We start from the raw sequence: 53,671 nt of genomic DNA, 5'->3' as shown, positions 1-53,671 counted from the left end.
CCCGTTTCTGCTCCCCAGAAGTTCATTTGCAAATTGATATTAAGATGATAATCTCCATTCCACGGAGTGGCAATTTGCGGAGCCCATAAACCTTGCAGGTTAGGAGGTAATCCACCTTTGCGGGTAGAAGATATCAAAAGATTACACATAGATTTACTAATGAAATTATAAGCTTTAGTCACAGAACCCATTTAGGGGATAAGGCTACTTTTATTCAATAAAACAACACTTATTACTAAATAGGAACTGAATGATGAAGATTATTCGAAATATCTATTCATTCAAAAAAATGTACCCCCAAAAAAACTAATTGATTTATAAATCAATTAGTTTTTTTGTTTAAGCCTCACTTTTTTGAGAGAATATAATTGCTTACTTGATAAAAGAACAAATAAGAGGAAATTTTTCGATTAGCATACAAGAAAATATCGTTCACACCTCAGATTTCCCACAGGTGGCGTAAATTGAAGTTAAACGTTTCTTTGCTAGTAATGAGATATTTAATTATTCATTAAATATCTTACCTTATCTGTATGCAGATAATGAGAACAAATGAACACTATTTGTCCTTAATGAGTTAAATACTCTAAGCTGAATTTCAGGTATTTGCATTAAAGAAAAGACGTGAATTTTATGAAAATTCAAACAGGCTAATCGTCGTATTTTTTTCTCATTTTCTTAAAATATTCAGATGAGCTTGCATGAAATTCATCTTTAAAGCATTTTCTAAAATAAGATATTGAACTAAATCCAATCTGATAAGCTATTTCAGAAATATTATATTTCCCGGTAAGCAAGAGCTCTTCAGCCTTTCTCATTTTTATCTTACGAATAAATTCATTGATGGATATTCCAGTAAGAGCTTTTATTTTCCTATATAAAGAAGAATGGCTCATATTTAACTGATTCAAAACATATGTGATATCAAATAGTTCATCTTTCAATTTTTCCTCAATGATACAAGTGAAGTTATTCAGAAAATCATTATCTATTTTATTCAGTGACTCTTTCACAATGGCTTGTTTGAACGAAATATTAGATGATATAAGATCCGCTATTTTACGGCGGCTTTCCAGAAGATTTACCATGCGACTTCGTAAAAGAGTGGCACTGAAAGGTTTGGTTATGTATGAGTCGGCCCCAACCTTATAACCTTCTGTTTTATCTACCAAAGAGTCTTTTGCTGTCAACAAAATAATTGGGATATGGCTGGTTTGTATGTCGCTCTTTAATTCATTACATAAATCTATTCCGCTTTTCAAAGGCATGATGATATCACTGATGATAATATCCGGAATATTATTCAATGCAATTTGAGCTCCCTTTAATCCATTATCAGCAACCAATACTTCATAAAACTCGGATAGTGAAGTTTGAATATAATCTCTGATATCCAGGTCATCTTCGACTACTAAAACAATAGGCTTATTAATTAAGGTAACTATATACCAGATTACAGTGTAAAAAGGAGTTGAATTTTTTTATTAATTATTATAATTAAAACAATAAAAAGATATTTGTATTGCAATATTTATTTAAAATAAAAACAAAAGTGCCATATAAGATTTTAATATGACACTTTGTCTGCAATCTCCATTTGGCATAAATTTCGCTTATACTAATCTGCAAAAATATTGTTTAATTAAAATTTATGCTTATGTTGGATATTACGCAACAAGAGACTTTGGAACTCTTATCTAAAATTGATGGTATTACTACCGAAGATGAATCATCAGACGCTTCTAATATTGATTCTAAAGATGATGTAGAAATATAAGTAATAAATCTTATTTTCTTGGTTATGCAAGTTTTTAATTTCTTGCATAACTTTTAATCTTACCTTGCAAAGGTAAAAAGGGAGACTTACATCTCCCAGTTAAAGGGTGTTAAAGGATGTTACCTCTCTCTTCTTTGTCTTTCCATTTCCTCCAATATTTTCTTTTGATTTTTGGCGATTTTACTACTTCCATTTACCCAACGAGTTAATTTTACTCCTATCCAAAAGAGGATAACAAATACAACAATAAGACCAATTAAGGCTCCCATAATTTTTTAGATTTAATATTCTTCTTGCAACTAACAGAAGATATTACAATAGAAGAAGTGAGTTGCAATCCACATTCTCTTAAGGCATCGCCAAACGCCTGAATACACGCAGACACAACTCACCTCTATATGGCAAGTTATGCTGTGCTTGTGTATTCATTTGAAAATTTGGCGATTTTAAAGAGAATAAAGCACTTCTTTTTTATATTTTAGTCTTTTAGACTAAAGCAAATATAATTAAATTTTAAATATTAATCTTCATCCTTTGATTTTCTATTTTTACTTGTATTACTAGTGTAATACAATATTGGAAGAGATAAATCAGCATCAGGCTGATGATAAATAATATCTAATTCTTCCTCTAACGCTTTAGGGGAAAGTTTAAAGTCATTTTTAAGTATTTTTCTTGCTTCTTCTTCTGTATATCTACTTTTTAAATCATAATATGTTGTTATTGTATCAACAGCAAAACTCCTTTTTATATTCTTCTGAGTATTTACTTTTCTATTATTAAGGATCGATTTAAGAATATCATTAAATTCTTTTCCTACATTATCTTTATCTTCATTCATGCTACTATTTTCTGATAAGTCAATCTATAATTTACATTACAAAGTAACAAATTAAATCGACTACTCTCACTAATTTTTCGTGTATTGTATCTAAATACAAACTCATTTACATATAGTTGCAGATGCTTTCTACTTAGATGGTGATATATTCCTATGATCCCTCTTTTAAATATAGACCAAAATCCTTCTAAAGTATTTGTATAAACATTTCCATTTACATATTGTTTTTTACCATGATCTACTGAATAGTGAGTATATATTTTACTAACCTCATTATATCCTAGCCATTCATCTGTATAAAGAGTTGCTGTAGGTTTTACAAATTTCAATATATTGGGAGTAATTTGATGTCTTGAAGTATTTTCTACAACTCTACAAATAACATCACCTCCTCTTTGCAACATACCTAATACAGGTGTTTTGTCAATAAAGCTTCTTCCTTGTGAGTTCTTTACTTTCTTATCCCAATGTCTATTTTTATTCTTACCTCCTACAAAAGTTTCATCACATTCTACCTCTCCATCAAGTTGCCCATCATTCTTACAAATACAACAAGTTCTTATTTTATGCAAAATATGCCAAGCCGTTTTTTGAGTAATTCCTAAATCTCTTGATAACTGTAAAGATGATATACCTTTTTTATTAGATGCTAGTAACCATATTGCAGCAAACCATTTTCTCAATGATATTTTAGTACTTTCAAATATAGTACCAATTTTAACATTAAATAGTTTTTGAGTATTCTTACACATATATCTGTGATTCCCTAAATGATATACTTTAGATGTTTCATCAAATGGAGATATAACTCCCTCAGACCAGAATAACTGTTCTAGATAAATAATACAAGATTTTTCATCAGGAAAGGCTTCAAACAATTCAAATAGAGAGTTAAATTTAGCTACATCAATCATAGTTTTACCTTTATATTTATATTATTAAATTCTATATATTATATTAATTAAATATTTTATAATCAATATATTACATATGAAACAAAGGTAAATGGAATCTTTCGATTTCTTTGTAAAGGCTTGTCAAAATTCCTTAAGTTTGTAAAAGATTTTTATAAAGAAAACCCACATATTGGGAGTATGTGGGTTGAAAATAAACTGGAGTGGATAAAAATCTATCCCAAACAAATCGGGCACTTTAAATGCCCCACTAAAATTTTATAATTATGGAAAATTATATTTTTTTGTTTTCTAGACTTGAACGCAATTCTCAAGGTCAGTTGGAAGTTGCTTCATATTATAAATTAGCTTAATATTTATTCAGCCACTCCAGTTTTTTATTTATTCTAAATCCAAATATAATATAAATTCAATAAATTTTAAATTTAAGAAGGATTAACACTGTAATCTGGTATATAGTTACCTTATTATTTTCTTTGGTCGGAAGATGACACCCGCAGTCCTAATTACAAAGTACGCTATGCAACAGCACAGTCGCCATTAGGTCCATTGACAATACCAGAGAATAACATTGTTATCAAAAAAGACGAATCGAAAGGAATTTACGGAGCCGGACATAATTCAATATTACAGATACCGGGCAAAGACGAGTGGTATATTATATACCACCGAATACACAAACCCAATGGAATAAATATGCCTAACGGGGCCGGTGGTTTTCATCGCAAAGTTTGTATCGACAGAGTGCAATTCAATGAAGATGGTAGTATTAGAGGAGTAAAACCTACTCTGTAATTAAGAAAGAAGTTATGTATTTATTTTATAAAAAAAAAAGTAATGAATAGATTGCTGAAATTGATAATCCTATCCTATTTACTTATCAGTGTTGGTCTGATAAAAGCCCAAAATTCAGATAAAGTTCCGAAAGAAAATGAACTGAAAGCTTACCTAATGATTTATTTCAAAGATGACACACACAGTCTTTATATGGCTTTGAGTTCAGATGGATATTCTTTTACTGACATAAACAATGGAAAGCCTGTTATCGGTGGTGATACAATCGCTCAGCAAAAAGGAATCAGAGATCCTTACATAATGAGAGGCCCCGATAATAATTTTTATCTGACAATGACTGATCTTCATATATTTGGACAGAAACAAGGATACAGAGATACTGAATGGGAACGCGACGGGAAAGAATTTGGATGGGGAAATAATAAAGGCTTTGTCTTGATGAAATCCACAGATCTTATAAACTGGAGCCGTTCTAATTTATCGATAAGTGACGCTTTTCTCGGATGGGAAAATATAGGATGTGCATGGGCCCCTGAAATGATATACGATGAAAACCGTGACCGAATTATGCTCTATTTTACTTTACGCATAAAAAATGGGTTGAATCAATTATTTTATACCTATCTCAACAAAGAATTCACCGGAATAGAAACTGAACCAAAGCTTCTTTTTCAATATCCTAAATACAATAAATCGTACATTGATGCCGATATAACAAAAGTTGGTAATAAATATCACATGTTTTATGTAGCACATGATGGCACAGCGGGTATCAAACAAGCAATCTCAGATTCTATCCATACCGGATATGCCTATGACCCTGCATGGTATGATCCTGAATCTAAAGCTTGTGAAGCTCCGAATGTATGGAAACGGATAGGAGAAGATAAATGGGTGCTGATGTACGATATATATGGTGTAAACCCTCATAATTTTGGCTTCAGTGAAACAACTGATTTTATAAACTTTACAGATCTCGGTCATTTCAATGGAGATATAATGAAAGCTACAAATTTCACTTCACCTAAACATGGTGCAGTAATACATCTGACAAAAAAAGAAGCTGAACAATTAGCCAAACATTGGCAATTAGAAATGAAATTTTAAGTTTCAAATAAAATTAATAACTAAATAACTCTCCATGAAAAATATACTTGTCCTCCTTTTGTTTTCCTTGAGTTCTTTTACCATAATAAATGCTCAGCAACAGCAATCTAAAACATTCGAAGGTTATCTGTTTGCCTATTTCGAGGGGAAAGGTAAATGGTTGGAGCAGGAACAGCTCCGCTTTGCTGTTAGCCAAGATGCCGTTAATTGGACTGCACTAAACAGCAACCAACCGATTATACCATCGAGCGAAATATCACATACCGGAGGAATCCGAGATCCGTATCTAATGCGCGGACAAGATAACAGTTTCTATATGGTGGCAACGGATATGTACGTTGCAAAAAATGGATGGGATAACAACCCCGGAATAATAATGCTGAAATCCGATAATCTTATCGATTGGAATCATAGCATTATCGACCTTGCAAAATTATATCCAAAGAAATTTGGGAATGTAAAATGGGTTTGGGCACCTCAAATAATTTATGATACAAAGGCAAAAAAATATCTGGTATATTTTACGGTAAGATATCATAACGATAAAAAACTTGATTTTTATTGTGCCTACGCCAATAAAGATTTTGCAGGTTTTGAGAAAGAACCGCAATTAATGTTTAGTCCCAAATACGGAGGTATCGATGGGGATATTATATATAAAGAAGGACTATATCATTTCTTTTTCAAAGGCAATACAAAAGACCAAAACGGAAAAGAAATTAAAAACGGAATTCAACAGGCAATAAGTAAATCACTACAAGGTCCATGGACAGAAGATTTCAGATATGTGGATGCTTATGCCGACACTTCTGTGGTTGTGGAAGGTTCGAGTATTTTCAAATTGAACGATAAAGATGACTACATATTGATGTACGATTTGTATGTTGACGGACGTTACGAATTCCAGCGCAGTACGAATCTGTTTAATTTCACTGAAAAACCGGAACCGTTCAACAAGAACTTTCATCCACGCCACGGAAGCATTATCAGTATTACAAAAGAGGAGGCACGACTGTTGAATAACAAATGGGGCGGTGTTCCTACTTCTTTATTGCAGCCTACCGGAAAAACGGATCGATACCAATTTCAGTCCAAAGGTAATCCAGTCATCACACATCATTACACTGCAGACCCTGCTGCTTTAGTCGAAGGAGACACGCTCTGGCTCTTTGCAGGACACGATTTTGAAGGAGGACAGAAAGGATATAAGATGAAAGACTGGCTTGTGTTTTCTACCACCGATATGAAGAATTGGACAGAATATCCAGTTCCGATGAAAATCACTGATTTTTCATGGGCTAAAAGCGGGGATGCTTTTGCTGCACATATAGCCGAACGAAACGGTAAATATTACTGGTACATCAGTACTAATTGGTCGGGTATAGGTGTTGGAGTTTCTGATCGCCCCGAAGGCCCTTACAAAGATGCTTTGGGAAAACCGTTATTGACAAACAAAGATTGCTTTGCTTCTACTCACTCATGGGCATGTATTGACCCTGCTATATTTATTGATGACGATGGTACTTCTTGGATATTTTGGGGTAACCGCGAATGTTATTATGCCAAACTGAAGGACAATATGATAGAAATAGACGGCGAAGTAAAGAAGATTGACTTTCCCGGATTCAGCTTTACCGAAGCCCCTTGGATACATAAGTATAAAGGTAAGTATTACCTTACTTATGCAACAGAGTTTCCTGAAAAGATAGCATACGCTATGGCGGACCATATTGAAGGACCTTATGAGTATAAAGGGCTTTTGTCCGAAATTGCAGGCAATAGTAATACGATCCATCAAGCAATCACAGAATTCAAGGATCAGTGGTACTTTATATATCATAACGGAGGAATCAATACGAATGGGGGAAGTTATAGTCGTTCGGTTTGTATAGACAGGTTATATCATAACTTCGATGGCACGATTAAACGAGTTGATATGACTACCGAAGGAATAGAATAAGTAAATCAAAGGAAATAAAAAATACACTCTCTCAGAGAATATTAGCTAAAAGATAGTATTTAGCTTTATTAATTGTAGTAAACAGTAAATATTTATTAGACTGAAAATAATAAGGCCTGCAACCTTAAGACGAATATATTATATGAAATATGAAAAAAATCATTATTCTCCTATTCGGATTATTTCTTTTTTCCCCGGTTGTGACTGGCAAATCGACGGATTTTCGTGTATTAAATCTGAAAACAGAATATACCGTCACCCCACTGGGAATCGATGTCGAAAAACCCCGTTTCAGCTGGAATATGGAATCAGATAAAAACGGAGCTTATCAGAAAGTTTATCAAATAGAAGTTACAAACGAATCCGGTAATATAGTGTGGAATTCAGGAAAAGTGAATAGTGATATTTCATTGAACATCCGCTACGAGGGTTCCCCCTTACAACCTACAACCCGCTATTATTGGTTCCCTCCCCATTGAAAAAATAGAACGAGTTTATCAATACTTACTTTCTGAATTATCAACGAAAGATAATCAAAATCAAAAAAAATAACAAGAACGCGATTCAAACAAATTTCATCACTAAAGAAGAGGCTAGGACGTGATTTAATAAAAAAGATTAGTGAAAAAGAATGGATAAAGTATAATGACCTTCTTTATTATGATCCTAGTAGAAAGTTTCTTTATGATCGTTTACTCGTTCGTTCTATAGGTGACCGAAGTTTTCCAGAGGTGTCCTATAATAAAGCATATATACCGAGTTGGCTTAAATTGGAAATATGGGATTTCTATGAAAATGGATTAGAGTTCGTTGCAATGTGCCACAAAAGAGTTGTAATAAATGAAGATGAAACTTGGTATTTTACTGAGGATAATGAACCAAATGCTCAGAACTCATCTTTATTTTATAGAATTCCATATGAGAACATAGTAGAATATACAATGGAAACAGAGGGATACTTTGGTTATCCCTCTATTTTTGTAGAATATGTAAACTGTGGAGTTCCTTACGAAGAAGTTGTTGTTGGGCTTATTGGTTATTACAACTCTAAAGAACCAACAAAATCAAGAAAAACTTATTATCTAGATACAGAAAAAGAAATAAGAAAGTGATATTATTTATCTGTCTTAATTTAATTATTCGTAACCTTACAGCAATAAAAGAATATAAGCGAACTTCAGGCCAAACGTGGTATATTGAGAGATAGTAGAAAGCCAGAAACAACTACTAAATCACTACTAGATTAGTAGTAGTTATATGGTAATATATTGAGTAACATTAGTATTAGATATAAGTTCGGGCGTTCTTGCTCGGATCGCTAGGCCAACAGAACCTTTAAGACGGTTCAAAGCCAAGAGAAAGCAAAAGTCTTCTAAACTAATAGTTTAGGAGACTTTTTTATTACTCCATATTAAACCAGATGACAATCGGAAGCTATAAAAAGCCTACTAAAAGTCAAAATTTACTACTGAATAACTGCTATTCAAAACACGCTACTTTTTAGTGGTTGTTTTTATTAATGTGGATATACTGGCACAAAAGATTGACAGACAGAAGCAGAAATGATAGATATAGAAAAAGGTGAGTAAAGCACCTTTTTTCATTTCTTAGATTCTTCGATAGACACTTTACGGAATTCTTTCAAAGCTTTTTCTATTTCCAATGAGGCTTTTCTTGCTCGTTGTTCGGCTGCTTTATTCTCATTTTCTACCTGAGTGTTTGCATCTTTTGAAAAGTCAGCTTAAGTTTTCTACTAGATTTTTCATTATGTCCTTATTTTAAATAGAAGTACAAAGATAGATTTCTGACTTAACTTCCCCGTAAAGTTTTCTTTATAATTCTTCAAAAAACAAATCCAGAATACCTTTATTTTTGATTTTAATTAATACATTTGCACCCGATTTTGGTGTCACAATTCATATTTTCAGAAATGTGGTGAAAAGGGAATCAGGTGCAAATCCTGAACAGACCCGCTGCTGTAAGCTCCACTAAAAAGTCTTTGAGTAATACTCAATCCACTATTCGATAATGAATAGGAAGGGCATTCAAAGATGGAGTAAGTCAGAAGACCTGCCAGAATATAGTAGTTTTGTGCCTTCGGGAGATGAGGCAAAGAACATAAGCATTGTTTCGAATATCTTATTGTAAAAAACAGGAATGAGACCAATTGTATCATTTCGCAATTGTTTGGCTAAAGTTATTTGAAAGTAAATCATTTAGAAAAGATTATTTTTTACCCCAAAGAGAAGATTTGGGAGTGTAATACCTGTGTACTTTTTTATGTTAATATATATGGTTTGAACTCAATTCCTCGGAAGCGTCAAATTGGTAGTGGGAAGCTGATTTGACATTTGAATTGACCCCTGAAATGGAGAAGTCGGGATGACTTTTCTATTTTATTTTTCTGGAAAAATAATACTTATAGAAAACTACATGTAAATATTTTTGAATAAACTTTTCTTTTTTGATAAACATTAGTGATGATTAATAGATAAATATTTTCTTTTTTAGAAAACTTTTATCTCGGAAAATTGTTTCATATTTGTAGTAATATTTGGTGTCGTTATTCTAAATTCTTAGAAAATGATGAAAAGGGAATCAGGTGTAAATCCTGAACAGACCCGCTGCTGTAAGCTTCACCAAAGGTTTTCGAACAATTCTCTAACCACTATTCTATTTTGAATGGGAAGGACGTTTGAAAATGAAGTAAGTCAGAAGACCTGCCAAATAAATAAAATATTTTCTTTCGGGAAATAAAGAAAGTATTGCAAAAAAAGAAAATCATACATAAAAAAATGATAGGCTATAGTCTTAATCTAAGACTGTCTTTACTCTTTCTATAATTAAACTATGTCAATATGAAAAAAATCATAAAATTCGAAAAGGACGATTGTAATCCATGCGTTATGGTTTCTAATTTTTTTAATGAAAATAGTGTCTCTTTTGAAGCGATTAATCCATTTGATCATCCGGAAATAGCCATGCAATATAAGGTGCGTTCAGTACCTACAACTATATTATTAAATGACGATGATGAATTGATGAGAATAATCGGTTATCAGCCCAATGAATTAAATCAAATGATTGAATCCTTATGAGATGACAATATATTACGACAGTAAGACCGGTAATGTTGAGCGATTTATCGAGAAAGTGAGGTTGCTGACAAAATGGAGTTTTGTTAAAATACACGATGGTATAGCTGTTACTGAAGTGGGACATTTAATAACGTTTACCACTCAAATCGGAAAGGCACCTCTCTCAACACTCAAATTTATGGAACAATGGCATTCTTATATTGTATCTGTTTCAGCAAGTGGCAATATGAACTGGGGAAATAATTTTGCGCTGGCAGCTAATACAATATCCCAAGAATATAAGATTCCAATATTACTTAAATTCGAACTCGCTGGTTTGGATCGTGATGTAAATAGTTTTATTCAAAAAGTAACAGACTATGCAAATAAAGAAATGGATACTCCTCAACAATGAGGTAATGATAAAGAAAGACGACGACTATCAACTTGATAAAGACAAAGAAGCTGTACGTTCGTACTTTCTTGACTATGTGAATAAGAATACAGTATTCTTCTATACATTGAAAGAGAAGATTGATTATCTGATTGAAAACAATTACTACGAAAATCTTTACGACCAATATTCTTTTGAAGAAATAATGAGAGTATATGCACTTATATATGAGCGAAAATTCCGTTTTCCATCATTCATGAGTGCCTTTAAATTCTTCCAGAATTATGCCCTTCGAGACGACAGTGGCGAAAAATTCTTGGAACGCTACGAAGATCGTATTGCCTGCATTGCCTTGTACCTTGGGCAAGGAAGCGTAGAGCAAGCCATCAAATTCGCTGAACTATTAGTAAATCAAGAATATCAGCCTGCAACCCCTACATTTTTGAATGGAGGAAAACGCAGATCAGGCGAATTAGTTTCTTGTTTTCTCGACGAAATTGGCGATAGTCTTAACAGTATAGGTTATGCCATCAATTCATCGATGAAGCTGTCTTCTATTGGAGGAGGCGTCGCTCTTAATCTATCAAAATTAAGAGGCCGATCGGAAGCTATTAAAGGTGTTGAAGGACGAGCTAGCGGCGTTTTACCCATCATGAAATTATTGGAAGATGTATTTTCATACGCCAATCAATTAGGGCAACGCCCAGGAGCTGGAGCTGCCTATCTTAATATTTTCCACTCAGACATTGAAGAATTTTTAGATTGTAAGAAGATCAATGTTGACGAAAAAGTTCGTATCAAATCACTTTCAATTGGTGTTGTTGTTCCTGATAAGTTTATGGAGCTCGCCGAAAAAGATGAACCATTTTATATATTCTATCCTCATTCGGTGTTTCGTCAGTATGGGCAGCATCTTGACGACATGGACATGAATAAAATGTATCACGAGTTGGTTGATAATCCTAAAGTGAGAAAAAAACGTTTAAGTGCACGCGTGATGCTCGTTAAGATTGCCCAGACTCAAAAAGAAAGTGGTTATCCTTATCTATTTTTCAAAGACAATGCAAATAGAGAACACGCTCTGAAAGATATCGGAGAAGTAAAATTCAGTAATCTGTGTACCGAAATTATGCAATTATCGGAGGTGTCAGAGATTAACGACTATTACCAAGAAGACATCATTCGCAGAGGAATCTCGTGCAACTTAGGTTCGCTAAACGTTGCCACAGTAATGGAAAACAAGCGAATAAAAGAGGCTGTATCAACATCGATAGATGCTCTGACAGTGGTTACCGATATATCAAACATAGATGTTGTTCCGTCGATTAAAAAAGCAAATGAAGAGTTGCACAGTGTTGGCTTAGGAGCGATGAATCTGCATGGATTTTTCGCTAAAAACTTTATTTCTTACGAAAGCAAAGAGGCTCTCGACTTTTGCAATGTATTTTTCATGATGATGAATTTCTATTCGTTGCAACGCTCAATGGAGATTGCCAAAGAACGAAAGAAGACATTCAAAGATTTTGATAAATCAGAATATGCTAAAGGCACCTACTTTGACAAGTATTTAAAATTGGAATATTTACCTCAAACAGATAAGGTTAAATCTTTATTTGAAGGTATTGCCATACCCTGTAAAAAAGAATGGAAGGAGCTTAAAGATCAAGTCATGGAACATGGTCTGTATCATGCCTATCGTTTGGCTATTGCCCCCAATCAGTCTTCATCTTATATCATGACATCAACAGCTTCGGTAATGCCGGTGGTAGATACTATTGAGGTTCGAGAATATGGAGACAGTACCACTTTTTATCCGATGCCTTATTTAACGAATGACAATTTCTTCTTTTACAAGTCGGCATATGATATGGATCAGATGAAGGTCATGAAACTTATTTCAGTTATACAACGACATGTTGATCAAGGTATTTCTACAATACTTCATACCAAAAGCAGTGATACCACTCGCGACTTAGCTCGCTATTATATCTATGCACATAAAATAGGCTTGAAATCGCTGTACTATACTCGTACTCGAAAAGCAACTATCGACGAATGTGTATCTTGCTCAGTATAAAATCCAAAAGATAAATCATTATGAATAAAAATAAACAATTCCATGCTGTAAACTGGAATACACCTGAAAACGATTATGTAGAAATGTTTTGGGTGCAAAATCTTAAGCAGTTTTGGATAGATACCGAATACATCCCATCAAAAGACATTGACTCGTGGAAATCCCTTTCGCCTGAAATGAAAGAGGCATACAAAAAAGCACTTGGTGGGTTAACTCTCTTGGATACAATTCAAAGTCATACAGGTATGCCGAAGGCAATAGATCACATCGACGGTTTGCAAAATAAATCGGTGCTATCATATATGTGCATGATGGAATCGATACATGCTAAATCGTATTCGACAATATTCACAACGGTTGCTATAACTGCCGAAATAGACGAAATATTCGAATGGGCATCTAACAATGAACAATTGCAATTTAAAGCGAAAATTATTGATGCCAATTATCGTAAACTTGATAACGAAAATGCTCCGCCCGAAGATGTTTATATGGCTTTGGCTTCATCTGTAATGCTGGAAACTTTCTTATTTTACAGTGGCTTCTTCCTGCCGCTCTGGCTTTGCGGACAGGGGCAAATGGTTGCCAGTTGTGATATTATCAAAAAGATTGTAGCTGATGAATCTATTCATGGCGTATTTGTGGGACTTCTGGCTCAAGAGATATTCAATAAATTCGATGAAAAAAAGAAGAATAAAATAAAAGACAATTTATTCAAACTCATGGATGTGTTATACGAAAATGAATTGAAATATACGGACCATGTGTATAGCGATGTGGGACTGACAGGTGAAGTGAAAGAATATATCCGCTACAATGGTAATAAGGCTCTTATGAACTTAGGCTTTGAACCTCGGTTTGAAGTTGGTGAAGTAAATCCTATCGTACTAAATGGTCTGAATGTTGAAACTACACAACACGACTTCTTTTCTAAGAAATCGACCAATTATGAGAAAACATTAGAGGTAGTACACCTTCACGATGATGATTTCAATCTGGAGAAAGAATTAAAAATGGAAATATAATACACTAATAAAAGAGAATTGAACTGCAATTTTAACAGCTTGCAGTTCTTTTTCTTTGAGTCTTTAGGTTTTAATTAAAGAAACGCTTTCTCTAGTAAAAAAATAATTCTCTAAATTTATTTGATATAACAAATTCATAAAGCCATGGAAAAGAGATGTCCCTGTTGTGGTAAAACATTTGAATGCAGACACAACGATATTTTATCCTGCCAATGCACACAGATTCATCTTTCAACAAAAGAATTAGCATATATAGATGCACTGTATCCGGGATGTCTTTGCCTGCAATGTTTAAAAGACCTGAAAGCGAGTTTCTATAAACAAGGTTTGGATGAGATCGAAGAACTTCTCACTCCCAATAAATCGGAATAGACCTCGTATTCTTCACTTCTCCAATAACAAAAGTGCTGTGTAAGCTGCCAATAGCATCAATCTCACCAAGGGTGTTGAGAACAAAATCCTGATAATGCTTCATATCTTGGACATAAATTTTCAGCATAAAATCATAGTCTCCGGAAATATTATAGCAGTTAGTTATCGTATCAATTTGATTAATAGCTTCCATAAATTGAAATCCATTTTCCTTGGTGTGTTGTTTCAATTTTATACTACAAAAGACAATCAGATTACACCCTAATTTTTCAGGGTCCAACTCAGCAGTGTATCTCTTAATATATCCCTCTCTCTCCAATCGTTTTTGACGTTCAAAGACCGGTGTCGGCGATAAATTTACGAGTTTTGCTATTTCTTTTGTTGTCAATTTCGAGTCTTTTTGCAACACACCTAATATTTTAATATCCGTAGCATCCAGCTTTTCCATAGGTAAAATATCTTAAAAAAAGGTTTTTGTCAGTTTTTTTATCTATCAACCGCCTCTTGTTATGCAAAAATAGAATTTTTATCCAAAATCAAATACATATATAGATATATTATTTACAAATACTAAATTTGATAGATTATTAATTAAAAAAATGCAATTATGAATTTAAAACAAAATGCACCCTTTAGGGCTGATGTCATAGGTAGTTTCTTACGTCCGGAAAGATTAAAAGAAGCTAGAGAAAAGTTCTTTCAGAAACTAATCTCTCATGAAGAATTAAAACAAGTGGAAGACGAAGAGATAAAAAAATTAGTTCACAAGCAACAAGAGGTTGGTCTTAAAGTTGCAACGGATGGAGAATTTCGTCGTAGCTATTGGCATTTAGATTTCTTCTGGGGATTCGATGGTGTTGAACACAATATAATGAAGCAAGGCTATCTGTTTCATGGAGAAGAAACCCGGGCGGACTCAGCTCGTTTGAATGGGAAAATCCGTTTTACAAACCATCCTTTTCTTGAGCATTTCAAATTTCTACAAAGCATTATTTCCGGAGATGTTGTTGCACGACAAACAATTCCTGCTCCATCTCAATTTTATGCTGAATTATTACGGGGAGAAAACGAAGAAAAAGTAAATGAATATTATCCAAACAGAAATGATTTATTGGAAGATATAGCTGCCGCCTATCGTGCTGTAATATTGGAGTTTTACAAATTAGGTTGTAGAAATATTCAACTGGATGATTGTACTTGGGGAATGCTTTGTGATAAAAACTTCTGGCAGACAATGGCTAATGGAGACTATAATCCAAACAGCTTACAAGAAATTTATTTGAATCTAAATAATAAGGCCATAGAGAATTTACCTGAAGATTTGATTGTTAATACGCATGTTTGCCGAGGCAACTACCACTCGACGTGGGCTACTTCTGGAGGCTACGAACCTATTGCTGAAAATCTGTTCGGAAAAGAAAAAGTAAGTGCCTATTATTTGGAATTTGATACTGATCGTGCCGGAGGATTTGAACCGTTACAATATGTTTCATCTAACAAGAAGGTGGTGCTCGGTCTTATCACTTCGAAATTTCCTCAATTAGAAGATAAAACCCTGATAAAAGAAAGAATAAAGGAAGCTTCTAAATTTGTTCCTTTAGATCACTTATGCTTAAGTCCTCAATGTGGATTTGCTTCAACCGAAGAAGGTAATATTCTTACTGAAGAAGAACAATGGAAAAAAATAGCATTGGTCTGTGAGGTAGCTCAAGAAGTTTGGGGGAAATAAATACATCTAAAAAGTATATCATTTTGTTTGAATAATCGATAGGTGCCTTTGCCAAAAGGAGAATAGGGAATCATGTGTAAATCGTGAACTGTCGCGCAACTGTAACCACAGTTATTTCTTAAAATCAATAATTATATGCCTTATGAAATAAGACACGGATTAAATGTCTGTAAGTAATGCTGGATAATAATAGACTATGTAAGGGTACTACACAAAGAAGTCATCGGTCGTATCTGATAAACATATTTCATATGTTATTTCTGAAGAAATAAGAAATTAGAGTGATCAGAGGCTTAATCTCCTCTAACTGATAAAATGATACATCATCTGAAATTCATGTTTTTTTTTAATTTTTTATAAAATCTTATATATCTTTGTAACCGTTTTGGTGAATCGCTTAATTCTTGAGCGATGAGAGGGAATCAGGTGCAAATCCTGAACAGACCCGCTGCTGTAATCCCATTCTGTAAAGAATGTAAATAACTACACCACTGATTATGATCTTAGTAATCGGGAAGGTAAAGGGAAAGTCAGAAAACCTGCCGAAACATTAATGTTGGTAAGCCTTCGAGGTATAGGGGTTTGTCTTCGAGAAAAATAGCCTGCTTTTACATCTGTTTAAAAAAGATGATATTGCCTGATTTGTGCCGAACATCAGGATATGGTAGTGCGTATTTCCTTAGAGCCATTCTGTGTGCAGTATGTAAAATACCTGCAGCCTGCCAGCATATTGAAGTTTAAGTAACAAACGGTAAATATAGTTGATGAACTCTTTTATTTACATAGTACTTTCTGTTCTTGCGATAACACTTTTTCTTTTGGATATTATGCTGGGCAGCATAACTATTCCTATGCCTGATATTATTGATATACTATTAGGCAAAGGATCTCATGTATCATGGGAGTATATTATTCTGAATTTTCGTCTGCCTAAAGCGATAACGGCCGTATTTGTTGGTGCAGGTATTTCTTCTTGCGGATTACTGATGCAAACCCTTTTTCGTAATCCATTGGCAGATACATCTATCTTAGGAATAAGTAGCGGGGCGAGTCTGGGGGTGGCATCCTTTGTTATGATATCGGCACTGTTTCCTGTATTTATACCTGCATCTGTTTCGTCAAACTATTGGGGAATGGTGTTGTCGGCGATAATTGGTGCTTCGATAATCCTTTGTTTGGTTTCTTCTATCATATCGTGGCTTAAAGACATTGTATCTGTGTTGATTATCGGTGTCATGTTTGGTTTTGTAACCAGTTCTATTGTTGCTATAATGCAGTATTTCAGTGATCCGGAAATTATCAAAAATTATATCGTATGGTCGTTTGGCAGTTTAAACGGAACAACATGGAATCAACTTCAATATGTGATTCCTGTAGTATCAGTGGGATTATTAGTCTCTTTATGCTTGCCTAAATATTTGAATTCTTTATTGTTAGGAGATAATTATGCCCGTAGTGTAGGTATACAGATCAGTAAAGTAAGGTTTACGATCGTTTTTATAACCAGTATTATTACAGGAACACTCGTTGCATTTACCGGTCCCATAAGTTTTATCGGCATTGCAGTTCCTCATTATACCCGTATTTTGTTTCGGACAACCAACCATCGTGTTTTATTGCCCGGAGCCATGCTTTGCGGAATCTGTCTGATGTTGTTTTGCGATATTATTACACAGCTTCCGGGTAATGGAATCATATTACCTATCAATGCTGTAACTTCTATTATGGGAGCTCCTGTAGTTGTCTTTATCATTATAAAACGAAGAAAACTCCGCAAAACTATTTTTAATTGACAGGAAGATGAATGACTATATATTTCCATACGAGAAAGAGATTGTAAAGTTAAGGCTGGTAACTACAGGTTATAATGATCGGAAATCAGAGAAAATAGTATCGAAAGACATCTCTGTAAGTATTTCTAACGGCGAATTAGTCTCATTGATTGGAGCAAATGGCTGCGGAAAATCGACGTTGATGAGGTGTATCGGAGGATTACAATCAGTGTTGGGTGGAGATATTCAGATAAAAGGGAAGGATGTCTCAAAAATGTCATCTATGGAAAGAGCCCGAAGTCTGAGTTTGGTTCTCACTGATCAGATAGAAGCAACTAATCTGACCGTATATGATATTGTATCTAACGGTCGTTATCCACATATCGGATATCTAGGTAAGCTGTCTGAAAACGATTGGATGATTATAGATAAATCATTGGATATCTGTTTTTTGAGAGGGTGGGGCGATCGGATATATTCAAGCCTCAGCGACGGTGAAAAGCAACGGGCGCTGATAGCCAGAGCTTTATCACAGGATACACCTTTGATGTTGCTTGATGAACCTACTGCTCATCTGGATTTACCTAATCGGGTGGAAATGATGAGGATGTTAAACGAATTGGCAAAGAAAACCGGAAAAGCAATATTGATTTCGACTCATGAACTGGATTTGGCTATGCAGTGGTCTGACACTATATGGTTGATGAACACTGAAGGTCGTTTAATTCGAGGGATTCCTGAGGATATAGTGCTTAGTGCGAAGATAAGCGAATGTTTCAGTAATAAGAATATTTTTTTCGATATGCAGTTGGGGAACTTCAAGTCGAATAAGGAGAATACACACCTTGTAACAATTCAAGGGGAAGGTATTCGTCGTATTTGGACAGAAAGAGCCTTGGAGCGTATCGGGTTTGTAAATACCGATATTAGCGAAGGTATCCCCATAATAACGGTATTTGAAGATAACTGGAAGTTATCTTTTAATAAAACCGAACAAATTTATTATTCACTGGAAGATATACTTGGCACTCTTCGTACTGATAATTATTGGCATTCAATCTTAAAATGAATAATAGAATCATTTAATTATTATACTTAAAACAATGAAAAAAGCCTTTATTCCCGTTTGTTTAATGACGGTGATGAGTATTGGAGTCTATGCTCAAAACTCCGATGCACTTGCTGAACAGCAACTGAATGATGTTACGATTTATGCCAGTAAAACACAGGCATTGCTGAAAGACCTTCCGAATAAGATCGAGGTGATTAATAAACGCCAGATTGATGCTTCGGGTATCAATAATCTGACAGATCTGTTAAAGACATATGTTAATGTGGATGTGATAGAATATCCCGGTTATAATTCTTATTTCAGTATCAGAGGTTTTAAACCTACCGAAGGTAAATATACCAGTATATTGATTGATGGAGTGCCGGCCGGAACTACTAATATGGCTACACTATCATTGGGTGATGTCGAACAGATCGAATTCCTTAAAGGCCCATTTTCTTCGATGTACGGATCCGATGCTATGGGAGGCGTTGTTAATATTGTAACCAAAAAGAATAAAGGAAAGTTGACAGGAACTGCTAAAGTTGGTGTTGGTAGCTATCAGTCAGCAAAAGGAGCTTTTACTGTCGGTGGACGTGTCGCAGGAGGTTTATCATTCGATGCAAACTTTGATTATTCGTCTCAGGCACGCAACTATAAAATCGGGAGCCATAATATTCTGGATATGTCGGCTACCGATAAAGCTATTGTCGGAGAAGATACTTATGGCATACGTATGATCGGATCTACTTATAATGGGTTGAGCGGAAAGGTGCGTGTCGGTTATGATTTTAACCCTAATTGGTCATTGGATTTTACTCACATGTTGTTTGCAGGTAAAGACTTACCGCAAGGAGGAAACGTATGGGCATCTTACGGAACAAAGAAAAAAGACGTCACCCGTAACAATTCCAAATTTGAGTTAAAAGGAAAAGCCGGAATACATAATATTCTGTTTGCACCCTATTATTCAACTTCCCGTACTCAGACATATAATACCAATTCTGATACAGCCTATGTTACTACAGATAGCCAATTGAAGACTTATGGTTATACACTTAACGATAATATACAATTGGGAAATCACAAAATAGCTTTTGGATTGGATAGTAAGAACGAATTAAACAAACTGACATCATTCTCAAATAGGGATGTAATTAAAGCTGCTTATAAACCGAACTATCGAAATTCGGCAATGGGGGTATATGTTCAGTCGAATCTGAAATTCTTAGACGATAAATTGAATATATCACTTGGAGCTCGTTACGATTACATTGATTTTAAACTGAAAAGAACTCCGGGATTGGATAATGATCCTAAAAAAGAAAGCTATAATATCATCAATCCTAATATAGGATTTAAGTATGAAATGCTGAAAGGATTGGCTTTCCATTCGAGTTTCGGAACAGCATTCAGTATGCCTGATGCTTATCAGAAGGCCGGAGAGTATTTATACAATGGTACAATAACTGTCGGTAATCCGGAGCTGAAACCCGAAAAATCTCAAACTCTTGATGCCGGATTATCTTTTAGCAAACCTAAACAGGGTATTGACTTAGATGTTACTTATTTCTATACATGGAATCAGGATTTTATTGTAGAAGAATTATATACTGAAAATGGGCAGAAATATAAAACGTTCAATAATGCTGATAAAGCTAAGAAAAGCGGTATTGAGGTAATGGCTTCGTATGATTTCGGAACTCTTTTCGAACGAAAATTTGCTCTTAAGTTATACGGAAATCTTACATGGATGTTTCTGTATGACGATTATAGCAACGGTGTGTGGAATAAAACATGGTCGGTAAGGAAGCAGAATGCTAATTTCGGACTTGATTTTCTATCGAATAAGGGCTTCAGTGCACGATTGAATGGTCGTTTTATGGGACACCGCATCGAGAAAAATTATATTGCAGCGACCTATCGTCCCGATCTGAAAAAGCTGCAGGAAGAAACTCAACCCGATTTAGTGGCTAATTCGCTGATCAAGCATCCCGAATTTTTGGTTTTCGATTTTAATGCATCATTCCCCGTCACACAGAAAGTAAGTGTAGGTGTGGTTGTAAATAATATACTTGACGAAAACTATACCGAAAAAGACGGTTATAATATGCCGGGACGTAATTTTCAATTAAAGGCATCTGTTTCTTTCTAAGTTGAAAAGATATGAAAGCTAATTTCATTATTGCTTTGGCTCTGTTCTCTCTGACTGTGGTATCTTCTTGCTCTTTCAATAAGCAGGTTCAGCCAAACACAGAGAGGTCGAGTATACAAGACTCACTTGACTTCAACCATAAGGTTGAGGTCAAGTCTGCTAAGAAGCTAAGGATAAATAATTTTGTCGATCATAAAGAAGTATATGTAATCAATCCGTTTGCGAGCGATACTATTGCGACTTATGTTTTGGCTCTGAAACAGACTGTTTTGGATTCAAATATCGAATCGAAAGGTTTGGTAATCAGAGTGCCCATACAGTCTATCGTATGCCTATCATCTACTCATGTCGGAGCACTTGAGTTATTGAATCTGAGAGATAAAATTCTCGGTACAACTAATATTTCCCATTATTGGGATGATCAGGTAAACTCCCTTATATCAGCAGGAAAGATAAAAGAAGTCGGAAAGGGTTTGAATGTTGATGTCGAACTTATAACATCTTTAATGCCGGATGTTGTTGTAAAGAATGACCATAGTAAAAATATCAAGGAGAAAGAATTGGAAGCTGTGGGTATTCTCACTGTTTTTTATAATGACTGGAGAGAAGGAGATCTTTTGTCGAGAGCCGAATGGATAAAAATGATGGGATTACTTTTTTGTAAGAATATCGAGTCTGATTCGATATTTGGCGAGATAGTAAAAAGATATGATACTGTAAAAGAATTAGCTGCTAGTGCAAAAGTTTATCCTCAAGTACTTATAGCCCAAGATATAAAAGGAACGTGGTATGTGCCCGGAGGTGAGAGTTATGTGCCTGCTATGCTGAAAGATGCCAATGCTTATACCAAAACAATAGAGGGAGTAAGTACTTCTATGCCTTGTAGTTTCGAAAAGATATACGAGAATCATCGCAACAGCCCTTATTGGATCAGTTTGAAAGGAGGAACGGTAGCGTCTCTTGATGAATTCGGGTCGATGAGTGAGCATTACAAAGAATTTGAGGCATTCCGATCGGGCAATGTTTACATCAACAATAAAAGAGTAAAACCGCAGGGCGGAAATGATTTTTGGGAAACCGGAGCATATAAACCTGATGTGATTCTGAAAGATTTAGTGAAAATTCTTCATCCCGAACTTCTTCCCGATTATGAAACTTATTACTGGCGGAAATTGAAGTAGAGCTCATTCCATATTACAGGTTCTTTTGTGAGTTTTATCTATTAGCAAAAGCCATGAAAGGGTGGAGAAAACGGAGCTTGAAATAGAAAAGGGTAACAACCGAAAATATACACAAAGAGAGTAACCTTTGTAACCTTTTGTTTTTAACGTATTGAATTACAGTAGCAAGAAAAAGGTAATGTGATGTGAAAAATCGATATAGGTGTTACCTTTTAGTCCTACAAATAAAGTATCACAATAGAATAAAATAAGGTTTTGAGTTCTTAGATTGCATTATCATGAAAATAAAACGATTGGTGTTTTTTATTTTACTTTTGAGTTTATCCTCAATTCTTCAATCGCAGACAAAAGTCAGCTTTCTGGTTGATGATGGGTTTGGTGCGAGTGTAAATCGAAGTATGCATTTGTTGAAAAAGACATATCCGGATATTGCAAAAAAATGTCAGTTTCAGGAATTTATTTATTCTAATTATCATGAGAGTGATCTCGATTTCTTCGAAAATTCCGATTTGATATTTATAGCCTTACATAATAATGGTTATATATTCAAAGCGAAAGCTCAACTGTTATCCGCCCTCAATCGGGGGGCCAAGGTCTACGCCTTAAATATGTCGCATGAGTATGATAGTGAGTTGCAATCGTGGGGTGTTCGTTTTGATGAATGGACTTTAGCAGCATTCAAAAATGGTGGAGAAAATAATATAATGAATATCGTTCTGCAAAAATTAAATAAAGATTTCGGATTCGATTGTTCTTATGGAGATATTGAGCTGACACCGTTTTCGGGTATTTATAATTATAAGAATAAAAGGTTGCATACCAACATCGGTTCTTTTATTTCAGAAAGGCATGATCTGAAAGAGTCTCAGCCATGGATTGGACTGGTAGTAGGGAGAAGTGATCTTACCAAAGCCCAATATTTATATATGGATGTTTTTATACAAAATATCGAAAATGAAGGCTTCAATGTTCTGCCTGTATTTACCTCGCAACAACCCGGAAGCCAGCAAGACGAAGCATTAAAAAGATATTTTACACCTTCCGATACTATTCCTCAAGTGAGTACCATTTTCAATTTGGGATGTTGGTTTAATATTCGTCCCGCTCAGGAGAGAGCGGTATTGGAAGAATTAGGTATACCGGTCATTAATGGGATTATATTGGACACTAATCAGAAAGACTGGGAAGAATCATTGATTGGGATCAATATCTATAATCGGTCAAATTTGGTAGCTATTCCTGAGCTGGTAGGTTATATCAACCCGTCTGTAGCAGTTGTTTTTGATGATGTCAGCCATAATGTCAAAATCAAAAATGCAGTTGATCATCAGATGAAAACTATTCTTGGTCGGATAAGAAATATTTATAACCTACAATCTAAGCCGAATAAAGACAAACATATAGCCCTGATATATTATAGTTATCCTCCCGGAAAAGAAAATATCGGAGCAAGTTATCTAAATGTCTTACCCAATAGTCTGGTGTCTATGCTGAAAAGACTTCAGCATGAGGGATATAATACCGGATCTAATCCGATAGACAGTGCGACAGTATTTAATAAGGTTATGGATGCCGGACGCAATATCGGGTCGTGGGCTCCTGCCGAAGTAGACAAATTAGTGAAGACAGGAGAGCCTGTATTGGTTCCGATGGATATATATAAGAAGTGGTATAATAATATGTCATCCAAAATACGGGCAGAGATGGAGCATAAATGGGGGCGACCCGAAGACTCGCAGTTGATGACATGGACTGATAAATACGGGCAGACCTATTTTGTTTTACCTATGATTAAATACGGTAATATAGTATTGACACCCCAACCTCCAAGAGGATGGGAAGATAATGCAAAGAGTTTGTATCACGATCCGTTAGTACCTCCGCCACATCAATATCTCGCATATTATCTGTACCTTAAGTTCGGATTGAAAGCTGATGCCGTAGCACATATCGGAACACATGGAACACATGAGTGGCTGCCGGGAAAAGAAGCCGGATTGAATCGCGACGATTACCCCGAAGCCCTGATTATGGATATCCCGAATATCTATCCGTATATTGTCGATAATGTTGGAGAGGGTTTACAGGCCAAACGACGTGGACAGGCTGTAATAATAGACCACATGACTCCTCCGTTTGATAAAGCATCATTGAACCCAGAGTTGAGAGACGTAAAAAATAGTATATCAAAATATTATGATCAAAAAAGCAAAAGCCCGATAGCATCCCGCATAATATACGACGATCTGGTATCTAAGATCGATTCTTTGGGTATCTTGAAAGATCTGAGTATAGATAGTATAACCGATCAGAACCTGGAAATAATAGATGATTATATCAAAGAAATAGAAGAAAAGCAAACTCCATTCGGATTGCATACTTTTGGAGTATCTCCACCCGAAAAGTATATAGAAAGTACTACTGATGCCATTATGTCTATGAAAAAAGATATATCCGGCGATGAAAGAAATGAATTCAGGCAAGAGGTGAAAAATAACCTGATAAAATCGGGAGAAGAAGAACTGAATTCTTTTATAGATGCTCTGAATGGAAAATATATTCGTTCCGGTACGGGTAATGATCCCATTCGCAATCCAAGCTCATTACCAACCGGTAAAAACTTCTATGCTTTTGATCCGAGGCTGATACCTTCGAGAGCTACTTATAGCTTTGGTGAGAAACTTGCCGAAGAGTTGATCGTTAAATATCGGTCTGATAACAAGGGTGAGTATCCTTCGAAAGTAACTATAAATCTATGGACAGTAGAATGTATCCGTAACGAGGGAACTATGGAAGCCCAGGCATTCAGCCTGCTTGGGGTAAGACCTGTTTACAACAGTTCGGATCAGGTCGTGGATTTAGAACTGATTCCCAAGGAGGAATTAAAAAGGCCTCGGGTAGATGTTGTTTTCGCTCCCTCGGGATTGTATCGGGATATATTTCCGGAGCTTATGGCTCTATTGGATAAGGCGGTTTCTCTAGCCAGAACAGCAGATGAAGATAATAACTTTGTACGTCAGCATATTCTGGAATCGGAAGATAAATTGAAAAAAATGGGAGTTGCCGATGATTCATTGGCACAGCGTATTGCATCCGTTCGTTTATTTACAAGCCCATCGGGATCATACGGGACAGGTGTAAGCGGTACGGTTCAGGCGTCCGGCACGTGGGATGATGAAAAGGATGTGGCAGAAATATATTTCAACCGGATGGGGCATTTGTACGGACAAGGTTTCTGGGGGACTAAAGTTGAAGACGAATATACCTACTTACCGAAAGATTTCTCGAAGAATGTGTTTAAAAATGCTTTATCAGGAACAAAAGTGGCTTTGCACAGCAGGTCGTCAAATATGTATGCTTTGCTAGATAATGATGATATGTTTCAGTATCTGGGGGCAACGGCAATGGCTATCAGAACACTCGATGGAAAATCGCCTACCGTAATGCTGACAAATATGATTGATCCGGCAGCTCCGAATCAGGAGACTCTTGAAAAGTTTCTTGGGCGTGAGCTTAAAACCCGTTATCTGAATCCGAAGTGGGTTGATGAAATGGTGAACGAAGGATATGCCGGAGCCCGCTTTATTAATAAGATGGTATTTAATCTCTGGGGGTGGGAGGCTACTATGCCCGAATCGGTGAGTGATAATGATTGGAATCAGATCTATGAAACCTATATCGAAGATAAGTACAAGCTGAATATCAAGCAGCGATTCAAAGACAGTGGTAACTTGTATGCTTACCAATCGATGCTCTCCCGAATGATAGAAACTGTAAGAAAAGGTTATTGGCAAGCCGATGAGCAAACTATAAATAAGATGCTGACCCAGTTTAATGAAACAATTAAGGATGTAGGACTGGCCTGTAATCTGAATGTTTGTAATAATGAAAAACTTATCGACTATATTTCGGGTAAGATAAACGATATGCCGTCAATGTCAGCAGAAGAAAAATCGAGATATAAATCGGCTCTTCAGAAGTTAAAATCTTCAAGTAAAGGCGGGAATGATATTGATAAAGGTAAATCTGAAAGCGATCTTAATATTTCTATAAAATCGACTTTCAAAGATCTGAATAAAAAGATGGGAAAGTGATAATGTTATTGTAGAAGTCATACCTGTTTAAGAAAAAGCGGTGCCCTTGTTGCAGAAAGGAGTTTGAATGCAGGCATAATGATATTTTATCTATAGATATATTTAGATGCAGATGCTCTGGCATATAAGTTGTATCCGGATATTTATGCCTGCAGTGTTTGAAAGAGCTGAAAGCTAGTTTCTATACATTGGGTTTGGATCAGAAATAGGCTTATTATTCATTTAAATGCTATTCCTTTTTTCTCAGTTTACGTCTGATTGCCTTATAGCTTAGGTATAATCCTGTTAAAGAGATAAATGTTCCTGCTATCATAATGGTCCACATCAGAATGTTCCAAAGAACAGGCCTATCCAGTAACCATTTTATACTAAAGCTGTGTAATGCCTGATATGTCCATTTGCGGGCTTTGGTATTTGTATTGAAATAACTTATATCGGCGGTATAAGGATTGATATAATAAAGGCTTTTATCTCTATCGGCTACTGATACTTTATATACCGGTAACGGGAGTTTATTCCTTTTATGTATGTAGTAATTATCATAATCGTGAAGTTCTTCGATAGTTATCGGTTCGGGGTGAATGGCTTGTAATCGTTTTTTGATGTCATGCTGTGATAAACACAGAGGTTTTACACGATCAGAGGTGGCATCGATGTAATACATACTATCGCCGATAACAGCTTTATAATAGTCTAAATCGCCGAAAGATGCCCATTCCAGTTTTTTGATACTTCCTGCATATTGGTGCAATACAGTCTTGTAGTTGAGTGCATACTCAAGCGGATGTTTTTTTAACGGATTGAGTGTCGCAGTTGTTTGAAAATCAGTGTTGTATGTCTTTATTATCCATTGTGGGACTTTTTGTAAAGACATCATTCCGCTGAATGCAAATGTGAAAACGAATATACCAAAGATAAATCCCAGAATATGATGCCATTTGTATGCAAATCTTTTATAGGGGCTGCTTATCTCTTTTTTCTGTTTGTATCGTTTGTAAAATGATCTGAATCCGATTATCAGTCCTGTTATACATAGCAAAGAACCTATACCTGAAAGCCAGATTACAATACCTTTCCATAGGTCGGTATTATGTCTGAGATTTGCAATATAAAGCCAGTGGGGAATAGCTCCTATCCATGCCCAGAAGCGGTTGTCGGAATTGGTATATTGTATACCTTCTCCGCTTAAAGAGGATACATAAAGTTCGGATTGTAAAGAATCTTTATAGTGAAATTTATATGCGGGAAAATCGACGATGTACTTATCGTACGGGAGCCATCGATCCAAACTATGGATTGTGTCTATCCTGCTTATCGTAGAGGTATTCAGGTTTGATGCATAGTTGTATATTTCTGAATAAGTATATCTCTCGCCGAAAGTTCCGTTCTGATCAGTCAGATACGTATTGTCTTTGTCTTTTGTTTCAATCAGAAAATTACCATCCGATTTAGCTTTTAATATGCAATATTCGGTATTGCTATTGGAATTCAGTGCAGATAAAATACTGTCGCAATGGTGTAACGTATGTATATCAATAGCAACTAATCCTTTATATTTCTCAGAATTGCTGATCTTGGGGAAGTTATGATATATCATTACAAATCCCGAAAGGAACCATAATACAAACAGAATACTGAGTAGTGTACCCAGTATTCTGTGAAACTTATATAATAGCTTCTTTATCATTTACTTTAAGCTATATGACAGTGATATCATGTAATTTCGTCCTATAGACGGAATTATTTGTCGTCCGTATGTATTTGTAGCATACTCTTTGTCAAAGACATTATTCAAATTCACCGAGATTGTCACTCCGTTGTTTAGCTTGTAGGATGCTCCTAAATCTGTGATTACATGAGATGCAAGAGTAACGTCTTTAGTGAGATTGCTATACATTTTGTCTGTATACGAAACTGTATAATTCAATTGTAGCTCTTTTAACAAATTCGATGAGAATAAATAATCACCAGTTGTATAAAACATATTACGCGGAACATAAGCAAGTTGTACATCTTTGTCGTTTTCAACATCCAGATAAATAGTCTTTTTTATATCTCCTACCACTGCGTGGGTATATGTGTATCCAAATGCGAGAGAAAGGTTTTTTACAGGCTTTAGTCCTGCTTCCAGTTCAAAACCTTTCGATGTGGTTGTTCCAACCTGCCCGACAACAGACTTGCCTTTGTCTTCCCCTTCTTCAGTAATAGTTGTCAGGTTTTTTTTCTCATTGGTTCTTTTTATATAATAAGCACTTGCTGAAGCATAAAAGATATTCTTGAATGAATATCTGGCTCCGATTTCACCTTGATATCCTCGTTGGGGCTTAAATGTTTCCTTGCTGTTCTGCGGATCATAACGATTACCATCGGAGTCGATATAAACTGTGTTTTCGCTGTAAAAATCCCTGTATGGCTGGAAGAAATTCGAGAAAGATCCATATACAGACAGAGATTCAATAGGCAGATAAACTAGTCCTGCACGGTATGTAAACGCCGAGTTCTGGGTTGACACATAAGGTTGTGTTCTGTCGTATTTCCATTTGCCATCAGTGACGTCGTCATCTTTTATAGTCTTTTTATAGTCTACATAATCGTAACGCCCCGCTAACATCAATTTAAGTTGTTTGCTTAGTTCGAATATATTCTGGAGATAAATTCCATGCAAATACATTTCCGAGGGGTAAGCCTTGCTGAACTTAGTTTTCATATAACCCATACTTTGCGGATCATAAACAGATACCTTCGAATAAAGTCCGGGACCATATACATCTCCGCTGCTATTTAAGGGATCTGTTGCCGGAGCTTTGTTATAGCCTTTATACGAGTGCCTGAAATATCCGACAAAAGCATATCCGCCCAGATATTCGTACTTTATACTTCCTAAATTCAGTTTACCGGAAATCTCCAGATGATTGTTTATCATATAAGACTTGTGGGCGAATTTTAAAGGATTAGTTAATTGTACGGTATCCAGACTGATGTATTTCTTTGTGATACTTCCATCCGCTTGAGACACATTGTAATAATGGTTGTAAATAGGATTGTTGCTTGTAAGATAACTAAGAGGTTCTGTACTGAAATAGTCTAAGATATCGTAAGTATAGGTAAGATATTCATTGATGTTGAAGGCCTGTGAAATCTGGTTGGTATATCTGGCCGATATGTTTACTCCATTATTAATGAACAGATCGGATTCATTATTATATCTGGCTCTTCTGTTTAATCCGGCTAATGAGCTTCCTTTTGAGAGATATAAATTTCCATCAGTATTGTAAATGTCATTCGACATTGTTGGAGGCAAGCCTACATCTGTGCCATATTTATCCCTGTTGAACCCTCCCCGCAGTTCTAATGACTGCTTACTGTCGATGTCATAAGCTAAAGCCATATAACCGGATAGTCTTTTGTCATTTGTATGTCTGTATCCTTCGTTGTCAGAAAAATTAAATACAGTTCGGTATCTCAGTGATTTGTATATTGAACCACCGAAATCGATCATCGCTTGTTTGTTGTCATACGATCCATATGTCAACCGTGTATTAAGAATATTTTCGACCGAAGGAGCTTTACGTACGACATTAAGTATTCCTCCTGCAGCAAATTGTCCGTGTAAAACCGATGCCGGTCCCTTTAACAACTCCATGGATTCAACAGATGCAAAATCCGGAAAAGGCGCAGAGTTTCCGGGTGGAACAAATCTTTCATCCTTTACTCCATCTATCATAATCGGGGTAACATCAAAACCTCTGACCTCTAGTCTTTGGTAGGCTCCATAGACTGTACGCATATGCGCTCCCGGTAAGAATTTTATGGCATCCTGAATATGGGTTATTCCTCTTACATCCCATACTGTATTAGAAACTGTAGAGACAGAAACCGGTAAATAAGTAAGAGGTACATTTAAACGGGTTACTTTAATGTCCTGTTTTTTGTTACTTAATACTGTTACTTCTTTGATGGAGTGTACAGTATCGGTGATACTGCTTGTTTGTGCATGAATTGTAGACGCATAGAACATAGGCAGGCATAGCAACCCACTCATTAGGACATGGAGGTGTCCGTAACTTCTTTTTTTCATTCAGAGAAAGTGTACTTAAAATAATGAGACAATTTATTCCTGACCCCGGGAATATGTTTATTTACAATAATCTGGCAGGTTTCCTGACTTGTTTCACCTCAAATGCCTTCCCGTTTTAATTAACAGTGGCTTGAAGATTGGTTTTGAGGCTATCAATGAAACTTACAGTAGCGGGCACTGCTCCGGATTTTCACCGGATTCCCTTTTCACACAATCAATGGATATTAATTGTATCACCAAATCAAACACAAAGGTAAATAACATTTTTTAGATCTTTCATTAAAAAAGCTTTTATCTGGATTTCTTTTCAAATACAGACTAAGAGAAGCTCACATTTTTTTGTTGTGTATCAATCTTACTATTGTATTCTATGATGTCTTGCAAAGAGTTGATATCAACTAAGTCTGCGCTTTATGCTCATTCGCTAAATTTATACCTACTTATAGGTATAGAGTACATTTCAAATCATTACGTAATGCGATTCTGACTCTCCTGATAGTTTAGTACTTTTGATATTCTAAAAAGAAAAGATTGGAAATGAAATACAGTAATGAAGAGTTATCTAAACAATTGCGGTGTCCTGAAGGTGCTGAGGCTCGTCAAATAGGAGAGAATATGTTTCAATCGAATTGCAATATGATATTTGAAACCATAAACACTCTTGATATCCGCCCGAACTCGAAAGTATTTGAAATAGGATTTGGAAACGGAATGCATTTATCTTATCTGTTCGAAAGAGAAACAACTTTAAAGTATCAAGGTGTGGAGATTTCACAGGCGATGGTAGAAGAGTCAAATTTAAATAATAAGGAATTGGTGAAGTCTGGCCGCGCTGCATTTATCAATACTTCCGAATCTGATTTTTCGTTTATTCCGTCTTCCTCTTTCAATTATTGTTTTTCGGTTAACACTCTTTATTTCTGGAATAACCCTCAGAAATACTTTGATGAGATATACCGCATTTTGGATAGGAATGGCACTATTGCTATCAGCTTTATGAGTAAATCTTTTGGGGAAGGATTGCCTTTTACTCAAGTAGGTTTTACTTTTTATGAAACAGAAGATATCGAGGGATTCCTTTTCTGCTCGGGATTTATTAATGTGCGGTCGGTAATGTTAACCGAAGATGCGATTAGCAAAAACGGTCAGAAAGTAGAGCGTTCTTTTGTTATTCTTTCAGCAAACAAAGATTGATGTATTAGAATACTGTTCTATTTTACTGAACTTCCCTGTAAAACTCAGCGAGATATTCTTCCATAAATGAATGACGTCTTGCAGCTATCAATTTAGCCGATTCTGTATTTATCAAGCCTTTTATTTTAAGTAGTTTATCGTAAAAGTGTTGTATGCTTGAACTTTCTTTTTCCTTTTCATCGGGGCTATATAAAATACGGTGCTTACTGCCACCATACGCAAAACACCGAGCAATACCGATTGCTCCGATTGCATCCAATCTGTCGGCGTCCTGTACAATTTCGGCTTCGATTGAGGACGGTCTATTCCCTTTACTGAAAGAAACCTGAGATACTATTTCTATGACTCTGTCAATAATACGCTGTTCGACAACTAACGAGTTTAGAAATGCGTTGATTAATTCTTCTGACTTATCCACTCCGTTATGGAGTTTATGATCGCCAAGATCATGCAGCCAAGCAGCTAATTCAACCAAAAAGCCATCAGCCTTTTCTGTTTGCAAAATCTTTCGGGAATTAATAACTACTCGTTCTATATGGTAGTAGTCGTGTCCTGTTCCTTCTCTGAGAAAAGTTTCTTTTATATATTCCTGTGTTTTTATCAGGATATCTTTATTCTCCATCTTTCTGCTTACTGAAATATCTCCATAATGGTAAACTCACACTCTTTAGAGTGGTGCTTATTAATCAGAGGAACAAGTCGTCTGAAATGTTCCGTTTGACAGTGCCTGCCTAATGCTTCGTGATCCGGCCATTCTTCAATGAAGATAAAATGAGTTTTATCATCCTGATCTATATAAAGGTTATATTCTATACAATCCTTTTCTAGCTTGGTCTTAACAACCAACTCAGCATAAAGAGGTTTTACAAGATCTAAACACTCTTCTTTAATAAAATCCTCGGCTATAACTTTTATCATTTGATGTATGACTTAATTCTTACAGTATAAAATCTCTGCCAATATTACGGAAAATTTTATATTGATTCTAGTCCTCATGGATTTTCTTAGCAAAAAATCTGTATCCGATTATTTGTCCCAAATACAGCCAGTCCTATAAAAAGAGGAATTGCTGCTTTATTCAATTAACCCTAAACCTTAAATGGTTTAGGGTTTAATCTAATTTTGATTTGATCAATTATACTTGTTAATTAAACTGCCTAACAACTATAAGATTTACAATCCGGTTGTCCGTTCCAGTTCATCCGGATAACGATCTTTTGTCAGAGTAATTTTAGAACTTGCTATCTCAATTTTGGTCAGATCTTCAGTAGTCAGCTCGATATCAGTACTATCAATGTTTTCTTTTAAGCGATGCAATTTGGTTGTCCCCGGGATAGGAGCAATCCATGTTTTTTGTGCTAATAACCAAGCTAAAGCAATTTGAGCCGGAGTTGCATTCTTTTCTTTGGCTATTTGAGCCAATAGATCTACAACCGCCTGATTTGCCTTCAGTGCTTCTTTTGTAAAACGAGGAAGTATACTCCGAAAATCTTTATTACTGAACGTTGAGCTGCTATTAAGAGAACCTGTCAAATATCCTTTGCCTAAAGGGCTGAAAGGAACCAATCCGATACCCAGTTCTTGCAATGTGGGTATCAGTTCCTTTTCGGGATGTCTCCACCACAATGAATACTCACTTTGCAGGGCAGTAACAGGTTGTTCTGCATGGGCACGGCGTATTGTATTAACACCAGCCTCCGATAAGCCAAAATATTTAACCTTACCTTCTTTTATTAGATCTTTAACTGTACCGGCAACGTCTTCTATCGGTACATTCGGATCTACACGATGTTGGTAAAGGAGGTCGATATAATCAGTTTTTAATCTTTTCAACGATTCTTCCACAACCTTGCGTATGTGCTCCGGACGACTGTTGGTTCCTGCTTGTTTTCCATTGACAATATTGAATCCGAATTTAGTGGCTATGACTACTTTGTCACGAAAAGGAGATACTGCCTCTCCTACAAGTTCTTCATTGGTATATGGACCGTAAATTTCGGCAGTATCAAAGAATTTTTCTCCCATTTCATATGCAGAGTGAATCAGTGAAATCATTTCGTTTTTATCAGGTAGTGGATCGTAAGCAAAGCTCATTCCCATACAGCCGAGACCAATTGCCGATACTTCTAAGTCATTTCCTAGTTTTCTTGTTTTCATATTATTTTGTATAACTGTTATATTCTTTATCTGTTACCGGATTGAGCCATACAGCCGGACCTTTACTTGCCTGTGTGCTGATTGCAATATGCTCAAATTCACTATTGGGTGTCGCTCCATGCCAATGAATTACATCAGGCAGAATCTCTACAATATCACCTTTTTGAAGAAGCTGTATAGGTTTTTCTTTTTCTTGATAATATCCCTGTCCTCGAGTACAAATGAGGATTTGCCCTCCCGGATGAGAATGCCAGTTGTTTCGTACTCCCGGCTCAAAAATGACATTGCCGATTATTACATCAAAATTTGTCTGATCGGTGGCAAGCATTTTTAACCATGCTGTACCGCTGAAATAATCATTGTTTATTTTATCTCCTTTCGGAAATATTTGATATGTTTCTTTATTTGCTGAAGTTTTCATATTGTTGTTTTGTGGGGATGCTGAATTACAGTATCCAGTTGTTAAAATACTTAAACTAATCAATAGAATTAATCTTGCTTTACTCATTGAATTTAATTTTATTTTAGTATCCTCGAAGATATTTATTAATTCATATTTCTGTTTTCCAGTACATTACTTAATATCGATTGTGCTGCACTAGCTTCGACCTTTCCTATATTTACATCTATTATCTGAATCATTTCTTTTAATTGAGATGGACTTATCCCGACATTCAGAGATATATTCATATGCGAATTAAGCATAGGTTCTACTCCGCCTATACTCATTAGAACGGAAACTGTAACCATTTCCCGTTGGGCATAAGTTAGTACATCCCGTTCGAATATATCGGCAAAAAGATGTTCTTTGAGAAAGGTTTCTATTTCGGGGCTGAATCCGGCAAAACCGGTAGTTAGACGTCCTTCGGGAGCAGGAACTCCTGTAATTTCTGCCAGAATCTTTTTGCCCCGGTCATATTTATTGCCGTTATCAGTGATTGGAGTTGCTTCGCGTCCCCAATTATCATTTATGCCCTTGGTTTTGCGTTGTTCGAGCACGTCCATCAATGTTAGCAAACCTTGCAGGCTTCTCGGAAATCCGCAGTAGGCATAGAGATGTACCAATACTTCTTTTGTTTCATTGACTGTTAATCCGGCATCGAGTCCGGCATTTAGTTCTATACTCAATTTATCCAGTTGGCCCTTAGCCGCAAAGGCAGATATTGTTATAGTTTTTTCTTGCATAAGAGTCAATTTATTTTCCATATTTGAGGCATTCAGATTGGTATTGATATTAAATACAATAGCAAAAGCTACCAGTATAAAAATTCGGATCATATCTGTTTTACTTAATTACATTTATATTCTTTAGCCATTTTTCTATATCAGGTTTAGCTGATGAAGCCCTGCTGCCATAAATTATAAATCCATCCGGATGGATCGAATTGGACGTGAGCTTTTTTACATAATTGAAGGCTTCTCCAGCACCGCCGCCCCCATGTGTGCAGAATGGTATAACTGTTTTACCCGAAAGGTCATAGCTTTCGAGAAAAGTAGCTATTGCCATTGGTGTATAACTCCACCAGATCGGAAATCCGACAAAAACTACATCATAGTCATTTATATTCTTTATTTTGGTTTTTACAGCAGGTCTGGCATCTGTTTCTTTTTCCTTTTTTGCAATTTCGGTAGATGCCTGATATTCTTGCGGGTATTCTTCATTGGTTTCTATCTGTATAAGATCTCCTCCTGTTAAAGATTGAATATGTTCAGCTATTTTTTTTGTATTACCGGTTTTACTGAAATAAGTGATCAAAATTTTCTCTTTAGATGATACATCGGACGTTTTAGGTGTTTGAGCATTGGCACAACCTGTAATAAGATACATAGTTGTGACTATATATGTTAGAATAATATTTGTTTTCATCTGGTTGTTGTTTTTGTTTTGATATTATTTCAATGTCTTCATATCTATAACATATCTAAATTTCACCTTGCCGTCTATAACTTTTTTGTAGGCATTAGTAACGGATTCTCCATCGGCATTGATAACTTCTACTTCTGGATAAATATTGTTTGCAACAGAATAATCGAGCATTTCTTGAGTTTCGGGAATACCTCCGATTAGTGAACCGTATACTTTACGATGTGAAGCGAAAACCAATGAGCCGATTGAGATAGACGGTACATTTTCATTTGCAGGTAACCCAACAATAGCCATTTCTCCACCCATCTTCAGCATTCTCACATACATCATCGGATCATATTTGGCAGGAATAGTACTGATGATAAAACTAAATTGATTTTCTAGCCCTTTTAACTCTTCTCGATTGTTCACATTGACATATTTTACTGCTCCTAATTGTTTTGCGTCAGCTCTTTTTTCTTCTGTAATGTCAAATACAGTGACCTTTGCTCCCAGAGCCACAAGGTATTGTACTGCCATATGACCTAGACCTCCAAAGCCTGCCACTGCTACATTATCATCTTTCTTTACTTTCGAAAAGTGGATAGGTGAATAGGTTGTTATACCTGCGCAGAGCAGCGGAGCAACTCTTTTCATATCTGCGTTCTGAGGGATTTTAATAGCATGATTTTCCGAAACGACATAATTATTAGCATAACCACCCTGTGTTATTTCATTGTCGTGAAAATGGTCATGAGAGCCATAAGTTCCTACCATACCTTTTTCGCAAAACTGTTCCAAACCTTGTTTGCAGTTGTCGCATTGCCCGCAGGAATTGATGATACATCCAATTCCTGCATAATCGCCTACTTTAAATTTCGTTACGTTTTTACCTGTTTGAGCAACTCGCCCTGCTATTTCGTGTCCACCTACAAAAGGATAGGAGGTATTTCCCCATTCGCTTCTTCCTGCATGTATATCGCTATGGCAGATACCCGAATACAGAATGTCGATGAGTATATCGTTATCGCCTATTGCATGCCGGCTGAATTCATAAGGTTCAAAATTTCCATCCTTCGAAAAGAGAGCAAGTCCTTTAGAGGGTACCCGGTTGTCCTGTGCATAGCTTATTGACGAAAAAGTCAATGCGATTAATAAACTAAGTAGCTGTTTCATAATTTTTTATTTTAATTTAGTCCAACTTTTTTTCTTTGAGCCACGATGAGATCAAATCAGCGATGTCGACGTTATTTAGATCCGACCTCTATTATCTGCTTGTGCGTTGCATTCTGTGAGGATAAAGAATACTCCTAATACCAATGAGATTATATCCTTTCGGTTTGTATTTTTATATTTACAAAGCTATAGCCCAATTCTTTCCATATAAATAGACAGATTACTGATTGTTATACCATTATTACCGAATTGTAGCGCGTTTAAGTTCGTACCCCTTATATTTGTAACAAATAAAAAGCTAAAATGTATGAATGATATAATAAGTTTTGAAACAATACAGGAATATAATGATTTTCTGGAAGTTGAAACATTACATCCATTCGTGAATTCTATTGATTTTTCGGATGTGGAAAAAGAATTTACCCATTCACTCAAAAGGTATGGGTTTTATTTTATTTTCCTGAAAGATATTAAATGTGGAGATCTCGTTTATGGCAGGCATACATATGACTATCAGGAGGGAACACTCGTTTTTATAGCTCCCGGGCAGATAGTAGGAAAAGAAGATACAGGCGAGATATTTAAGATGAAAGGCTGGGGACTCTATTTCCACCCCGATCTGCTTAGAGGAACATCGCTCGGACAGCATATGAAAGATTATTCTTTCTTTTCGTACGAAGCGAATGAGTCTTTACATATGTCTGAACGAGAAAGGAATATTATCATCGGCTGTTTCCGGGAGATACGAGAGGAGTTACAACATTCGATTGATAAGCACAGTAAATCAATTGTTACGGCAAATATAGAGGTTTTTCTAAATCACTGTATGCGTTTTTATGACCGCCAGTTTATTACACGGGATAATGTAAACAAGGATGTATTATCGCGGTTTGAACAGCTTCTCGATAATTATTTTGAATCAGATAACCCTCAGAAAATAGGTCTACCTTTGGTTCAATATTTTGCAGATCAGCTACATTTATCGGCCAATTATTTCGGGGATTTAATTAAAAAAGAAACAGGGAAATCTGCGCAGGAACATATTCAACTGAAAGTTATAGAAATGGCGAAAGATAAGCTGTATAATCCCGAAAAGAATGTAAATGAAATTGCTTACGAGTTGGGATTCAAATATCCGCATCATTTCAGCCGGATGTTTAAGAAAATAGTCGGTTATTCGCCTACTGATTACAGAATTCAAAATTGATAACTGAAGAGTGTCGTCGAAATGCTCTGGTTGTTATCGTCGAAGAAACAGGAAACGGAATGAATCCTACTTAAATAAGGACAGCTAAAAATAGCAATTTCGAATAGTCGATAAATAGCCCAACTCTAAAATTTTGTAGGTAATAATATTAGATGATCCTCTGTGTGTTAAACTCGCAGAGGATCATTTGGTTTTCTAATTCAAACATAGCTGTATTCTTCAATCCTGTGATTGCAGCATCCCCCCTTTCTTTTTGACTCAGTATATCTGATTTATATATAGGTGATTAGTTTTTAAGAGGCTTTGTTGTGATCAGGCAAAGCATCGAAAACGGACTATACACGAATCCTCCATCTATTAAGGTTTTTGGGATAAATGATTATTGAAATATGTAAAAAAAAGAGTTGTGTGTGTAATCTTTTTTTTTGCTTAATAATAATTACTTTTGAGGAGTGGAAGTAGTAGAATCTTGTAAATGTACAATAGAGCATTGTTAATATGTAAATCTTGATGGAAACAGGACTGATTTTAATATGGGAAGAGAGGCAGAGACAGATAAACGAATCCGGGTGGAATCTAGATCTGGATGCAGATAAGTATGCAAGAGGTCAGATAAAACAAGCTGCAAATTTTTGTTACGAACAGGCTCGGATCAAACGAGGTAAGGTGCTAAAGGAGAATATATCATGGCCTAATGGATGGATAAAGCATTTTGAAACAGAAATGCGCAGTAGGACTGTTATAGAGTTATTAATTATTTGTGGGGCTTTGTGGCTTGCTGAATATGATAGAACCCATGAAGATCAATTTCTTAGCAAGGCTGGAGAAATATCTTTCGAAATTGATATTTTACTACTGGGATAAGCTGACATTCTTAAAAATCAAGACTAAGATCATACAGATCATTAATAGTTTAACGATAAGACAATCTTAGCCCCGATTTTTATAAAGCAATTGATTTTTAATTAAACTGCTTATTTTTGTTTATAAAAGGATTATTCGAAAAATGGCTTTATTCTGCTTTTAAAGATCTGAACGAGACGAAAATCCACATCCGCAGACACTCATTTTTTTTCAATAATTGTAGTCCATTGCCCATTTCACTTTTGCATCGTCGTTGCTCCAAATAGGTACGGCCGCCACATCAAGCGTAAACTTCCTCAAACGAATTATAAGATTTGTGAGAGGAAGGATGTTCTTGTAATTTGTTGATTTATTGTTAAAGTGTCTCTTGTTTTGGGGGAATAATCCGATAATTTCCACTTAAATGCATAAAAGCAAATAATTGCAACAACCCATCGAAATAAGCATCAAAATATCCGTCTTCGTATGGTTTGTTAGAAGAACTCCAAAAATGATCTATAAATTCTATCCTTTTAGGGTGAGAGCATACTAATGACACTGCAGCAGAACTGGCTACAAGCCCTAAAGAATGCCGTAGCGCTTTATAACCACCAGCTTCAAGGATTTCTGAAACCTGAGATCCGTCGATATTATATTGATCGACAAATGTATCTAAACCTTGAGAATATAAGAAGTTTTGAATTTTATGCCCATATTCATGCTGCCATTCTTTATCGGAACAACTCCATGAATAATCAAGAGCAATATTCATAAGGACACGCCATGAATCAAAACGGAATGCTTCTCCTATAATTCCGTGAGGTGTTTTGAATGGACTCCCATCATAGTTGGAGTAATCGGGATTTAATCCGGTTACGGGATGAATAGCCTTATGCAAAAATTCCCGGCTTTTTTTTGCACATTCGAGCCAGAAGCTGCTTCTTCCATCATTTGCCCAACGTGCCCATACTTCATAAAATGCCGGAAGATGGTAAGATGGATCCGTAAATGCCGCACCCCATCCTGTGGGAACGAATGTTATGAGTTTATGCTCACGGTCAATAAGATTGTAGACTCCGTCTGTTCCGTCTTTTTCCATGGAACAGTTCAGAATGTATTGAGCTTCTTTCAGGTAATCGATTCCTGTATTATTGCCCCATAGATTGGATGCAAAAATTAGAGCTGTGACAAAATATAACTCTCCGTCTGAGGCAGGTCCCTGAGAATTGCGGGTTCCATCGGTTTTGCAGCTCCATGCGAAATAGCCTTCTAATGGACCATTTCTATGTTGCATATATTTTACACTCCATCTCCAAAGTTTATCAAATATATCTTTGCGGTCGAATTGTACAGCAATCATCATTCCGTATGACATACCCTCCGAACGGGCATCATTATTTTTTATATCAGAGATATAAGCAAGAGAGTCTCCTGTCTCGAAATAGATTTTGTCAGCACCTTCAAATAGATTATAGAATATTTTTTTGAGTTTCGAATCTATTTCCTGTTGGGAATACCCAGCTTCGGCAAATAAGTTACGGTATTTTCCCGTTTCGAATGCTCCCTTACTCCAAGGTTTTAACAACTGGCTGTTTTTTTGCTTCGATAAGCATGAAACCGAACAAAGTATCATTATCAAAAATAGGTATTTGATTTTCATAGTAAGCAGGAGTTTTGTGTTTTATATTGGAAGATGCTTACATAGAAAATCAATGATTATGGTTCTCTATGTAAAGCATCGGTATTATATATCAGATAAAGGCTGATACGTATTTTACGAGCTATGGTTTTGCATCATTACCCGAAGTTGCGTATAGTCCGATGAGGCTGCCTGTAAATCCTCCGGCGAGATTGGTTGAAAGAATATCACCGGATACGGTTCCTCCTACATTATTGAACGTCTGCTGATCTGTTGAATAGCTGAATTGGTAATTATCCTGATCAGCTGTAACTCTTAACTGTACAGGTTTACTCAAATCTATTTTTTCGCTTGCAATTATTGTCGAATTACCATCCTGAGTTCTTTCAAGTAGAATATAATATTCTTTGTCTTTTAGTGTAATGCCAAATACATAATTGAAAGATTCCTTTTGATAGCAGATAATTCCGGCAAGATCTTTTTCAGATAGGGGAGTATAACTTATAGTTGTTGTTGCAGTAAATGATTTATGCTGTTGTCGGTGAAATAAGGCTGCAATGGGGCTTTCAGCTTTCACATTTGCAGGAAAGGGTATAAGTTGTAGCCCATTCTTTGTAAGAACGGAGAAATCTTCACGAGGACCTCTTACTGCTATCCATCTATGATCGAGTTTACCGGAAGAAAAGCTTTCATTAAATGTGAAATTCCCATTCGGAAAGAATCCGCTTTGTCCGGTTTCATTTTTTACACCAGCAGGCATTTTCAATTTAGGGGAAAGAGGTACAAGTCCATTTTCAAAAACAGGGAATTCTCCACTCCAATCTACAGGCAGTATAAAGGTCTCACGCCCTGTGTTCACCCTATTCTGATTGTTGGGACGGACACCTAAGAATACACCATAATATTTTCCGTTCGGGCCTTCTACCAAATCAGCATGTCCTGCCCAGTCTACCTTGTCTTTTCTATCTTTAGGGAAATGTCTCTGGGTTAAGATCGGATTACTTGGCGCTGGTTTATAGGGACCTGTTGGGCTGTCGCTTACAAAGATAACTTCGCTATGCCAATCACCTGTTCCACCTTCTGCACACATCAGATAGTAGCGGCCGTTTTTCTTATAAAGATGAGGGCCTTCAATCCATATTGGTTTTTTAGAAATATCAACCCCTCCGTCTACTATAATCTTGTCTGTTCCCGGAATTACCCTGTCATTTTCCGTATCGTATTCCCACAGCTTAATAACCCTGTGTCCCGAATACAGTTCTTTATCTTTATCTGGTCCGTCATTGTGTACCAAATAGGCTTTTCCGTTATCATCAAAGAACAAGGCCGGATCGATTCCGTTGAATTCAAGTTTTATGGGGTCACTCCAGCCTTTAAGCGGATCTTTTGTTTTCACTACAATGTTACCCAGTCCTCCTCCGATATGTGTTGTAATCATGTAAAATGTGTCATTATGCGGATTGTATACTATATCAGGAGCGTATACTCCGGCACTAATTCCTACATCGAATAGCTTTAACTGAGACGGCCGCTCTAAGACATTTCCGAGTTGTGTCCAATTAACAAGGTCTTTGCTATGGAATATAGGCACACCAGGAAAGAAAGCAAATGAAGAGTTAACCAAATAGTAATCATCTCCTTTGCGTGTAATACTAGGGTCAGGATAGCATCCTTGCAGGATTGGTGTATAAAATTCATCCGCTTTTAACGGATTGTCTTTGTATACCTGATCATTTCCCTGATAGGTAAACATAGAAAAAGCGGGACTGTTTTTTTGAGTCTTTTGATTGACCTTATTTTTCCCACTTATCCCCGTAGAGGAGATTAAAAGCGCACATGCAATGAATGCAATGATGTTTAATCTTTTCATGATACGATAGTCAGATTTATAATTTTAGAATAAGTCTTTAGTTCTTTCATACAAAACTACATCACAAGATTTATCTCAACTCTCGCTGTTGTTTCTTATTCATGTTTATAGGTCACATCTCAAAGATTAGTGTAACATATCTCTTTTTATATGTTACATTGGTATGTTTTCTGCTTATTCCGAGTCGTTATTTGCCATGTATTCGGAGGGGGTGCAACCATAAAATTTTTTAAAGGCTACGGCGAATATTGTGGGATTAGAGAACCCTGTCGCATAAGCTACCTGAGATATATTTACTTTTCTTTCAATCAATAACCTTGCTGCTTGTTTTAGACGGATGTTACGTATAAAATCACTGGTGCTTATTCCTGTAATCTCTTTTAATTTACGGTGCAGTTGAGTTCGGCTTATTCCAACTTCCTGAGCCAGAATTTCTATACTGAATTTTGAGTTATCCATATTTTTATTGATGATACCCATCAATCGTTTTATAAATATCTCATCATTCGATTTAAGTTCAAGAGGGGTTACTCTGGTTTCTAATTCTTTAATACCAATGAATTTACCCTTCAATAACGATCTGTTTGATATGAGATTGTTACAGAGCAGCAACAATTCTTCGATCTGAAAGGGTTTATCCATAAATCCGTCTGCACCGGAGTTCCAGCCTTTCATTCTGTTCTGAAATTCGATCTGGGAAGTTAGCAGTACTACCGGAATATGGCTTATATTATCATTGTTCCTTATTTTTTTCAGTAATGTAAAACCATCTGTTTCAGGCATCATTATATCCGAAATGACGAGATCAATTCGTTGCTGCAATAAAATCCGCAGGGCTTCGGATCCGTTTTCCGCTGTTATGACCTTATATGTATGGCTCAATTCTTTTTGCAGGTATTCCCGTATTTCTTCGTCATCGTCAACAATCAGTACCCGTTGTCTCTTTTTGTTTTTAATGGTGCTAGTTGTGTTTTCTTTTTCTTCGCAAGACATGGGAGGAGAGATTGATAAGCGTCTGGTCTGGCTTTGCATCGCTATTTCATTATCATTCAAATGTTCCCGTCCGAGAGGGATGCGTACGATGAAACAGCTTCCTTGACTATCCTCTCTATTGAAGGCTTGAATTGTTCCGTGATGAAGTTCGACCAGCATTTTTGTAAGATTTAGTCCTATTCCAAATCCGAGATGTCCCTGCGATGAACTCTGATAAAAACGTTCGAATATACGTTCTATCTCTTTCTCGTTTATACCTGTGCCCGAATCGGTAATTTTGATTTCGACATATTCAGTTGAATTCGAAAGTGATTTCTGCTGGGGAGTTTGAACCGAAAGGTTTATTGCTCCGCCGTCTTGAGTATGTTTAAATGCGTTTACTAATAAATTGACGAGTACTTTATCAAAATTATTACGGTCTATCCATACAGGCAGATGAGTTATATTAGATTCGAACGAGAGTTTGATGCTTCTTTCGGCTGTCTGATAATCAAAGATATTCAATAGATCTTTTATGAAATCGATCAGATCCGTTTCTTCACAAGCAATTTTCATCTGTCCCTTATCAATCTTTCGAATATCCAGAAGCTGATTAATGAGATTCATTATCCGGTTGGTATTCAGTTGTATTGTATTCAATAAACGGGATGTGTTTTCATCGTTTTTTTGTCTTAATAATTCTGATAAAGGATTTATTATTAAAGTCATAGGAGATCTTATTTCATGAGCAATATTAATGAAGAACTTAAGTTTTTCTTCATTGTTCAATTCCTCCAGCTTTCTTAATCTTCGTTTATTCCACAGATAAAAAATGCAGCTAAGTAATCCGAATAATAGTATCAGATACAGGCATCTAGCCCATGCTGTGCTGTACCATGGCGGGGAGATGTATATTGTCAGTGAATTAGTTGTTGAGTATGTATTATTTTCAAAGGCTCTCACTTCGAGTATGTATGTACCGGGAGATAGAAAATTATAGGTAATGCGGTTTTCTCCAGGAAAAGTACTTGTCCATTTTTCATTCATGCCCAGTAATCTGTATTCGAATACTATATTTTCGGGATTGTGAAAGTTCATGGTCGAAAATTCAAATGAAATTGATCTTTCGTTATAGGATAGACTAATGTTCGAAGTTTCTCTAAATTCTGTTTTAGAAATAGGTTTTCTATTTATCTTTTTATTAGCACTTACAGCCTCATTATTAAGATACAGGTGGGTTAGTATAGGCTTGTAATCCAATCGGGCGGCACTAATATTGTCGGGTAAGAATCTGGTGATGCCATATAAACCCGCAAAGTAAATATAACCATGTTTGTTCTGAATAGATATATTCTGAGAATACTCTCTATCTACTAATCCATTGCCCGTATAATAACATGCTATATGTTTGTTTTTGCTGTTTAACTGAAATATTCCATTGAGAGTACTGCCCCATATATTACCTTGTTTGTCAATACCCAACCCGCATATAATATTATTAGGAAGTCCATCATCTATTCCAAAATGAGTGAGTTTCTTTTCGTTTTTGTTATAGCAGAACAGTCCGTTGTTTGTTCCTATCCAAATATTGTGCTTTTTGTCTTCCAATAGTGTGATTGCAATACATGACCGCAGATCGGTATTTCCGGCAAAATCGAGTATAATATTCTTTTCAGGGTCGTAACAATCCACTCCGGTACTTTGTGCAAGCCAGATAAGTCCGTCCGAATCACATAAGATATTACCTATCCACTTGTTAAAGAGCTTTCTCGAACTGTTTAGCCTGGTCGTATCTGTAATGTGTTTCCATTCTTTAGTCTGGTAATTGTAGCGAACAAAGCCTTCTCCCATTATCGATATGTACATATTATTTTTGAGATCTTCACCGAACGCAACAATCGATTTTCCTTCAAATTTGCGATAGCTGGTACATTTTCCGTCTTTTTTATTGAAAGATATAAGACCGCCTTCATAACTGCCCAACCAAAATGTTCCATTATGATCTTCGAACATACTCGATATGTCTTTTTTTATATTGAAAGAAGCTCTTATCAGTCCTTTATCATTTAAATTCAGCAGAGTCCCATTGCTTGTGCCGATCCATAAACTATTGTCCTCATCGCTGTACATCGAAAGGATATCGGCGTCTTTCTCCATGATCGAAAAATCCCAGAAATCGAACTGCTTTGATTCATTTGAAACCATTAATAGTCCTTTTTTGTAGCATCCCAGCCATAAGTTTCCTTTATTGTCTTCATAGAAACTGGTGATTTTTTCTTTTATCGGATTTATATATCCTCCGATGAGTTTTGATGGAGTGTTAAGACTCAATGTGTTAATGTCTAACAGTTTCATACCCTGTCCTGTAGTATTGACGTATATCGAGCCGTCTTTGAGGCATGTTACTCCCCGTATACTATTTGTCGCCTCTTTGTTTTCTATATTTATATATTTCTGTTGTGTATTGTTCCACATAAACACATTAGAACTTGTGCCGAGGAAGATATTTCCTTGATGATCTTCTGTAATGCTGTTTATATTGTGTCTTGTGTCAATCGGTATTTTTTGTATGTTAACTGTCTTAATATCTTGAGAGATGTATGCAATGCGGTTATCCGATAGTGCTATCCAGATGCGGGACTTGCTATCCAGAAGCATATAATTCGCATAAGGGTTATTGAGTTGTTTGTTAATATTTACCAATTCTGTTGCTTTCATTTTTTTCTTATCCACCGAAAAGATACCGTATCCGGAAGTGGCAATCCATATTTCGCCCGATTGAAACTGTATAATACCCTGTACTGATGGGTATATGTTGTTCGGAAACTGTATACTATGAAATTTATCTTCATATGCACAATAATATTGTAATCCTCTGTTGGAGCCTATCCAAAGTGTGCCATCCTTGTCATTCAGAAAAGATTCGATATAGTTGCCAATTAAAGAATTGGGATCTCTGTCGTTACGGAAATAATGAGTAAAATTCCAGCCATCAAATTTATTCAATCCGTTTTCTGTTGCAATCCAAATAAATCCGGAAGAATCCTGAGTAATATTTGTGATCAGGTTACTTGATAGTTTTCCTAAGCCGTAGAAGCTATTTGGATTTGCAAAAGAGGTTTTGAGAAGTAACAAAAGGCTGATTACAGTAAAAAATATATGCTTATTCATCAGTACTGATATTTCTGTTTTTTTAGGTTATGGCTGGAAAGTAAAAATATCAATAAAAAAATGATAATGAAAGCAAATCAATAGGTCTTATCATATAATATCTTCGAAATAATCTGAATGAATTTGAGCTCTTTCTGTTGATATTCTGAGGTTTATAATTGTTGTGTAACAAGAAAGATATAAAATGAAACGTATTTAACGTATCATGTAACTTTGTCGAAGCTATATGTGTCAGGGTTTTAACTCGCCGATAATGTATGATGTCTAAATTTGTAACCAGACTAATGCCTGGATAGAAAACAAATAGGTCTGAGGCCTTAAATAAAGATCATTTATATGAAGAACATGACAATGTATGCGATATTTTCTCTCTTTATGATAGGGGGATATCTATCGGCTCAGGATTTGAAATTGCAATACTTTGAACCTGCCCGGATTTGGGAGGAGGCTTTGCCGCTTGGTAATTCACGATTGGGTGCTATGGTATATGGCATTCCTCAACGCGAGGAAATCCAGTTAAATGAAGAAACTATTTGGGGAGGACGGCCTTATCGGAATGACAACCCCGATGCATTAAACGCCTTACCCGAAATAAGACAGCTTATTTTTGAAGGAAAGAATGGAGAAGCTGATAAATTAATTAATAAAACCTTTTTTACGAAAACTCACGGGATGCCCTATCAAACGGCAGGAAGCGTGATCTTAAATTTTCCCGGACATGAAAACTATAAGGAGTATTCCCGGCAACTGGATATCAACCGTGCTGTAAGTTCTACCTGTTATAAAGTAGATGGTGTAGAGTATAGCAGAGAGATTTTTTCGTCTTTTGCGGATGATGTTATTATAATGAGAGTTACTGCGAGTGTGAAAGGAAAACTGAATTTTGATGCGGGATACATTAATCCGTCTATACACAAGATATTCAAAAAAGGCGATGCTCTTATTTTAGAAGGCAAAGGTGCGGATCACGAAGGAATAGAAGGGAAAATACGCTATCAGATTCATACTACAATAAAAAATGAAGGCGGAAAAGTTGATATTTCCGACAATAAAATAACAGTGACCGATGCTACGACTGCAATACTCTATATTTCGATCGGGACTAATTTTGTCGATTATAAATCGGTAGGAGCTGATTCTGAAATTAAGGCTGCCCGAAAACTCTTGGATGCAGAGGCGAAAGACTATTTATCTGCATTGAAACAACACGAACAAATTTACGGTAGTCAGTTTAGTCGTTTCAAACTCGATTTAGGAGGGCTGCCCAATACATCAAAGCTGAGTACAACCCAACGCATTATCAATTTTCATCAGGATCAGGATCCGGCTCTTGTTGCGTTGTTATTCCAATTTGGACGTTATTTGCTTATCTCGTCATCTCAACCCGAGGGACAACCTGCTAATTTGCAGGGGATATGGTGTAATAGTATGTATCCGGCATGGGATAGCAAGTATACCATCAATATCAATACCGAAATGAATTACTGGCCTGCCGAGGTGACCAACCTTTCGGAAACCCATGAACCTCTTTTCCGAATGTTGAAAGAGCTGAATGAGAGCGGACGTCAGACAGCTAAGGTTATGTATGGTGCGGATGGCTGGGTGGCTCATCATAATACAGACTTGTGGAGAGTAACCAGCCCGATTGATTTTGCTGCAGCCGGTATGTGGCCTACAGGAGGAGCATGGCTGAGCCAGCATCTTTGGGAGCATTATTTGTTTACCGGAGATAAAATTTTTCTGGCTGAGGTTTATCCGATACTGAAAGGTTCTGCCGACTTTTTTATGACTTCGTTGATAAAGCATCACCGATATGGTTGGATGGTAGTATCTCCTTCGGTATCGCCTGAGCACGGACCAATATCTGCGGGATGTACGATGGATAATCAGTTGGTATTTGATATTCTGAGCAGAACAGCATTAGCCAATGAAATTCTGGGAGAAGATCCTTCGTACCGTAACCAGCTGAAAGCTATGGTTGAAAAATTACCGCCTATGCAAATCGGAAAATATACTCAGCTGCAAGAATGGCTCGAGGATGTGGATGATCCTAAAAGCGATCATCGCCATGTGTCTCATTTATACGGGCTTTATCCGGGAAATCAAATTACAATGCATACCAGTCCCGAATTATTCGAAGCAGCACGCAATTCTTTGATATATAGAGGTGATATGGCTACAGGATGGTCTATCGGTTGGAAAGTTAACTTATGGGCTCGCCTTCTGGATGGTAACCATGCTTATAAAATCATTAATAACATGCTTACTCTGGCAAACAATGAAAATAAAGATGGGAGAACTTATCCTAATATGTTTACGGCTCATCCACCTTTCCAGATTGACGGCAATTTCGGGTTGACGGCTGGTGTTGCCGAAATGTTGATCCAAAGTCACGATGGTGCAGTACATATTCTGCCGGCCTTGCCCGATGCCTGGAAGAAAGGAACTGTATCGGGTATTGTAGCTCGGGGTGGTTTTGAAATTGCAATGACATGGAATGACGGTGAAGTTATGGAAGTAAAAGTATTGTCTAAGATTGGCGGTAATCTGCGCCTTCGTTCTTATGTTCCTTTATCCGGTAAAGGGCTGAAAAAAGCAAAAGGAGACAATCCCAATCCGCTTTTTGTTCCAGCCCGTATTGCTAAGCCTGTTATATCGGGAGAAGCATCCTTGAAAGGTCTCGCTCCGAAAAAAGTGTATGAATACGATACTATGACTGAGCCCGGTAAAAGTTATGTCTTTAAGTAACAGAAAGTATTCAATGATATATTTTAAAAACGACAACCTACTCTTGCTGTTATGCTTGCAAAATCAACAAATAGGTCTGAGACCTTAAATATTCTAATTGATAAACAAAAAGCAATCGTTAAAATTATGAGGAAAAATATTATCCTACTATTACTTTTAATTGGGGGTTATACTGCGCAAGGTATAGCTCAGGAGTCAACGCCGTATACCAATCCGGTAATCAATGCCGATTTTCCCGATCCATCGGTGACACGTTGCGGAGATGATTTTTATTTTGTGTCTACTACTATGCACATGATGCCGGGTGCTCCCGTTTTGAAATCGAAAGACTTAGTCAACTGGGAGACTGTAAGCTATGTGTTTGACAAATTGACCGATACTTCAAAGTACGACATGGATGGGGGGACGGTTTACGGACGTGGACAATGGGCTACTTCCATCCGTTATCACAATGGCAAGTTTTACCTGCTATTCTCTCCTAACGATGAACCGTACAGAGCTTATATTTATTCGTCATCCGATCCGGCAACCGATAAGTGGCAGCTCATTTCCAGAACTCCTCATTTCCATGATGCGTCGCTCTTTTTTGATGATGATGGCAGGGTATATGTCTTTTCAGGAACAGGTTCGCTAAGGGAATTGAAAAGCGATCTTTCCGATGTGAAAGAAGGTGGAGTGGATATGCATATATTCGAACGGGATGCCGAAGAAACCGGGTTATTGGAAGGCAGCCAAGTGGTGAAGTATAACGGAAAATATTATTTGCTGATGATTTCCTGGCCTAAAGATGGAAAACGCAGGCAGGTGTGTTATCGTGCCGATAATATTACAGGGCCGTATGAAAAGAAAATTATTCTTGAAGATAATTTTGCCGGATTTCCATATGTGGGACAAGGCTGTCTCATAGATGATAAAAACGGGAACTGGTATGCTGTTATTTTTCAGGACAGAGGAGCCATCGGGCGTGTCCCTTTGCTGATGACTTGTAACTGGATTGACGGCTGGCCTATGTTGGGTGATAAGAATGGGAAAGTTCCGGCATCGGGTACAATTCCTTTAAAATCGTATCCTGTAAAAAGCAGACTTGTGGAAAGTGATAATTTTGTTGATCCTAAGTTGAAAATCAATTGGCAATGGAATCATAATCCGATAAATGAATCGTGGTCATTGACCGAACGACCTGGTTACCTAAGGCTAAAGACCAATAGGTTAGCCGATAATTTATATGCTGCTCATAATACAATTACACAACGAATGGAAGGTCCTTTGTGTAAAGGTATTGTTGCTCTTGATCTGACTAGAATGAAAGATGGTGATGTTGCGGGATTCAGCGCATTTAACGGACATTCGGGTTTGCTTTCGATAATACAGGATGGTACTAAAAAGTATCTGACTATGTCTACCAATGTTGTAGACCTTAGTGAAAAAGAAAAAGCAATACTAAATGTTGAAGCTGTCGAAAAAGAACGCGTAGAGTTAAAACAAAATACCGTGTATCTGCGTATCAACTGTGACTTAAGACTCAATAGCGATATGGCAACATTTTATTACAGTCTCAACAATAAAGATTGGGTAAAGATAGGTTCGGATTTTAAAATGATATTCGATTACCGGAAACTCTTTATGGGAACACGTTTTGCCATATCCAATTACGCTACAAAAAAAGCGGGAGGATATGTAGATGTGGATTTCTTTTCATACGAAAACTGGTCTGATAAATAGTGCTGATTCAATGCAGAACGGTGTTTCCCCTTCTGTTATTTAATTGATGATAAAAAACAAGACATGAAGATAAAATTATATGGAATATTAATCTTGCTGATATCGCAAGTATTTACTGCCGTTCTATGCGGACAGGAAAAAACAGTATACAGCCCTGATCGTAACCTTGCTGTGACACTATTGATCAAAGGGGGAAAACCTCTATATACAGTGACTTACAAAAACAAGGTAATGTTGGAAAAATCTCCTTTGGGGTTGAAAACGAATGAAGGAGATCTTAGCACTGGTGTTAGTTATGTGAATAGTAAAACCGATGTGGTAAGTAAAGAATATGAACAGGAAAAGATAAAGAAATCGAAAATCAATTATCAGGCTAATGTATTGATTTATACTGTTGAAAATACTGAAAAGCAACAACTGAGTATTCGTTTTCAGGTGAGTGACAATGATATTGCATTCCGTTACGAACTTCCGGAGTGGGGAGAGCGTCTTTGCTATGTAATAAAAGAGGAAGTGACCGGATATAAATTTCCGGTTAAAACGACCACCTTTTTGTCATCGATGATGGGAGAAATGGGAGCTTTTGCCCGTACATCTCCGAGTTATGAGAGCGGATATACAAATGATGAACCTGTGGTCAAATCGCTGGGTAATAAAAATGGATATGTGTTTCCCGGGTTGTTTCATGTGGGTGATGATGGTTGGGTATTGCTTTCCGAAACCGGAGTAAATAGTCTTTATTGTGCGTCTCATCTGGGTGTTGGTGATACCGAAGGCCTTTATACTGTTCAGTATCCTGATCCGGCTCAGAATAATGGATTTGGCAGCAGTATGGTGCAGTTGTCACTACCGGGTGTTACCCCTTGGAGAACCATTACCGTAGGCGAAACGCTCAAACCGATTGTCGAAACGACTATTCCGTTTGATGTTGTAGAACCTCTTTACAAGTCGGTTCAGCCGAATAAATACGGACGTGCTACATGGAGTTGGATAGTGTGGCAGGATAACAGTATGAACTGGGACGATCAGGTGAAATTTATAGATCTGGCGGCTCAGCTCAAATTCGAATATATACTTATTGATGCTTTGTGGGATAAGAATATAGGGTATGACCGTATGAAGGATTTAATTAAGTATGCAAAGAGCAAAGGTGTTGATGTCTTTTTATGGTATAATTCGAATGGCGGATTTAATGATGCGTTTCAGACTCCCCGAAATAAGATGAATACATCCATAGCTCGTAAAGCCGAGATGAAATGGCTTAAAGAGGTGGGAGTGAAAGGGCTTAAAGTTGATTTCTTTGGTGGTGATAAGCAAGAAACCATGAGGCTGTATGAGGATATCCTTTCGGATGCGAATGATTATGGGCTGATGATTATATTTCATGGCTGTACATTACCGAGAGGGTGGGAGCGTATGTATCCCAACTATGTGGGAAGCGAAGCTGTATTGGCATCGGAGATGCTTATCTTTTCGGAGGATGTACGAATGAGTGAGGCTTTTTTTGCATCGCTGCATCCGTTTATACGTAATACTGTCGGCTCGATGGAATTCGGAGGTGTTCTTCTGAATAAATATTTGAATAAGGGTAATGAAGGAAGTGCAAAGCGATTGACTACCGATGCCTTTCAACTGGCTACATCCGTATTATTTCAGAATCCGATACAGATGTTTGGAATTACACCTAACAATCTGACTGATGTACCTGCTTTTGAGATCGATTTTATGAGAAAAGTACCAACAACATGGGACGAAACGTTATTTATAGATGGCTACCCCGGTAAATATAGTGTAATAGCCCGCCGTCATGGAAACGAATGGTATATTGCCGGGGTTAATGCAGAATCTCAGCCATTGAAATTAAAGTTGAATCTGCCTATGTTTGCTAACAAAAAGGCAAATTTATATCACGATGATAAAAATAATAACCCTCAGTTTACACCACTTGATGTAAATGCAAAAGGTGAGTTTGAAGTGACTATGCAGTCTAAAGGCGGCTTTGTTTTGAAATCTGTAAATTAGAGTGTTGTAAATCTTAAATATGAATGTAAGATTATGAAAATAAAATATTTACTGCCATTGTTATTATTAACCTCATTTTATACAGAGGTTTCGGGTGTCGAAAAATCGAAGGTTAAATCATATATTGATAATGATTATACGTGTCCGCCTAACTATGAAGTTAAGCAGGATGGTGTAATGTATGGAGAAATAAAAGCGATTAGTTATTATTCTCCATTAGCGGGTGCAGACAGAAAGGCGAATATAATTCTTCCTCCCGATTATGACAAAGGCAAGAAATATCCTGTCCTGTATCTTTTACATGGAATAGGGGGCAATGAGAATGAATGGCTGGACGGAAAGCCGGATGAAATCATCAGTAATTTATCAGCTCAGGGTAAAGCAAAGGAGATGATAATTGTTATTCCTAATATCAGCGTTGTTTTGAAAGGTGAAAGTCCTGCGGAATATATGACACCTGCCCATCATAAACAGTTTGATAACTTTCTGTCGGAAATGAAAACGGTTTTACTTCCCTATATCGAAAAGAATTATCCCGTTCTGAAAGGACGGGACAACAGGGCTGTTGCCGGACTTTCTATGGGGGGGAGGTCTGCTCTTCATGTAGGTATTAATATGATAGATGATTTTGCCTATATCGGCGCTTTTACTCCCGCTCCCGGTGTGTTGAATAATCTGTTTACAGCAGAGACTCTTACCTTGCCT

Annotated in this window: 39 protein-coding genes, 3 pseudogenes and 4 riboswitches (1 of these 46 only partly in view); of the genes and pseudogenes, 23 read left to right on the top strand and 19 right to left on the bottom strand. The window is 36.5% G+C overall.

Annotated elements, in window-relative coordinates:
* The 5 genes and pseudogenes from K322_RS21385 to K322_RS0114850 form a co-directional block, all read right to left on the bottom strand.
* Positions 1–140, bottom strand: a pseudogene (locus tag K322_RS21385) (glycosyl hydrolase family 95 catalytic domain-containing protein); the annotation flags it as partial.
* Between the two features lie 510 nt (positions 141–650).
* Positions 651–1,421: a response regulator transcription factor gene (locus K322_RS0114870; protein ID WP_260204113.1), complete on the bottom strand. Its 771-nt coding sequence runs from the start codon at positions 1,419–1,421 to the stop codon at positions 651–653.
* A gap of 475 nt (positions 1,422–1,896) precedes the next feature.
* Complete coding sequence (locus K322_RS20895) at positions 1,897–2,046, bottom strand: hypothetical protein (RefSeq protein WP_157279476.1); 150 nt, start codon at positions 2,044–2,046, stop codon at positions 1,897–1,899.
* Positions 2,047–2,297: 251 nt separating this feature from the next.
* The gene (locus tag K322_RS0114855; RefSeq protein WP_026627588.1) at positions 2,298–2,618 is read right to left on the bottom strand and encodes a hypothetical protein; all 321 of its coding nucleotides are present in this window, start codon (positions 2,616–2,618) and stop codon (positions 2,298–2,300) included.
* Positions 2,615–3,532, bottom strand: a complete 918-nt coding sequence (locus K322_RS0114850; protein WP_026627587.1) for an IS1595 family transposase — start codon at positions 3,530–3,532, stop codon at positions 2,615–2,617. Before K322_RS0114850 ends, K322_RS0114855 begins: the two co-directional genes overlap by 4 nt.
* A 477-nt stretch (positions 3,533–4,009) precedes the next feature.
* On the opposite strand from K322_RS0114850, the pseudogene K322_RS0114845 reads away from it, so the two are divergent.
* From K322_RS0114845 to K322_RS0114825, 5 genes and pseudogenes are all read left to right on the top strand, one after another.
* A pseudogene (locus K322_RS0114845) lies at positions 4,010–4,327 on the top strand (family 43 glycosylhydrolase); the annotation flags it as partial.
* Between the two features lie 51 nt (positions 4,328–4,378).
* Positions 4,379–5,434, top strand: a complete 1,056-nt coding sequence (locus K322_RS0114840; protein WP_455423176.1) for a glycoside hydrolase family 43 protein — start codon at positions 4,379–4,381, stop codon at positions 5,432–5,434.
* Between the two features lie 34 nt (positions 5,435–5,468).
* On the top strand, positions 5,469–7,394 hold the full coding sequence (locus tag K322_RS19625) for a family 43 glycosylhydrolase (RefSeq protein WP_084158590.1): 1,926 nt from the start codon (positions 5,469–5,471) through the stop codon (positions 7,392–7,394).
* A 149-nt stretch (positions 7,395–7,543) separates the two neighbouring features.
* Positions 7,544–7,873, top strand: a complete 330-nt coding sequence (locus tag K322_RS0114830) for a glycoside hydrolase family 78 protein (RefSeq protein WP_026627584.1) — start codon at positions 7,544–7,546, stop codon at positions 7,871–7,873.
* A gap of 291 nt (positions 7,874–8,164) precedes the next feature.
* A complete protein-coding gene (locus tag K322_RS0114825) occupies positions 8,165–8,506 on the top strand; it encodes a hypothetical protein (protein WP_035332222.1) in 342 nt (113 codons plus the stop codon).
* Between the two features lie 488 nt (positions 8,507–8,994).
* Here the strand turns inward: K322_RS0114825 and K322_RS20705 are convergent.
* Positions 8,995–9,160, bottom strand: a pseudogene (locus tag K322_RS20705) (histone H1).
* A 121-nt stretch (positions 9,161–9,281) separates the two neighbouring features.
* Positions 9,282–9,486, top strand: a riboswitch (cobalamin riboswitch).
* Between the two features lie 446 nt (positions 9,487–9,932).
* Positions 9,933–10,136: riboswitch (cobalamin riboswitch) on the top strand.
* A gap of 116 nt (positions 10,137–10,252) precedes the next feature.
* Here K322_RS20705 and K322_RS0114820 point away from each other — a divergent pair.
* The 5 genes from K322_RS0114820 to K322_RS19620 all read left to right on the top strand — a co-directional run bounded on the left by K322_RS0114820 (position 10,253) and on the right by K322_RS19620 (position 14,339).
* On the top strand, positions 10,253–10,492 hold the full coding sequence (locus K322_RS0114820) for a thioredoxin family protein (RefSeq protein ID WP_026627582.1): 240 nt from the start codon (positions 10,253–10,255) through the stop codon (positions 10,490–10,492).
* 1 nt (position 10,493) lies between these two features.
* Positions 10,494–10,886 carry a class Ib ribonucleoside-diphosphate reductase assembly flavoprotein NrdI gene (gene nrdI / locus K322_RS0114815; protein ID WP_026627581.1) on the top strand — a complete coding sequence of 131 codons (393 nt, stop codon included), beginning with the start codon at positions 10,494–10,496 and terminating at the stop codon, positions 10,884–10,886.
* Positions 10,852–12,942 carry a class 1b ribonucleoside-diphosphate reductase subunit alpha gene (gene nrdE, locus K322_RS0114810; protein ID WP_026627580.1) on the top strand — a complete coding sequence of 697 codons (2,091 nt, stop codon included), beginning with the start codon at positions 10,852–10,854 and terminating at the stop codon, positions 12,940–12,942. The genes nrdI and nrdE overlap by 35 nt, the downstream gene beginning before the upstream one ends.
* Positions 12,943–12,962: 20 nt before the next feature.
* A complete protein-coding gene (nrdF, locus tag K322_RS0114805) occupies positions 12,963–13,967 on the top strand; it encodes a class 1b ribonucleoside-diphosphate reductase subunit beta (protein WP_026627579.1) in 1,005 nt (334 codons plus the stop codon).
* A gap of 144 nt (positions 13,968–14,111) precedes the next feature.
* Complete coding sequence (locus K322_RS19620; protein ID WP_035332220.1) at positions 14,112–14,339, top strand: cysteine-rich CWC family protein; 228 nt, start codon at positions 14,112–14,114, stop codon at positions 14,337–14,339.
* Here the strand turns inward: K322_RS19620 and K322_RS0114800 are convergent.
* Complete coding sequence (locus tag K322_RS0114800; protein ID WP_026627578.1) at positions 14,317–14,787, bottom strand: Lrp/AsnC family transcriptional regulator; 471 nt, start codon at positions 14,785–14,787, stop codon at positions 14,317–14,319. The genes K322_RS19620 and K322_RS0114800 overlap by 23 nt on opposite strands.
* Before the next feature lie 159 nt (positions 14,788–14,946).
* Between K322_RS0114800 and K322_RS0114795 the strand changes: the two genes are divergently transcribed.
* The 6 genes from K322_RS0114795 to K322_RS19610 all read left to right on the top strand — a co-directional run bounded on the left by K322_RS0114795 (position 14,947) and on the right by K322_RS19610 (position 26,321).
* On the top strand, positions 14,947–16,068 hold the full coding sequence (locus tag K322_RS0114795; RefSeq protein ID WP_026627577.1) for a 5-methyltetrahydropteroyltriglutamate--homocysteine S-methyltransferase: 1,122 nt from the start codon (positions 14,947–14,949) through the stop codon (positions 16,066–16,068).
* A 369-nt stretch (positions 16,069–16,437) separates the two neighbouring features.
* Positions 16,438–16,629: riboswitch (cobalamin riboswitch) on the top strand.
* 203 nt (positions 16,630–16,832) lie between these two features.
* Positions 16,833–17,861 carry an iron ABC transporter permease gene (locus K322_RS0114790; RefSeq protein WP_026627576.1) on the top strand — a complete coding sequence of 343 codons (1,029 nt, stop codon included), beginning with the start codon at positions 16,833–16,835 and terminating at the stop codon, positions 17,859–17,861.
* A 7-nt stretch (positions 17,862–17,868) separates the two neighbouring features.
* Positions 17,869–18,909 carry an ABC transporter ATP-binding protein gene (locus K322_RS19615; protein ID WP_035332218.1) on the top strand — a complete coding sequence of 347 codons (1,041 nt, stop codon included), beginning with the start codon at positions 17,869–17,871 and terminating at the stop codon, positions 18,907–18,909.
* A gap of 34 nt (positions 18,910–18,943) precedes the next feature.
* The gene (locus K322_RS0114780) at positions 18,944–21,046 is read left to right on the top strand and encodes a TonB-dependent receptor domain-containing protein (protein WP_026627575.1); all 2,103 of its coding nucleotides are present in this window, start codon (positions 18,944–18,946) and stop codon (positions 21,044–21,046) included.
* An 11-nt stretch (positions 21,047–21,057) separates the two neighbouring features.
* Positions 21,058–22,227 carry an ABC transporter substrate-binding protein gene (locus K322_RS0114775; protein WP_026627574.1) on the top strand — a complete coding sequence of 390 codons (1,170 nt, stop codon included), beginning with the start codon at positions 21,058–21,060 and terminating at the stop codon, positions 22,225–22,227.
* 278 nt (positions 22,228–22,505) lie between these two features.
* On the top strand, positions 22,506–26,321 hold the full coding sequence (locus K322_RS19610) for a cobaltochelatase subunit CobN (RefSeq protein WP_051290836.1): 3,816 nt from the start codon (positions 22,506–22,508) through the stop codon (positions 26,319–26,321).
* Between the two features lie 229 nt (positions 26,322–26,550).
* Here K322_RS19610 and K322_RS0114765 read toward each other — a convergent pair whose 3' ends face one another.
* A complete protein-coding gene (locus tag K322_RS0114765) occupies positions 26,551–28,008 on the bottom strand; it encodes a PepSY-associated TM helix domain-containing protein (protein WP_026627573.1) in 1,458 nt (485 codons plus the stop codon).
* A complete protein-coding gene (locus K322_RS0114760) occupies positions 28,009–30,399 on the bottom strand; it encodes a TonB-dependent siderophore receptor (RefSeq protein ID WP_035332216.1) in 2,391 nt (796 codons plus the stop codon).
* 56 nt (positions 30,400–30,455) lie between these two features.
* Positions 30,456–30,655: riboswitch (cobalamin riboswitch) on the bottom strand.
* Positions 30,656–30,936: 281 nt separating this feature from the next.
* Between K322_RS0114760 and K322_RS0114755 the strand changes: the two genes are divergently transcribed.
* A complete protein-coding gene (locus tag K322_RS0114755; RefSeq protein WP_035332214.1) occupies positions 30,937–31,593 on the top strand; it encodes a class I SAM-dependent methyltransferase in 657 nt (218 codons plus the stop codon).
* A 22-nt stretch (positions 31,594–31,615) separates the two neighbouring features.
* Here the strand turns inward: K322_RS0114755 and K322_RS0114750 are convergent, their stop codons facing one another.
* The 7 genes from K322_RS0114750 to K322_RS0114720 all read right to left on the bottom strand — a co-directional run bounded on the left by K322_RS0114750 (position 31,616) and on the right by K322_RS0114720 (position 36,772).
* The gene (locus tag K322_RS0114750; RefSeq protein WP_026627570.1) at positions 31,616–32,215 is read right to left on the bottom strand and encodes an HD domain-containing protein; all 600 of its coding nucleotides are present in this window, start codon (positions 32,213–32,215) and stop codon (positions 31,616–31,618) included.
* A gap of 8 nt (positions 32,216–32,223) precedes the next feature.
* The gene (locus K322_RS0114745) at positions 32,224–32,511 is read right to left on the bottom strand and encodes a putative quinol monooxygenase (RefSeq protein ID WP_026627569.1); all 288 of its coding nucleotides are present in this window, start codon (positions 32,509–32,511) and stop codon (positions 32,224–32,226) included.
* 255 nt (positions 32,512–32,766) lie between these two features.
* Positions 32,767–33,750, bottom strand: coding sequence for an aldo/keto reductase (locus K322_RS0114740; protein ID WP_026627568.1), 984 nt, complete (start codon positions 33,748–33,750; stop codon positions 32,767–32,769).
* Position 33,751: 1 nt separating this feature from the next.
* Entirely contained in the window at positions 33,752–34,171 is a 420-nt protein-coding gene (locus K322_RS0114735; protein ID WP_026627567.1) for a cupin domain-containing protein, read from the bottom strand.
* A 125-nt stretch (positions 34,172–34,296) separates the two neighbouring features.
* The gene (locus K322_RS0114730) at positions 34,297–35,028 is read right to left on the bottom strand and encodes a carboxymuconolactone decarboxylase family protein (RefSeq protein WP_026627566.1); all 732 of its coding nucleotides are present in this window, start codon (positions 35,026–35,028) and stop codon (positions 34,297–34,299) included.
* Between the two features lie 7 nt (positions 35,029–35,035).
* Positions 35,036–35,617, bottom strand: a complete 582-nt coding sequence (locus K322_RS0114725) for a flavodoxin (protein ID WP_026627565.1) — start codon at positions 35,615–35,617, stop codon at positions 35,036–35,038.
* A gap of 24 nt (positions 35,618–35,641) precedes the next feature.
* Entirely contained in the window at positions 35,642–36,772 is a 1,131-nt protein-coding gene (locus tag K322_RS0114720; protein WP_026627564.1) for an NAD(P)-dependent alcohol dehydrogenase, read from the bottom strand.
* Positions 36,773–37,079: 307 nt separating this feature from the next.
* Here K322_RS0114720 and K322_RS0114715 point away from each other — a divergent pair, with 307 nt between their 5' ends.
* Together K322_RS0114715 and K322_RS0114710 are read left to right on the top strand one after the other, a co-directional pair.
* Positions 37,080–37,979, top strand: coding sequence for a helix-turn-helix domain-containing protein (locus K322_RS0114715; protein ID WP_026627563.1), 900 nt, complete (start codon positions 37,080–37,082; stop codon positions 37,977–37,979).
* A 510-nt stretch (positions 37,980–38,489) separates the two neighbouring features.
* The gene (locus K322_RS0114710; protein ID WP_026627562.1) at positions 38,490–38,843 is read left to right on the top strand and encodes a hypothetical protein; all 354 of its coding nucleotides are present in this window, start codon (positions 38,490–38,492) and stop codon (positions 38,841–38,843) included.
* A gap of 355 nt (positions 38,844–39,198) precedes the next feature.
* Here K322_RS0114710 and K322_RS0114705 read toward each other — a convergent pair whose 3' ends face one another.
* From K322_RS0114705 to K322_RS0114695, 3 genes are all read right to left on the bottom strand, one after another.
* Positions 39,199–40,455, bottom strand: coding sequence for a glycosyl hydrolase family 8 (locus K322_RS0114705; protein WP_374116874.1), 1,257 nt, complete (start codon positions 40,453–40,455; stop codon positions 39,199–39,201).
* Between the two features lie 148 nt (positions 40,456–40,603).
* On the bottom strand, positions 40,604–42,331 hold the full coding sequence (locus K322_RS0114700) for a glycoside hydrolase family 43 protein (RefSeq protein WP_026627560.1): 1,728 nt from the start codon (positions 42,329–42,331) through the stop codon (positions 40,604–40,606).
* 174 nt (positions 42,332–42,505) lie between these two features.
* Positions 42,506–46,474, bottom strand: coding sequence for a hybrid sensor histidine kinase/response regulator transcription factor (locus K322_RS0114695; protein ID WP_026627559.1), 3,969 nt, complete (start codon positions 46,472–46,474; stop codon positions 42,506–42,508).
* Positions 46,475–46,819: 345 nt separating this feature from the next.
* On the opposite strand from K322_RS0114695, the gene K322_RS0114690 reads away from it, so the two are divergent.
* The 4 genes from K322_RS0114690 to K322_RS0114675 form a co-directional block, all read left to right on the top strand.
* Positions 46,820–49,222, top strand: coding sequence for a glycoside hydrolase family 95 protein (locus K322_RS0114690; RefSeq protein WP_026627558.1), 2,403 nt, complete (start codon positions 46,820–46,822; stop codon positions 49,220–49,222).
* A gap of 126 nt (positions 49,223–49,348) precedes the next feature.
* Positions 49,349–50,944 carry a glycoside hydrolase family 43 protein gene (locus K322_RS0114685; protein WP_026627557.1) on the top strand — a complete coding sequence of 532 codons (1,596 nt, stop codon included), beginning with the start codon at positions 49,349–49,351 and terminating at the stop codon, positions 50,942–50,944.
* 63 nt (positions 50,945–51,007) lie between these two features.
* Positions 51,008–52,966, top strand: coding sequence for a glycoside hydrolase family 97 protein (locus tag K322_RS0114680; RefSeq protein WP_026627556.1), 1,959 nt, complete (start codon positions 51,008–51,010; stop codon positions 52,964–52,966).
* 33 nt (positions 52,967–52,999) lie between these two features.
* Positions 53,000–53,671, top strand: the 5' portion of a protein-coding gene (locus K322_RS0114675; RefSeq protein ID WP_051290834.1) for an alpha/beta hydrolase. The gene runs 198 nt beyond the window's last position; 672 of the gene's 870 nt are visible here — the first part of the coding sequence; the start codon lies at positions 53,000–53,002; the stop codon falls past the right edge of the window.

This window comes from Indolivaga capnocytophagoides DSM 22835, from assembly GCF_000426485.1.
In the GTDB taxonomy this organism is placed as follows: Bacteria; Bacteroidota; Bacteroidia; order Bacteroidales; family Dysgonomonadaceae; genus Dysgonomonas_A; species Dysgonomonas_A capnocytophagoides.
Note: the sequence above shows the minus strand (reverse complement) of the source record. Positions and strands in the feature narration are given on the sequence as shown.

What these genes read in the sequence shown, in the direction of transcription:
- K322_RS0114830 (WP_026627584.1), top strand. Translation starts at nt 7,544, where the DNA reads ATGAAAAAAATCATTATTCTCCTATTCGGATTATTTCTTTTTTCCCCG.
- K322_RS0114685 (WP_026627557.1), top strand. Translation starts at nt 49,349, where the DNA reads ATGAGGAAAAATATTATCCTACTATTACTTTTAATTGGGGGTTATACT.
- K322_RS20895 (WP_157279476.1), bottom strand. Translation starts at nt 2,046, where the DNA reads ATGGGAGCCTTAATTGGTCTTATTGTTGTATTTGTTATCCTCTTTTGG.
- K322_RS0114760 (WP_035332216.1), bottom strand. Translation starts at nt 30,399, where the DNA reads ATGAAAAAAAGAAGTTACGGACACCTCCATGTCCTAATGAGTGGGTTG.
- K322_RS0114715 (WP_026627563.1), top strand. Translation starts at nt 37,080, where the DNA reads ATGAATGATATAATAAGTTTTGAAACAATACAGGAATATAATGATTTT.
- K322_RS0114705 (WP_374116874.1), bottom strand. Translation starts at nt 40,455, where the DNA reads ATGATACTTTGTTCGGTTTCATGCTTATCGAAGCAAAAAAACAGCCAG.
- K322_RS0114800 (WP_026627578.1), bottom strand. Translation starts at nt 14,787, where the DNA reads ATGGAAAAGCTGGATGCTACGGATATTAAAATATTAGGTGTGTTGCAA.
- nrdI (WP_026627581.1), top strand. Translation starts at nt 10,494, where the DNA reads ATGACAATATATTACGACAGTAAGACCGGTAATGTTGAGCGATTTATC.
- nrdF (WP_026627579.1), top strand. Translation starts at nt 12,963, where the DNA reads ATGAATAAAAATAAACAATTCCATGCTGTAAACTGGAATACACCTGAA.
- K322_RS0114790 (WP_026627576.1), top strand. Translation starts at nt 16,833, where the DNA reads ATGAACTCTTTTATTTACATAGTACTTTCTGTTCTTGCGATAACACTT.
- K322_RS0114690 (WP_026627558.1), top strand. Translation starts at nt 46,820, where the DNA reads ATGACAATGTATGCGATATTTTCTCTCTTTATGATAGGGGGATATCTA.
- K322_RS0114710 (WP_026627562.1), top strand. Translation starts at nt 38,490, where the DNA reads ATGGAAACAGGACTGATTTTAATATGGGAAGAGAGGCAGAGACAGATA.
- K322_RS19620 (WP_035332220.1), top strand. Translation starts at nt 14,112, where the DNA reads ATGGAAAAGAGATGTCCCTGTTGTGGTAAAACATTTGAATGCAGACAC.
- K322_RS0114775 (WP_026627574.1), top strand. Translation starts at nt 21,058, where the DNA reads ATGAAAGCTAATTTCATTATTGCTTTGGCTCTGTTCTCTCTGACTGTG.
- K322_RS0114750 (WP_026627570.1), bottom strand. Translation starts at nt 32,215, where the DNA reads ATGGAGAATAAAGATATCCTGATAAAAACACAGGAATATATAAAAGAA.
- K322_RS0114795 (WP_026627577.1), top strand. Translation starts at nt 14,947, where the DNA reads ATGAATTTAAAACAAAATGCACCCTTTAGGGCTGATGTCATAGGTAGT.
- K322_RS0114850 (WP_026627587.1), bottom strand. Translation starts at nt 3,532, where the DNA reads ATGATTGATGTAGCTAAATTTAACTCTCTATTTGAATTGTTTGAAGCC.
- nrdE (WP_026627580.1), top strand. Translation starts at nt 10,852, where the DNA reads ATGCAAATAAAGAAATGGATACTCCTCAACAATGAGGTAATGATAAAG.
- K322_RS19625 (WP_084158590.1), top strand. Translation starts at nt 5,469, where the DNA reads ATGAAAAATATACTTGTCCTCCTTTTGTTTTCCTTGAGTTCTTTTACC.
- K322_RS0114735 (WP_026627567.1), bottom strand. Translation starts at nt 34,171, where the DNA reads ATGAAAACTTCAGCAAATAAAGAAACATATCAAATATTTCCGAAAGGA.
- K322_RS19610 (WP_051290836.1), top strand. Translation starts at nt 22,506, where the DNA reads ATGAAAATAAAACGATTGGTGTTTTTTATTTTACTTTTGAGTTTATCC.
- K322_RS0114730 (WP_026627566.1), bottom strand. Translation starts at nt 35,028, where the DNA reads ATGATCCGAATTTTTATACTGGTAGCTTTTGCTATTGTATTTAATATC.
- K322_RS19615 (WP_035332218.1), top strand. Translation starts at nt 17,869, where the DNA reads ATGAATGACTATATATTTCCATACGAGAAAGAGATTGTAAAGTTAAGG.
- K322_RS0114700 (WP_026627560.1), bottom strand. Translation starts at nt 42,331, where the DNA reads ATGAAAAGATTAAACATCATTGCATTCATTGCATGTGCGCTTTTAATC.
- K322_RS0114720 (WP_026627564.1), bottom strand. Translation starts at nt 36,772, where the DNA reads ATGAAACAGCTACTTAGTTTATTAATCGCATTGACTTTTTCGTCAATA.
- K322_RS0114855 (WP_026627588.1), bottom strand. Translation starts at nt 2,618, where the DNA reads ATGAATGAAGATAAAGATAATGTAGGAAAAGAATTTAATGATATTCTT.
- K322_RS0114780 (WP_026627575.1), top strand. Translation starts at nt 18,944, where the DNA reads ATGAAAAAAGCCTTTATTCCCGTTTGTTTAATGACGGTGATGAGTATT.
- K322_RS0114680 (WP_026627556.1), top strand. Translation starts at nt 51,008, where the DNA reads ATGAAGATAAAATTATATGGAATATTAATCTTGCTGATATCGCAAGTA.
- K322_RS0114745 (WP_026627569.1), bottom strand. Translation starts at nt 32,511, where the DNA reads ATGATAAAAGTTATAGCCGAGGATTTTATTAAAGAAGAGTGTTTAGAT.
- K322_RS0114740 (WP_026627568.1), bottom strand. Translation starts at nt 33,750, where the DNA reads ATGAAAACAAGAAAACTAGGAAATGACTTAGAAGTATCGGCAATTGGT.
- K322_RS0114820 (WP_026627582.1), top strand. Translation starts at nt 10,253, where the DNA reads ATGAAAAAAATCATAAAATTCGAAAAGGACGATTGTAATCCATGCGTT.
- K322_RS0114725 (WP_026627565.1), bottom strand. Translation starts at nt 35,617, where the DNA reads ATGAAAACAAATATTATTCTAACATATATAGTCACAACTATGTATCTT.
- K322_RS0114765 (WP_026627573.1), bottom strand. Translation starts at nt 28,008, where the DNA reads ATGATAAAGAAGCTATTATATAAGTTTCACAGAATACTGGGTACACTA.
- K322_RS0114755 (WP_035332214.1), top strand. Translation starts at nt 30,937, where the DNA reads ATGAAATACAGTAATGAAGAGTTATCTAAACAATTGCGGTGTCCTGAA.
- K322_RS0114695 (WP_026627559.1), bottom strand. Translation starts at nt 46,474, where the DNA reads ATGAATAAGCATATATTTTTTACTGTAATCAGCCTTTTGTTACTTCTC.